This window comes from Streptomyces sp. NPDC050388 (assembly GCF_040655635.1).
Classification (GTDB): domain Bacteria; phylum Actinomycetota; class Actinomycetes; order Streptomycetales; family Streptomycetaceae; genus Streptomyces.
The window spans coordinates 1-45,501 of sequence record NZ_JBFAKH010000066.1 but is presented as its reverse complement, the minus strand read 5'-3'; the positions used below and the strand labels follow the sequence as shown (position 1 = coordinate 45,501).

Annotated in this window: 40 protein-coding genes and 2 pseudogenes; 28 read left to right on the top strand and 14 right to left on the bottom strand. The window is 69.6% G+C overall.

All coding sequences use genetic code 11. The features are described 5' to 3' along the window. Nucleotides 1-182: 182 nt before the first annotated feature. Nucleotides 183-500 carry a DUF6221 family protein gene (locus AB0I73_RS30035; protein WP_363042576.1) on the bottom strand — a complete coding sequence of 106 codons (318 nt, stop codon included), beginning with the start codon at nucleotides 498-500 and terminating at the stop codon, nucleotides 183-185. Nucleotides 501-546: 46 nt separating this feature from the next. Here AB0I73_RS30035 and AB0I73_RS30030 point away from each other — a divergent pair. The 3 genes and pseudogenes from AB0I73_RS30030 to AB0I73_RS30020 all read left to right on the top strand — a co-directional run. Next, a pseudogene (locus AB0I73_RS30030) lies at nucleotides 547-750 on the top strand (IS5/IS1182 family transposase); the annotation flags it as partial. Between the two features lie 336 nt (nucleotides 751-1,086). Continuing rightward, entirely contained in the window at nucleotides 1,087-1,986 is a 900-nt protein-coding gene (locus tag AB0I73_RS30025; protein WP_363042574.1) for an aminoglycoside phosphotransferase family protein, read from the top strand. A gap of 417 nt (nucleotides 1,987-2,403) precedes the next feature. Beyond that, a complete protein-coding gene (locus AB0I73_RS30020) occupies nucleotides 2,404-3,747 on the top strand; it encodes a globin domain-containing protein (protein ID WP_363042572.1) in 1,344 nt (447 codons plus the stop codon). A gap of 37 nt (nucleotides 3,748-3,784) precedes the next feature. On the opposite strand, the gene AB0I73_RS30015 is transcribed toward AB0I73_RS30020, so the two are convergent. The 4 genes from AB0I73_RS30015 to AB0I73_RS30000 all read right to left on the bottom strand — a co-directional run bounded on the left by AB0I73_RS30015 (nucleotide 3,785) and on the right by AB0I73_RS30000 (nucleotide 7,382). Continuing rightward, nucleotides 3,785-4,294, bottom strand: a complete 510-nt coding sequence (locus AB0I73_RS30015) for an O-acetyl-ADP-ribose deacetylase (RefSeq protein ID WP_363042570.1) — start codon at nucleotides 4,292-4,294, stop codon at nucleotides 3,785-3,787. Next, on the bottom strand, nucleotides 4,291-5,700 hold the full coding sequence (locus tag AB0I73_RS30010; RefSeq protein WP_363042580.1) for an NAD(P)/FAD-dependent oxidoreductase: 1,410 nt from the start codon (nucleotides 5,698-5,700) through the stop codon (nucleotides 4,291-4,293). The genes AB0I73_RS30015 and AB0I73_RS30010 overlap by 4 nt, the downstream gene beginning before the upstream one ends. Nucleotides 5,701-5,847: 147 nt before the next feature. Continuing rightward, nucleotides 5,848-6,693, bottom strand: a complete 846-nt coding sequence (locus AB0I73_RS30005) for an inositol monophosphatase family protein (RefSeq protein WP_363042568.1) — start codon at nucleotides 6,691-6,693, stop codon at nucleotides 5,848-5,850. Between the two features lie 191 nt (nucleotides 6,694-6,884). Next, nucleotides 6,885-7,382, bottom strand: coding sequence for a MarR family winged helix-turn-helix transcriptional regulator (locus tag AB0I73_RS30000; RefSeq protein WP_363042566.1), 498 nt, complete (start codon nucleotides 7,380-7,382; stop codon nucleotides 6,885-6,887). Between the two features lie 73 nt (nucleotides 7,383-7,455). On the opposite strand from AB0I73_RS30000, the gene AB0I73_RS29995 reads away from it, so the two are divergent. The 6 genes from AB0I73_RS29995 (at nucleotide 7,456) to AB0I73_RS29970 (ending at nucleotide 13,916) form a co-directional block, all read left to right on the top strand. After that, the gene (locus tag AB0I73_RS29995) at nucleotides 7,456-9,579 is read left to right on the top strand and encodes an MMPL family transporter (protein WP_363042564.1); all 2,124 of its coding nucleotides are present in this window, start codon (nucleotides 7,456-7,458) and stop codon (nucleotides 9,577-9,579) included. A 67-nt stretch (nucleotides 9,580-9,646) separates the two neighbouring features. Further along, on the top strand, nucleotides 9,647-9,769 hold the full coding sequence (locus tag AB0I73_RS29990) for a hypothetical protein (protein ID WP_363042563.1): 123 nt from the start codon (nucleotides 9,647-9,649) through the stop codon (nucleotides 9,767-9,769). 57 nt (nucleotides 9,770-9,826) lie between these two features. After that, nucleotides 9,827-10,582 carry a sulfite exporter TauE/SafE family protein gene (locus AB0I73_RS29985; protein ID WP_363042561.1) on the top strand — a complete coding sequence of 252 codons (756 nt, stop codon included), beginning with the start codon at nucleotides 9,827-9,829 and terminating at the stop codon, nucleotides 10,580-10,582. A 151-nt stretch (nucleotides 10,583-10,733) separates the two neighbouring features. Continuing rightward, nucleotides 10,734-11,549: an SAM-dependent methyltransferase gene (locus AB0I73_RS29980; protein WP_363042559.1), complete on the top strand. Its 816-nt coding sequence runs from the start codon at nucleotides 10,734-10,736 to the stop codon at nucleotides 11,547-11,549. Between the two features lie 252 nt (nucleotides 11,550-11,801). After that, nucleotides 11,802-12,467: a hypothetical protein gene (locus tag AB0I73_RS29975; protein WP_363042557.1), complete on the top strand. Its 666-nt coding sequence runs from the start codon at nucleotides 11,802-11,804 to the stop codon at nucleotides 12,465-12,467. A gap of 612 nt (nucleotides 12,468-13,079) precedes the next feature. Then, the gene (locus AB0I73_RS29970; protein ID WP_363042555.1) at nucleotides 13,080-13,916 is read left to right on the top strand and encodes a CAP domain-containing protein; all 837 of its coding nucleotides are present in this window, start codon (nucleotides 13,080-13,082) and stop codon (nucleotides 13,914-13,916) included. A gap of 16 nt (nucleotides 13,917-13,932) precedes the next feature. On the opposite strand, the gene AB0I73_RS29965 is transcribed toward AB0I73_RS29970, so the two are convergent. From AB0I73_RS29965 to AB0I73_RS29940, 6 genes and pseudogenes are all read right to left on the bottom strand, one after another. Beyond that, the gene (locus AB0I73_RS29965; protein WP_363042553.1) at nucleotides 13,933-14,934 is read right to left on the bottom strand and encodes a TIGR03842 family LLM class F420-dependent oxidoreductase; all 1,002 of its coding nucleotides are present in this window, start codon (nucleotides 14,932-14,934) and stop codon (nucleotides 13,933-13,935) included. A gap of 11 nt (nucleotides 14,935-14,945) precedes the next feature. Beyond that, nucleotides 14,946-15,884: pseudogene (locus AB0I73_RS29960) on the bottom strand (amidohydrolase family protein); the annotation flags it as partial. Beyond that, nucleotides 15,794-17,899: a recombinase family protein gene (locus AB0I73_RS29955; protein WP_363042551.1), complete on the bottom strand. Its 2,106-nt coding sequence runs from the start codon at nucleotides 17,897-17,899 to the stop codon at nucleotides 15,794-15,796. The gene AB0I73_RS29955 and the pseudogene AB0I73_RS29960, both read right to left, overlap by 91 nt. A gap of 787 nt (nucleotides 17,900-18,686) precedes the next feature. Further along, nucleotides 18,687-19,589 carry a phosphotransferase gene (locus AB0I73_RS29950; protein WP_363042549.1) on the bottom strand — a complete coding sequence of 301 codons (903 nt, stop codon included), beginning with the start codon at nucleotides 19,587-19,589 and terminating at the stop codon, nucleotides 18,687-18,689. Between the two features lie 131 nt (nucleotides 19,590-19,720). Next, nucleotides 19,721-20,458 (bottom strand): haloacid dehalogenase-like hydrolase, encoded by a 738-nt coding sequence (locus AB0I73_RS29945; RefSeq protein WP_363042547.1) that lies wholly within the window; start codon nucleotides 20,456-20,458, stop codon nucleotides 19,721-19,723. Continuing rightward, a complete protein-coding gene (locus AB0I73_RS29940) occupies nucleotides 20,455-21,951 on the bottom strand; it encodes a helix-turn-helix transcriptional regulator (protein ID WP_363042545.1) in 1,497 nt (498 codons plus the stop codon). Before AB0I73_RS29940 ends, AB0I73_RS29945 begins: the two co-directional genes overlap by 4 nt. 410 nt (nucleotides 21,952-22,361) lie before the next feature. Between AB0I73_RS29940 and AB0I73_RS29935 the strand changes: the two genes are divergently transcribed. Continuing rightward, entirely contained in the window at nucleotides 22,362-22,730 is a 369-nt protein-coding gene (locus AB0I73_RS29935) for an ATP-binding protein (RefSeq protein ID WP_363042543.1), read from the top strand. Between the two features lie 50 nt (nucleotides 22,731-22,780). Here the strand turns inward: AB0I73_RS29935 and AB0I73_RS29930 are convergent, their stop codons facing one another. Genes AB0I73_RS29930 through AB0I73_RS29920 form a run of 3 tightly spaced genes read right to left on the bottom strand, consistent with a single transcriptional unit; the run spans nucleotide 22,781 to nucleotide 25,003 of the window. After that, a complete protein-coding gene (locus AB0I73_RS29930) occupies nucleotides 22,781-23,266 on the bottom strand; it encodes an SAM-dependent methyltransferase (RefSeq protein ID WP_363042541.1) in 486 nt (161 codons plus the stop codon). Between the two features lie 30 nt (nucleotides 23,267-23,296). Then, complete coding sequence (locus tag AB0I73_RS29925) at nucleotides 23,297-24,214, bottom strand: SUMF1/EgtB/PvdO family nonheme iron enzyme (RefSeq protein WP_363042539.1); 918 nt, start codon at nucleotides 24,212-24,214, stop codon at nucleotides 23,297-23,299. Nucleotides 24,215-24,223: 9 nt separating this feature from the next. Continuing rightward, nucleotides 24,224-25,003, bottom strand: a complete 780-nt coding sequence (locus AB0I73_RS29920) for an aminotransferase class IV family protein (protein ID WP_363042537.1) — start codon at nucleotides 25,001-25,003, stop codon at nucleotides 24,224-24,226. A gap of 483 nt (nucleotides 25,004-25,486) precedes the next feature. Between AB0I73_RS29920 and AB0I73_RS29915 the strand changes: the two genes are divergently transcribed. The 18 genes from AB0I73_RS29915 (at nucleotide 25,487) to AB0I73_RS29830 (ending at nucleotide 45,458) form a co-directional block, all read left to right on the top strand. After that, on the top strand, nucleotides 25,487-26,041 hold the full coding sequence (locus tag AB0I73_RS29915; RefSeq protein ID WP_363042535.1) for a DUF6415 family natural product biosynthesis protein: 555 nt from the start codon (nucleotides 25,487-25,489) through the stop codon (nucleotides 26,039-26,041). A gap of 100 nt (nucleotides 26,042-26,141) precedes the next feature. Continuing rightward, nucleotides 26,142-28,091, top strand: a complete 1,950-nt coding sequence (locus AB0I73_RS29910; protein WP_363042533.1) for a glycoside hydrolase family 15 protein — start codon at nucleotides 26,142-26,144, stop codon at nucleotides 28,089-28,091. Beyond that, nucleotides 28,084-29,589, top strand: a complete 1,506-nt coding sequence (locus tag AB0I73_RS29905) for an ATP-binding protein (protein ID WP_363042531.1) — start codon at nucleotides 28,084-28,086, stop codon at nucleotides 29,587-29,589. The genes AB0I73_RS29910 and AB0I73_RS29905 overlap by 8 nt, the downstream gene beginning before the upstream one ends. Nucleotides 29,590-29,663: 74 nt before the next feature. After that, nucleotides 29,664-30,179: a roadblock/LC7 domain-containing protein gene (locus AB0I73_RS29900; protein ID WP_363042529.1), complete on the top strand. Its 516-nt coding sequence runs from the start codon at nucleotides 29,664-29,666 to the stop codon at nucleotides 30,177-30,179. Beyond that, entirely contained in the window at nucleotides 30,176-30,592 is a 417-nt protein-coding gene (locus AB0I73_RS29895) for a DUF742 domain-containing protein (protein ID WP_363042527.1), read from the top strand. The genes AB0I73_RS29900 and AB0I73_RS29895 overlap by 4 nt, the downstream gene beginning before the upstream one ends. 55 nt (nucleotides 30,593-30,647) lie before the next feature. Next, nucleotides 30,648-31,238 (top strand): ATP/GTP-binding protein, encoded by a 591-nt coding sequence (locus AB0I73_RS29890; RefSeq protein WP_363042526.1) that lies wholly within the window; start codon nucleotides 30,648-30,650, stop codon nucleotides 31,236-31,238. Then, nucleotides 31,235-31,885, top strand: coding sequence for a GAF domain-containing protein (locus AB0I73_RS29885; protein WP_363042524.1), 651 nt, complete (start codon nucleotides 31,235-31,237; stop codon nucleotides 31,883-31,885). The genes AB0I73_RS29890 and AB0I73_RS29885 overlap by 4 nt, the downstream gene beginning before the upstream one ends. An 86-nt stretch (nucleotides 31,886-31,971) precedes the next feature. Beyond that, nucleotides 31,972-33,225: an acyl-CoA dehydrogenase gene (locus AB0I73_RS29880; protein ID WP_363042522.1), complete on the top strand. Its 1,254-nt coding sequence runs from the start codon at nucleotides 31,972-31,974 to the stop codon at nucleotides 33,223-33,225. 216 nt (nucleotides 33,226-33,441) lie between these two features. Further along, the gene (locus tag AB0I73_RS29875; protein ID WP_363042520.1) at nucleotides 33,442-34,596 is read left to right on the top strand and encodes a GntR family transcriptional regulator; all 1,155 of its coding nucleotides are present in this window, start codon (nucleotides 33,442-33,444) and stop codon (nucleotides 34,594-34,596) included. A gap of 30 nt (nucleotides 34,597-34,626) precedes the next feature. Next, nucleotides 34,627-35,106: a LuxR C-terminal-related transcriptional regulator gene (locus AB0I73_RS29870; RefSeq protein ID WP_363042518.1), complete on the top strand. Its 480-nt coding sequence runs from the start codon at nucleotides 34,627-34,629 to the stop codon at nucleotides 35,104-35,106. Continuing rightward, a complete protein-coding gene (locus AB0I73_RS29865; protein ID WP_363042516.1) occupies nucleotides 35,103-35,774 on the top strand; it encodes a hypothetical protein in 672 nt (223 codons plus the stop codon). The genes AB0I73_RS29870 and AB0I73_RS29865 overlap by 4 nt, the downstream gene beginning before the upstream one ends. Nucleotides 35,775-35,887: 113 nt before the next feature. Then, nucleotides 35,888-36,346, top strand: coding sequence for a DUF6082 family protein (locus AB0I73_RS29860; RefSeq protein WP_363042514.1), 459 nt, complete (start codon nucleotides 35,888-35,890; stop codon nucleotides 36,344-36,346). A 297-nt stretch (nucleotides 36,347-36,643) separates the two neighbouring features. Continuing rightward, nucleotides 36,644-37,870, top strand: a complete 1,227-nt coding sequence (gene fxlM / locus AB0I73_RS29855; protein WP_363042512.1) for a methyltransferase, FxLD system — start codon at nucleotides 36,644-36,646, stop codon at nucleotides 37,868-37,870. Between the two features lie 56 nt (nucleotides 37,871-37,926). Further along, entirely contained in the window at nucleotides 37,927-38,121 is a 195-nt protein-coding gene (fxlA, locus tag AB0I73_RS29850; protein WP_279332738.1) for an FxLD family lanthipeptide, read from the top strand. A gap of 95 nt (nucleotides 38,122-38,216) precedes the next feature. Continuing rightward, on the top strand, nucleotides 38,217-41,255 hold the full coding sequence (locus tag AB0I73_RS29845) for a lantibiotic dehydratase (RefSeq protein ID WP_363042510.1): 3,039 nt from the start codon (nucleotides 38,217-38,219) through the stop codon (nucleotides 41,253-41,255). Next, nucleotides 41,252-42,481 (top strand): lanthionine synthetase C family protein, encoded by a 1,230-nt coding sequence (locus tag AB0I73_RS29840; protein ID WP_363042508.1) that lies wholly within the window; start codon nucleotides 41,252-41,254, stop codon nucleotides 42,479-42,481. The genes AB0I73_RS29845 and AB0I73_RS29840 overlap by 4 nt, the downstream gene beginning before the upstream one ends. After that, the gene (locus AB0I73_RS29835; protein ID WP_363042506.1) at nucleotides 42,463-43,485 is read left to right on the top strand and encodes a thiopeptide-type bacteriocin biosynthesis protein; all 1,023 of its coding nucleotides are present in this window, start codon (nucleotides 42,463-42,465) and stop codon (nucleotides 43,483-43,485) included. The genes AB0I73_RS29840 and AB0I73_RS29835 overlap by 19 nt, the downstream gene beginning before the upstream one ends. Before the next feature lie 311 nt (nucleotides 43,486-43,796). Then, nucleotides 43,797-45,458: an ATP-binding cassette domain-containing protein gene (locus tag AB0I73_RS29830; RefSeq protein WP_363042578.1), complete on the top strand. Its 1,662-nt coding sequence runs from the start codon at nucleotides 43,797-43,799 to the stop codon at nucleotides 45,456-45,458. Nucleotides 45,459-45,501: the final 43 nt, after the last annotated feature.

Below are 45,501 nucleotides of genomic sequence, written 5' to 3'. Positions count from 1 at the left end.
GCTTGGGGCGGGACATCACACACCTCCCGATCGGCACGAACTCGCACCAGTGCACCCAGAATAATGCAAACACCCTATTTTGTTAGGGGCTCTAAGGCTGTCCCATAAAGGATCTTCAGCGGGCTGAGGCTCGGTCCGGGCACACAGCTTAGTTGGGCGGTCTACTCGTGTGCTGCGCTGCTTCAGGCCCCTGAGGGGAAGTCAGGGTGGCCGGTGTAGGGCGAGGCAAGGTCACGCAAGTCGTCGCACGGCCAGGGGTCGTGGGCGTGACGGGCCAGGATGCGCCGCTTGGCCTCGATCTCGCGCAGGACGCGGGCCGGGTCGTGCAGAGCCACATGCAGAGCGATCGTGGGGTGGAAACCGGAGAGGTCAACCTGACAGAAGTCGACCGTGCGTCCGCGGGCGGACCACTCCCCGCATCCGTCACCGTCGCAGCGCCGGGCCAAGTCGGCCTCCTCATTCAGCCGCGCCTCGAGGAACCTCACCAGGTCTTTATTCATAGGGGCATTCTCGATGTTGTGTCGGGCACCATGAAACGATCTTGTCGTGTCTGGTGTGCTCACAGCGGCGCAGCCCTCCTGGACAGCCCCGTTCAGCGGACTGAGCCCGCGCCAGTTCGACAAGCTGACCACCGCGCTCCGGCGCGAGGGCGCCGACCCGGTCCGCAAGGGCCGGCCGTGGAGCCTGCCGCTGGAGGACCGGGTGCTGCTGGGCGCCGCCTACTGGCGCACCAACCTCACCCTCGCCAGGTGACCGGGAAACGACGCTGGTCAACCGGCATGCCGTAGATCATTTACGGGACAGCGCTTGGGCTGCGATGACCTCGTCACGCAGAAGAGGCGGCCGTCCAGCAGATCTCCCCGACATCGACGGCCGGGATGGTTGCGAGGGCGCTTTCGGCGAGGTGCTGAAGGTGATCGTGGAGTCAACCAGGGTAAATCCAGAACTGCTTCCACGACATCCGGCCCGATGTCCTGCGGACACAGTCGCGAAGGGGCGCTCCGGAGTCGGCTGCGACGCGGGCCGTGTTCATCAGCCGGAAAAGCGTTTGACGCTCACCAGCGTCCGGCGATCGGATGGCGCCCCATGAGCGCAGGGCAGATGCATCCCGGCCAACATCCCATCGACGACGGCCTCGTACGGCGGCTGATCGTCGGGCAGTTCCCGCAGTGGGCCGGGCTGCCACTGGAGCGTCACTCCTCCGGCGGCACGGTCAACGCCATGTACCGGCTGGGCGAAACCATGGTGGTGCGGTTGCCGCTGGTGCGGGGCGGAGCCGAGGACGTGGCGATGGAGCAGGAGTGGCTGCCCCGCCTCGCGCCCCTGCTGCCCACGGCCGTCCCGGAGGTGCTCGGGGCCGGGGAGCCCGCCGAGGGGTATCCGTGGCCGTGGTCGGTGTACCGATGGCTGGCGGGGGAGCTTCCCGAAGCAGGGGCACTGAGCGAGCCGGTGCTGCTGGCCAAGGATCTGGCCGAGTTCGTGGCGGCGATGCGGAGCATCAGCCTGCCGGGGGCGCCGCAGGCCCACCGCGGCGGGCCGGTCAGCTCGCTCGACGCGGAGACCCGGGCGGCGATCGAGGAACTGCGGGGGATCCCGCAGGAGGACGTCGACTGCGACGCCGCGTCCGCCGTGTGGGAGGACACGCTGCGGACCCCCGACTGGGACGGGCCGCCGGTGTGGCTGCACGCCGATCTGATGCCGGGCAACTTGCTGGTCGACGGCGGCAGGCTGGCCTCGGTGATCGACTTCGGGTGCGTGGGAGTGGGAGATCCGGCCTGCGATCTGTTCCCGGCGTGGAATCTGCTGCCGCCCGATGCGCGGGAGGTCTTCCACGAGGCGCTGGGCGTGGACGACGCGACCTGGATCCGCGGCCGGGGGCGGACGCTGTCGCAGGCGCTGATCGCGCTGCCGTACTACCGAAGGACGAACCCGGTGATGGCGCACAATGCCCGGCACGTGATCCGGGCGGTGCTGGGAGACGGGTGAGACCCCGAGGTTCCGCCCGCAACGCAGGGCTGAACGTCGTCGAGAGCCGGCACGGCGGGGACTCTCCGCCTGTGTGCGTACAGGTCAGGTGTGCACACCTGCTCCCCTTCTGCCAGGGCCCAAGGTCCCTGTCCCCCAGGGACCTTGGGGCATATGCCCCTGATGCCATACTGACCTGCGATTTCTCCCGTCAGAAACCGGCGGTTCGGCGCCCGTTCGCCGTCGAGCCGCTCCCGCACCCTCGACACGTCGCTCAAGGAGCCCAGCCATGTCCCGACTCTTCCGCCCGCTTCCGGCGAAGGCACCGCGCCGGTCGGGCCGGTGGGTTCCCGTTCCTGTTGCCACCCGAGGCTGGACCGGACCCGGCTCCGTGCAGGTACCCGTCGTCGGGCGCGAGACGGGGAGGGCCCGCTGATCATGAGCGCGGAAGACAGGACGTACCACACACTCCTCGCCCGGCACGACGCGATGCGGCTGCGTCAGCAGTTGCTCTCCCCCGGGAGTGACCCGGGCACCGGCCGCGGCGTCCGACCCCCGGCCGAAGAGGCGTACGACGTGGCCGCGGACCAGCAGATCATCATGCGTGACCTGGACCTGGTGGCTCCGCTCGACGAGCTGATCGACGACCTGTACCGGGCGCTGTTCGCACGGCATCCCTCACTGCGGTCGCTCTTCCCCGCCACGATGGCGTTCCAACAGGCGCATCTGGCGCGGGCGTTCCGGTACCTGATCGAGCACCTGCACCGCCCCGAGGAGATCACCGAGACCTTCACCCAGCTCGGCCGCGACCACCGCAAACTCGGCGTGCGCCCGGCGCAGTACGCGGCGTTCAAGGACGCGTTGCGCGAAGCGCTGCGGGGCCGCGCGGGCGAGTACTGGAGCCCCGAGCTCGAACGGGCCTGGATGCGGATGCTGCAGCTCGGTGTCACCGCCATGGTCCGGGGCGCGGAGGCCGCGCTGCACGAACCACCGTGCTGGCGGGCCACGGTGACGTCCCATCGGCTGTACGGGCCGGACCTGGCGGTGCTCCGCCTCCTGCCGCACGAGACGTTCCGGTACCGGGCCGGCCAGTACACCACGCTGGAGTCCGCCCGGCTGCCGCACACCTGGCGTCCGTACTACCTGGCCGACGGGCCCGGTCCGGACGGGGAGCTCGAGTTGCACGTCCGGCGCAGTGGCCCCGGTGGGGTCAGCGAGATGCTGGTGCGCCACACCGCACCCGGGGACGAGGTACGGCTCGGGCCGCCGAAGGGCTGCCTGACGCTCGACGCGGAGCCCCTGGACACCTTGCGGTTGGTCGTCTGGGACACCGGCTGGGCCGCGATGAAGGCGCTGCTGCAGGAGCTGGACAGCAGCGTGCGGCAGTCGTCCGCACACCGTGTGCGCCGCCGCGTACAGCTCTTCCTGGGCGCCGACTCGCTGTCCGACCTTTACGACCTCGGGTATCCGACGGGCCTCGAACAACGCCACTCATGGCTGACCGTGGTCCCGATGACGGGCGGGGCGCCGACCGAAGGCAGGTACGACCGGCTGGTCCACGCGGTGACCCGGAGCACCCCCCTCACGGAGGGGCGCACCCAGATCGCCGGGCCGCCGGACATGGTCCGTTCGGTGGCGGCCGGGCTCGTCCACGCCGGGCATCCCGCCGAACGCATCGTCCACGACCTGTTGCCGGTCGGTCCGCACGTTGTGCCACGGTTCACCCAAGGGCACGGGTCGGCCGGGGACTTCACGTTCCCGGGGCAGCAGGTCCCCGCCTGAACCGGCCGCCGCGACAGGCAGCGGCAGCTCATGAGGGTCAGCGGACCTGCGCGGCGAACGCCTCGTAGGCCTGGTCGTCGAAGAGGACGAACCGCACTTCCTCGACCGACGTCTCCGTCGCCCGCACCGTCTCCACGGCGATCCGGGCGGCGTCCTGCACGGGCCACCCGTAGATGCCCGCGGAGACCGCCGGAAAGGCGACCGTACGGGCCCCGAGTTCGTCCGCCACCCGCAACGACTCCCGGTAGCACGAGGCCAGCAGCTCCGACCGGTCCTCCTCCCGGGTGTACCGCGGGCCCACCGTGTGGATCACCCAGTGGGCGTTCAGGTCGCCCGCGGTGGTGGCGACGGCCCGGCCGGTGGGCAGGCCGCCGCCGTAGGAGGAGGCGCGGAGGCGGCGGCACTCCTCGAGGATCGCGGGGCCGCCGCGGCGGTGGATCGCGCCGTCGACGCCGCCCCCGCCGAGCAGGGAGGAGTTGGCCGCGTTGACGACGGCGTCGACGTGCTGGCGGGTGATGTCGCCCTGGACGAGGGTGATGGTGGTCAAGACTGGCGCAGCCTCCTCCAGACGGCCTTCGCCGCGTTGTGCCCCGACATGCCGTGCACTCCGGGGCCGGGCGGGGTGGCCGACGAGCAGATGAACACGGCCGGGTGCGGGGTGGAGTACGGGAAGAGGGACAGTTTGGGGCGCAGCAGGAGCTGGAGGCCGCTGGCCGCGCCGGAGGCGATGTCGCCGCCGACGTAGTTGGCGTTGCGGGCGGCGAGTTGGGGCGGGCCGGCGGTGGCGCGGGCCAGGACGCGGTCGCGGAACCCCGGGGCGAAGCGCTCCAGTTGGCGTTCGACGGTGTCGGTGAGGTCGCCGGTCCAGCCGTTGGGGACGTGGCCGTAGGCCCAGAAGGTGTGCTTGCCGGCCGGGGCCCGGGTGGGGTCGGCGACGCTGGGCTGGACGGTGATGAGGAACGGCCTCTCGGGGGCGCGGCCCTCGCGGGAGGCGGCGCGCAGCGCGGTGCCGATCTCGGCGCTGTCCGCGCCGATCTGCACGGTGGAGGCCCGGCAGGCCTCGGGCGCGGTCCACGGCACCGGGCCGTCCAGCGCGTAGTCGATCTTGAAGACGCCGGGGCCGTAGCGGTAGTTCGCGTAGTGGTCGCCGAAGCCGGCGATGCGGGCCAGGGCGGTGGGCGAGGTGTCGAAGACGTACGCGCGGGCCGGGGGCAGGTCGTCCAGGCGCTTGACCTCGTAGTCGGTGTGGATCGCGCCGCCGAGGTCCTTCAGGTGTCCGGCGAGGGCGTCCGAGATGGCCTGGGAGCCGCCGCGGGCGACGGGCCAGCCGCGGGCGTGCGCGGCGAGGGCGAAGACCAGGCCGATGGCGCCGGTGGCGAGGCCGCCGAGGGGGGCGATCACATGGGCGACGAGGCCGGCGAACAGGGTCCTGGCCCGCTCGTCGCGGAAGCGGCGCATCAACCAGGTGGAGGGCGGCAGTCCGACGAGGCCGAAGCGGGCGAGGGTGACCGGGTCGCGGGGCAGCGCGGTGAGCGGCAGGGACATGAAGTCGCGGGCCAGGGTGTCCCACCGGGGCAGGAAGGGTTCGACCAGGCGGCGGTACGGGCCCGCGTCGCGCGGGCCGAAGGAGGCGGCCGTCTCGCCGACCGACCGGGACAGCACGGCCGCCGTGCCGTCCGGGAAGGGGTGGGCCATGGGCAGGTCCGCGTGCAGCCACTCGAGGCCGTAGCGCTCCAGCGGGAGGGCGCGGAAGGCGGGCGAGTTGATGCCCAGCGGGTGCGCCGCGGAGCACGGGTCGTGCCGGAAGCCGGGCAGGGTCAGTTCCTCGGTGCGGGCGCCGCCGCCGACGGTGTCCCTCGCTTCGAACACCGCGACGGAGAAGCCGCGCCGGGCCAGCTCCACGGCGGCGGTCAGTCCGTTCGGCCCCGCCCCCACCACGACCACATCGAGCATCGACACCACCTTCGGGCTCCTTCGTCAGCCGACGGCAACCGGGGGATCAGGATATGCCGGTGCGCCGACACCGCCCCGGGTTCGGGTCGACCCCCGCCGGGGCCCGGGGCAACGGCGCTCAGGCCGACCGCGCCACCGGCCTGGAGGTCAGGCCCCGTCCGACAGCAGTCCCACCACCCGGCGGGCCGTGGCCTCGTCGCGGGCCGCGGTGAACGGGAGGTCGTTGCCGCCCGTGATGCGGAAGGGCTCGCCGGAGCGGGTCAGGTGGGTGCCGCCCGCCTCCTCGACGAGGAGCAGGCCCGCCGCGTGGTCCCACGCGGCCTCCCAGCAGAACGCGGTCGCGTCCGACTCGCCTCGGGCGACGGCCAGGTATTCCAGTCCGGCCGAGCCGCAGGAGCGGGGCGCCACGCCGTCCGTCCGCAGGCCGAGGAGGGAACGCTTCTGCTCTTCCGTGGTGAAGTCCGGGTGGGAGGTGGCCACCCGCAGGTCACGGCCGGGTTCCGGGGAGCCCGCGTGCAGCCGCGTCCCGTCCAGGAAGGCGCCCTGTCCGCGGACGGCGGTGGCGAACTCCTCCCGGGCGGGGGCGTAGGTCCACGACGCGTGGACCACTCCTCCCTGGGCGAGGGCGACCAGGGTGCAGAATCCGGTGTCGCCCTGCACGAACTGCCGGGTGCCGTCGACGGGGTCGACGATCCACACCGGCGCCTCCCCGCGTATCCCGTCGTACGACGCCGGGTTGGCGTGCACCGCCTCCTCGCCCACCACGACGGAGCCGGGCAGCAGGGCGAGCAGCGCCTCGGTGAGGTACAGCTCGGACTGCCGGTCGGCGTCGGTCACCAGGTCGTGCGGGCCGGACTTGCGGTCGATCTCGTGGTCGGCGAGCCGACGCCAGCGCGGCATGATTTCCTGTGCGGCCGCCTTGCGGACGGCTTCCTCCACGCCGACGGCGTGCTGGGTGAGAAACTCTTCGATGGTTTCGTTGTCCTCGATCATGTGTCCCATGAGAACATGCCCCACTGACAAACCCCACCCGTCTGGTGCACTCCAGGTGGTAACCGCATGAATATGGGTCCTCGGCCCGGGGGAGTATGGGCTCAGCGGCCCACCGCGCAGCCCTGCGTGCCGTGCGGGCCGGGGCGTCGAGCCGGCCGGGAGGCTTCCGCATCGGCCGGGATCGGCCGGGATCAGTCGCGGCGCAGCAGGACGAGTTCCCGGTTCATCTCCGCGAGGAACCGGACGACCACGGTGAGCTCCTCGGGCGTGAAGTGGCTCCGTGCGGTCTCCGTGCTCCGCGCGAGGGGCCGGAAGTAGTCCCTGATCAGCCCTCTGGCCGTCTCCGCGAAGTACAGGTGGACCACGCGGCGGTCGTCGGCGGCCCTGACCCGCCGGATGTGCCCCGCCCTCTCCAGTCGGTCGACGCACGCGGTGACGGCGCCGGAGGTGAGGTTGAGCTGTTTGCGCAGCCTGCCGGGCGTCATGGGCTCGTCCGAGCCGTCCTGGTCGGCGTCCAGGATCGCGATCAGGGCCTGGACGTCGGTGAGATGCAGGCCGTGCGCCTGGGCGAACTCGTGGGCGATGCGGTTGAACTCGCCGTTCATCCGGCGCAGCAGGACGGCGAACGACTGCAACCCCGTGGGGTCGTCACCGGGAAGAGGTGCCGAAGGGGCGCCCAAGTCATTCATGATCCCAGTATAAGATCACTCTACGATCAAGATACTCATTCATCGACTTACCTCTTCCCCTGGGGGAATGCTCATGAGAACCGCACCGCGCCGGGCCCGGTGGCTCGTACCCCTCGTTCTCCTGCTGGTCTGGCTGGGTGTGGGCGGGACGCTCGGGCCGTACGCGGGCAAGCTGGGCGAGGTGGCCACCAACGACCAGGCGTCGTTCCTGCCGCAGAGTGCCGAGTCCACCAAGGTCCTCGAGGCCCGTGAGGCGTTCGCCCAGTCCGAGACCCTCCCGGCCATCCTGGTCTGGACGGCGGACGGGGCCCGGGTCACCGAGGCCCAGCGGGCGGCCGCCACCGAATCCGTGGGCGCGCTCGCCGGAAGCACCGGTGTCGTCGGCAGGCCGTCGCCCGCCCTGCTCTCCGACGACGGCCAGGCCCTGCAGGCCGTCGTCCAACTCCGGCCCGACCTGGGCGAGGAGTTGCCCACGGTCCTCGACGAGGTGCGCGCGGCGGCGCAGAAGGTACCGGGTGCCGAGGCGCAGATCGCCGGCCCGGCAGCGAGCCAGGCCGACCTGTCGGACGCGTTCGCGGGTATCGACGGACTGCTGCTGGGCGTGGCGCTCGCCGCCGTGCTGGTGATCCTTCTGCTCGTCTACCGCAGCGTCCTGCTGCCGTTCGTGATCATCCTCGGCTCCGTCTTCGCCCTGGGGCTGGCCTGTGCCGTGGTGTACGCGCTGGCGCAGCGGGACGTGGTCCAGGTCGACGGGCAGGTGCAGGGCATCCTGTCCATCCTGGTGATCGGCGCCGCGACCGACTACGCCCTGCTCCTGGCCGCGCGCTTCCGCGAGGAACTCGCCGTGCGCGGGGACCGGGCCGCGGCCGCCCTGGTGGCGGTGCGGCGCTCGTTCGGCGCGATCACCGCCAGTGCCGCCACGGTGGCGCTCGGACTGCTGGCCCTCCTGGCGAGTGACCTCACGAACAACCGCGCTCTCGGACCGGTGGGCGCCATCGGCATCGTGTGCGCCGTACTCACCACGCTCACCTTCCTGCCGGCCGTGCTGGCCCTGCTGGGCCGTACCGCCTACTGGCCCTCTCGCCCGAAGGCGTCGGACGCGTCCGCGGAGGGCCACGCGGTATGGCTCCGGGTCGCCGCGCGCGTGGACGCGCGTCCACGCTTCGTCTGGCTCGTGACCGGACTCGTCCTCGCCGCCCTGGCGGCCTTCTCGCCCACACTGTCCGCCAAGGGGGTGCCGCTCGACGAGATCTTCGTGAACGACGCCCCCTCCGTCGCCGCCCAGGAGACGCTCGGCAAGCACTTCCCCGGTGGCTCGGGCAATCCGGCCGTCATCATCGCCGACGCCGACCGGGCCGACGCGGTGACGGCCGCCGCCGAGGACACCGAAGGCGTGGCATCGGCGGGCGCGGTCTCCGCCTCGGGGCGGCCCGGGGCCGGTGAGCCGCAGGTCGTCGACGGGCGTGTCCGCATCGACGCGACGCTCGACGCGGCAGCGGACAGCGACGCGGCCAAGGAGACCGTCGAGCGGCTGCGCGAGAACGTGCACGCGGTCCCGGGAGCCGACGCGCTGGTCGGCGGGTACACGGCGCAGCAGTACGACACCCAGCAGACCGCCGCGCACGACCGCACGGTGATCGTTCCCGTCGTGCTCGGCATCATCCTGCTGATCCTGGTCCTGCTGCTGCGCTCGCTGCTCGTACCGGTGCTGCTGGTGGCGACCGTCGCGCTCAACTTCCTGGCGACGCTGGGGGTCTCGTCCCTCGTCTTCGAGCATCTCCTCGGGTTCAGCGGCACGGACGCGTCCGTCCCGCTGTACGGATTCGTGTTCCTGGTGGCTCTCGGCGTCGACTACAACATCTTCCTGATGTCCCGGGTACGCGAGGAGGCGCTCGCGCGCGGCTCGCGACAGGGTGTGCTGCGCGGGCTGACCACGACCGGCGGGGTGATCACCTCGGCGGGTGTGGTGCTGGCTGCGACGTTCGCGGCCCTGATGGTCATCCCGTTGGCGTTCCTCGTGCAGATCGCCTTCATCGTGGCCTTCGGTGTGCTGCTCGACACGCTCGTGGTCCGCTCGCTGCTGGTGCCCGCGCTCGTGATCGACATCGGACCCCGGGCGTGGTGGCCCAGCGCCTTGGCCCGCGGCGACAGTCGTCCGGAGGGAGCGGCACCCACGGCGGACCAGCAGTCGGCTTAGCGACGGACGACGTGCCGACGGCCGGCCGCTCGTGTCGGTGCGTCAACCGGCCCGTACCGTGGCCGCGGTGGTGCGGGAGCCGGGTGTCGCCCTCGTCGTCGCCCGGCTGCCGACGGAGATCCACGGGGTCACGGCCGAGGCCGCGGTCCGTCCCCGTACGGGATCTCCCCCTGTGACGCCCGTTCCCTGACGCACCGCTCTCCGGCATGCTCCAGGCGGAATGCTCCGGGCGGAGGGGAGGGGCGGTATGTCGGTGTCGGTGGTGGTGGCGCTGGGCTTGCTGGGGCTGGTGGGAGGCATCGGTATCACCGCTGTCGGCCCCGGTGGGGTGCTGCCCACGATCGGGCTGTTCACCCTGACCGGCCTGTCCCCCGCCGAGGTGGCCGGTACCTCCATCGTCACCCACGTCGCCACCGGTGTGCTGGGCGCCGCGGCCTACACCCGTTCCGGCCAGTTGCGCGAGCCGGGAACACGCCGCACCGCCGGGATCCTGGCCGGCACCGCCGTGCTCGGGACTCCCGTCGGGGTGCTGCTCAACTCCCTCGTGTCCGCACGCGCGTTCGGGATGGTGCTCGGTGTGCTCGTGGCCGTGGTGGCCGCCCTGGTGTGGCACCGCGAGCGCCACCGGCCCGCGGCCGTGCCCGCCCACCCGCCCGCACCCGTGGTGGCCGGACTCGGGTTCGCCGTCGCCGTCGTCTCCGGCGTCGTCGGCATCGGGGGCCCGATGCTCACCGTCCCGCTGCTGGTCGCGCTCGGTGTTCCCGTGCTGGAGTCCCTGGCCTCCGCCCAGGCCCAGTCGATCGTCATCGCCGGGGTGGGCACCGTGGGCTACCTCGCCCACGGAGCCGTCGACTGGCCCCTGGCCGCCCTGGTCGGCGTCCCGGAACTGGCCGGCGTGCTCCTGGGCTGGCGGATCGCCCACGCCCTGCCCGCCCGCAGCCTGAAGTACGCACTCGTCATCACGTTGTTCGCGCTGGCGCCCTACCTCGCCCTGCACGGCTGAGGGGAAGCGTCCCGGCACCGGGCGGAACGCGTCCGCGCACCGCACCGGAGATACGAACTGAAGTGCGCGACAGCACTGTTGGGACGTAAGTTGTGCGAAACACACCTGCTGGCTGAACACACCTGCCTCGGCTGAGAGACGGACCGCACCCATGAGCGACCCTGCGACGACGCCCGGACCCGCTGCGCACCAGAAGATCGACACCTCGGTGCCGCATTCGGCCCGGATCTGGAACTACTGGCTGGGCGGGAAGGACAACTACCCCGTCGACGAGGAGGCGGGCGACGCGTACACCGCCGTCTTCCCCGGCATCGTCACCATCGCCCGCAGCAGCCGGGCCTTCCTGCGCCGCAACATCACGTACCTGGTCTCCGAGGCCGGCATCCGGCAGTTCCTGGACATCGGGACCGGTCTGCCGACCGCCGACAACACCCATGAGGTCGCCCAGCGCATCGCGCCGGAGAGCAGGATCGTCTACGTCGACAACGACCCGATGGTCCTGGCGCACGCCCGCGCCCTGCTCTACTCCACCCCCGAGGGTGCGACCGCCTACGTCGACTCCAGCGTGCTGGACCCGGAGCGTGTCCTGGCCGCCGCCGCGAAGACGCTGGACTTCAGCCGCCCCACCGCCCTCATCCTCAGCAACATCCTGGGGCACATCGCCGACTACGACCAGGCCCGCTCCATCGTCACGCGGCTGATGGACGCGCTGCCGTCCGGCAGCTACCTCTCCGTCAACGACGGTTCCCGGGGCATCGACCCGGGCTTCGAGCAGGCCCAGGACGGCTACAACAAGAGCGGCGCCATCCCGTACAATCTGCGCACCGTCGACGAGATCACGTCGTTCTTCGACGGCCTGGAGCTCCTGGAGCCCGGCGTCGTCTCGGTCCCCCTGTGGCGTCCGGAGACCGAGACCCCCGGCTCCGCGCCCGTCGCCGAGCACGGCGGCCTCGCCCGCAAGCCGTGACCCGCTGACGCCCCGCGCGGTCGCGGTGGGAACACCGCGACCGCCCTCGGCCCGCGCCCAGCGGTCCCCCGCCGCCGCAATTCGCCTGAACGCAGGGGAAGTACGGCAAAACGCCGCCCTCGGCGGTGCCGTCCCCGTCACCCTCCGCCCACGGAGCGAGTTCGCACTTCCGCCCCACTCGGAAGCGTGTGACACTGGCGTCCCGTCCGCTGTGCGGGCCCCTTCCGCACCGACCCCCACGAGAAGTGCGACGTGCGTTCTTTTCCTCTGCCGATAGCGCTGGCCGCGCGCCTGTCCCCGGTGGTCGTCCTCGCCGCGGCGGGCTGGGCACTGTCGTCCGGACCCTCCTCCGAGCCACAGGCGGCGGAGAGGAGAACGGCCGAGGGGACGGCGACCCAGTCCCCCTCCGCTCCGTCGGCGACGGCGGCGCCCAAGACGTACACCACCGCTCCCGCCCCCTGCGACAGCATCGCCGAGAAGACCGTCAAGTCCCTCGTGCCGGGGGCCGAGGCGTCCGGCAAGGAGATCAAGTCCACCGACTCCAAGCTGCGCAGGACCTGTTCCTGGAACGCGCTCGAGGGCTACGAGTACCGCTGGCTCGACGTCTCCTTCGAGGTTCTGCAGTCGGACGACGCGGCCGGGCAGTCCTACGAGAGACGGCTGAAGGACAAGAGCGGCGGCGGCGCGGTCCCCGGGCTCGGTGACGCGGCGTACTCCGTCGTGAACCTCGCCACCAAGGACAAGCAGGAGACCCGTGAGGGCGTGGTGGTGGCCCGCGCCTCCAACGCGCTGGTAGTCGTGACGTACAACGGCAGCGACTTCGAGTCGAAGAAGGCACCCTCCACGGACGAGATCAACAAGGGCGCCATCAAGGCCGCCAAGGAGGCGATGGCGGCGCTGCTGGAGGGCCGGGGCTGACCCGGCCGCCCCGGGGCCTGTCCGGCGGAGCAGGGCGCAGGAAATCGACGGTGCCTCGTCAGTGCGGGTGAGCGGGGGCTGGGGCGGTCAGCCGCAAGGCGGAGGAGGGGGTCGACGCGATGGGGGTCCCTCCCGCTCATGGGTCCCCCCTGCTCGAAGAGCTCGGGAAGGGCGTGCCGGCCCCCGCGTCTGCGGCACGTTCCGCCGGACAGGCCCTACAGGCACGCCGGGCACTCCCCGGCCTCCGGCAGCAGGCCGGAATTCGTGATTCCGTGACATCCCTCACGCACGTCCTCGATCTACGCAGGCCGCTTAGTAGGACCCGCTCCGGCGACATGGGGGATTTATCCGGCTTGCCATGAAAAAGGGTCGGGGCGAGGCGGACGGTGATCCGGTGGGGAGTCGAGATCCGCGGTTCTCGCGTCGAGCGACGGCTCCTGACGAGGCGGCAGGCGTCCCGCGGGGCCTGTCGCGAGCAGGTCGGCACGCTCTTCCACCCGCCGCAAGCCCCCCGCAGACCTACGAAGCGCAGTAGTGCAAGGGCCCTTTGCACCCCGCGCCGGGCCGTCCCAAGAATGACCAATCTCCGGACAAGCAGGGGTGAGGTCACTCATGGGAAAGCACCGTCGTCAGCATCGGTACCGGCGGACGGTCGTCACCGCAGTCGCCGTGGGCGTGGTAGGGATACCCTCGGTCGCCATGGCCTGTGTCGACTGGCCCGGCAGCGGGCAACGACAGCAGGACGCCGCCGCCGCGGCCGAGGAGAGGTGGGGTGACGCCGACCGGTACCACCGGTGGAACGGCAAGCAGCACGGCGAGGCCACGGCGGCGCCGTCGCACGCACCGACCGCCACCGCTGACGCTTCGAAGCCCGGGGCGGAGCGGCACAGCAGCGCCGAGCCGACGCACAAGCCGAAGCCGACGCACAAGTCGAAGACGCACAAGTTGAAGAAGGCGGTCCGCGAGCCATCCGCCGCCGAGCCCACCACCGCGGCCCCGAAGCCCACCACGGCCGCCCCGGAACCCACCACCGCGGCCCCGAGCCCCGCCCCGACGGGCGGCACCGAAGCCTCCGGAGCCGTCGCCGAGGTGGTGGAACTCGTCAACGCCGAGCGCGGCAAGGCCGGTTGCTCCCCGGTGACGGTGAACGCCACCCTGACCGAGGCCGCGCAGAACCACAGCGAGGACATGGCGACGAGCAGGAACATGTCGCACACCGGCTCGGACGGATCCTCGCCCGCCGACCGCATCACCCGCGCCGGCTACAACTGGCGCACCTACGGCGAGAACGTCGCCTACGGCTACTCCACTCCCGAGCAGGTGATGGCCGGCTGGATGTCCAGCCCCGGCCACAAGAAGAACATCCTCAACTGCTCGTTCGAGGAGATCGGTGTCGGTCTCGCACAGCCCGGCTCCTACTGGACCCAGAACTTCGGCACGGCCCGGTAGTCACCGCAGGGGCCGGTCAGCGGCTGAGTGCCGGGATGATCTCCGCGCCGTACGCGTCGATCGTCGCTTCCTGCGCGTCGTGCATGTCGTACACGGCGAACTGGTCCACACCCAGCCCGCGCAGCGCCCTCAGCTTCTCGATGTGCGCCTCGGCCGGCCCGAGCAGGCAGAACCGGTCGACGATCTCGTCGGTGACGAAGTCCGTGGACGGGTTGCCGGCCCGTCCGTGGTGGCTGTAGTCGTAGCCGTGCCGTTCCCTGATGTACGACGTCAGCGCCTCGGGGACCATGCCCGAGTGCTCGCCGTAGCGGGCGACCAGGTCCGCGACGTGGTTGCCGACCATGCCGCCGAACCAGCGGCACTGGTCGCGGGCGTGCGCCAGGTCGTCGCCGACGTACGCCGGGGCGGCGACGCAGACGGTCACGGAGGCGGGGTCACGCCCCGCCTCCGCGGCCGCGGCCCGTACGGCCTTCACCATCCACTCGGTCAGGTACGGGTCGGCGAGCTGGAGGATGAAACCGTCGGCCTTCTGCCCCGCGAGGGCGAGCGCCTTCGGCCCGTACGCCGCCATCCAGACGGGCAGCCTGCCGCCCCTCACCCACGGGATCCGCAGCGGCTGCCCGCCGACCTCGGCCTCGCGCCCCTCGGCGAGGTCGCGGATCGCGTCGATCGCCTCGCCCAGGCGGGCCAGGGTGTTGGGCTTGCGTCCGGCGACCCGCATCGCGGAGTCGCCGCGGCCGATTCCGCAGACGGTGCGGTTGCCGAACATGTCGTTGAGGGTGGCGAAGGTGGAGGCGGTGACCTCCCAGGTGCGGGTGCCCGGGTTGGTGACCATCGGGCCGACCTTCAGCCCGGTGGTGTTGGCCAGGATCTGGCTGTAGATCACGAACGGCTCCTGCCACAGCACGGCGGAGTCGAAGGTCCAGCCGTGCGTGAAGCCGTTGCGCTCCGCGCGCCGCATCAGGCCGACCACCCGCGAGGCCGGCGGATCGGTCTGCAGAACGAGTCCGAAGTCCATGCGCACCGCTCCTAGTCGAGGTACTGGCAGGTGGAACGCGGGGTGTAGGCACCGTGCCCGGCGCGTCCGGTGTACTCCCGCTCGGTGATGACCGGTTCGCCGCGGGAGAGGACGGTCTCGACGCGGCCGGTGACGCGTGTGCCCTCGTACGCCGAGTAGTCGACGTTCATGTGGTGCGTCTCGGCGGAGATGACCTGCTCGGCGTGCGGGTCGTAGATCACGACGTCGGCGTCGGCGCCCGGGGCGAGGGTGCCCTTCTTCGGGTAGAGGCCGAACATGCGGGCCGGGGCGGCGCAGGCGATCTCGATCCAGCGGCGGCGGGTGAGGTGTCCGTCGAGGACGGCCTGGTGGAGCAGGTCCATCCGGTTCTCCACGCCCGGCATGCCGTTGGGGATCTTGGAGAAGTCGCCGCGGCCGAGGTCCTTCTGGCCGGTGAAGCAGAAGGGGCAGTGGTCGGTGGAGACCACCTGGAGGTCGTCGGTGCGCAGCGCCCGCCACAGGGAGGCCTGGTGTTCCTTCGGCCTCAGGGGTGTGCTGCACACGTACTTGGCGCCCTCGAAGTCCGGCTCGGCGAGGTTGTCCGCCGACAGGAACAGGTACTGGGGACACGTCTCGCCGAAGACGTTCAGGCCCTCGTCGCGGGCCCGGGTCAGTTCGGCGACCGCCTCGGCGGCGGAGACGTGCACGACGTACAGCGGGGCGCCGGCGACCTGGGCGAGCCGGATGGCGCGGTGGGTGGCCTCGGCCTCCAGCAGGGCCTTGCGGACCTCCCCGTGGTGGCGGGGGTCCGTCTCGCCGCGGACCAGAGCCTGTTCGACGAGCACGTCGATCGCGATGCCGTTCTCGGCGTGCATCATGATCAGGCCGCCGTTCTCGGCGGAGCGCTGCATGGCGCGCAGGATCTGGCCGTCGTCGGAGTAGAAAACCCCTGGGTACGCCATGAACTGCTTGATTTTCGTTCCGCCGCCCCCTCACACGTCGTATCGTCATCGTCGCAGGTCATGGGCGATTCCGGGAGGGCTGCGAGGGCTGGATCGAAGGCACCGGTGATGTCGAGGTCGGGAAGGACGTACAGCGGCGGCACCGGCGTTCCTTCATAGTCGCCCAGCGCGCGCACCGCGGCTCCCCAGGAGCCGTCCTTCAGATACCCCAGGACCCGCTGGTAGACGCTGTTCGGCCGGTGGCCCTGCAGAACCTCCTCGGGCAGGTCCTTCCACTGCAGCCCATGACGCACCTTGTAGAGGGATGCCTCGAACGCCACCCGAGGCGGAACGATGCGAGTCTTCTTCTTGGGGACCGGAAAGCACGCTTCAACCCGCTGCCAGTCATCGTCCGTCAGCTCCGGGGGTACGAGCAGCCCCCGCTCCTCGAACCATCCCTCGAAGGGGCAACCAGCGTTTCGTAGCATTCCGGGAACGTGGCTGGTGACGCGAACTTCGATGTCGACAAGATCAAGCAGATCCAACCTCCCGGCGAATTCCAGAGCACCGAGTCGGGGAGTCACATCAAGGGCCTGCTCGACGACCTCGTGAACTCGCTCCTCCCGCTGCTGAACCTCCAAAAGGCGTTCAGCCGCATCCGCCCTTAGATCACGAAGCCGGCGCTCCTTGCTCTGAAGCTCATCCTTCACCTCTGCGATGGACGCCTTAATCTCCAGTTCCGTCTCGGCATCGTCGCTCTCATCCGCAGCCAGGACTTCGGCCAAGGCGACAAGCTTCTTCTTCCGCAAGCGCTGGCTTCGCTCCAGTTCCTCGTCGAGAGCGGCAAGGCGCTCCTCGTACAACTGCGCTTCTCCGGGCACGTCCCCAAGCCACTCTTCAGCGAGGGCCCTAAGCTTTTCCGGATCCCCCAGCGTGCGCACCACCTCGCGCCAAACGACGTCCTCCAGCGGCCGGGCGAGGATCTCCTGGCAGTCACAGGGTGGATCGGAGCGACGCCCCGAACACCGATAAGAGGTTCTCCCCCGCGCTTCGCGGTGGGCACCGACGTAGTGGGCGCCACAGAGTGCGGTAACACGCCGAGACAGGAGGTAGTCCTTGTGATTTTCCTTGATGAACGAGCGCCGGGCGAGCGCCCTCCTCACCTCCCGCACTCGAGAGGTCGGCAATGGGACGGGCACGGGGATGCGAACAGTCTCTCCATACAGCGGCTTGCCGTCAGGGCCAAGGCGCACGGATCCTCGCCCGCTCTCGACGTTGCGGTAGACGATGTATCCGTCCAGCGCCGTCTGCATCCATGTCCGGATGAGGTTCGCCCCTGTCCAGGGGAGCCCGCGCGCGGTCTCATAACCCAACGCGTTAAGCGCAGTGGCTGCTTCTTCGGCAGGGAGCAGCTCATCGGCCAGGAGCCGAGCCGATACTTCGAGGAACCGAACTCCCCTCTCACGAAGAGTGGGGGGCCCGCTCACACCCTTCTTTGGGAGCGCCAGCCAGAAAGGAGCGACACCTCCAGGCCATCCCCCCTGCGCGAGTTTCTTCTCACGCCCTCCCATCGTTCGGTCGAGGATCATGGCGTGCTCCAGCTCTGCCATGTAGGCCAAGAGGCTGAGCTGGATGCCGAACATGTCATCTTCGCTGTCGATCCGGCCATCTGCGGTCGCAACGCGCACCTTGACACCGCCGAATACCTCGATGTCCGTGATGTCATAGACCCAGCGGTGAATGTCGCGCATGGTCCGACCGATACGGTCGAGTTTGCCGAAGATCACGAGGTCGTAGCGCAGAGCCGCCAGGTCAGCATTCAGGGCATCGAGGTCCGGCCGGTGCGCCAGCTTCCCCGAGACGCCTCCGTCCGTGTAGACCTCATAGACGTACGAGCCCTTCCCTAGCTTGTAGTCCAGCCAGGCAAGGCACTCGTCGAGCTGGACCTCAAGCCCGTACCCCTTGAGCTGCTTTACCGTGGAGACCCGCAGGTAGATGGCGACGCGAATTTTCCGTGACCGCCTAGGCAGCACGACCTTACGCATTCCCGAATCCCCTCCCTCTCCTGGTCGAAAGGTCGACACAAACGTGCAGGCGGCGCGAGAAACCACCCATCTCTAGAAGCAAATACCTATCGCGCTAGGCCACCACGCCGACTGGTATCTGGGCCAAACAGCAGCAACGCCAGGCGTCGCCGTTCACCCGCAGTAAGGGAGCGCGGCACCCAATGCACCCTGATCGACGGGCCACGGACGGTGTGCGTACGACTTTCTTGCGCCATGGATGTTCCTCGGTTCACGGCGCAGAGCGGCGCCTCAGTTTGAGGTCACCCACCGACGCGGTTCTCGACGAACACGAGCGCCGCTTGGGCGGGACATTGACCTCCTGGAACCGGCGCCCGGCCTCATTCGACTGGCAGCACCGGGTTCCCGCCAACTCCACTGCCAGGTGCTGTCAGCGCGAACACGATCCATGGTCTTCAGAATCGCCGGTTTACCTAACCGGCGATTCGATGGTATATATGGCCGCCCTCCTAGGCGGCGCGACTGCTGAGCAGAGAAGCCCGTCCCGACGCCGGTCAGAGAGCTCCGGATTACAACGCTCTGCGAGGTGGCGCTTACGGGGCCACGCGAGGCGAGCTCAAACCGAGCCACCCGTGCGCCACCTCCTTTTCCCTCCACTGCCTCTCGATGCACGCCGCCGGCCCGCAACCATCTCTTTGCGGGACGTTGAAGATTGACATGCTTTCGGAGGAGGTTCCAGCCGTAGACCGGAATCTCATGTCTGCCGTAGGCGATGCAGCTCACGGGCAGCAGCGGTCCAGGAGGAACGCTAGAGGATGCTCCAGGGGAGCTGCCCGTCCCGCCTTCTTAGCCCGTCGACTCGCCGCTGGATCTCACTCAAAGACTCGGGCGCATGTCGAACTTTCCGGGCGTTAGTGGTGATCATGCGTAGTTCCCGAATGTCACGCAAAACCGGGTATCCAGTGCATTTCGTGACGTCCCACCCGTAGGTGTCCGCGAACGCTTGGTAGTGGGCTTGGCCGTAGCTGAACCGCCGGCAGTGGACTGCAACTGTGACAAGGTCCCATTCCGGCTGGCCTTGGGCAACAGTGTCCCAGTCGCACAGCACCGCAGATCCGCCGGTGGTGTGCAGCGCGTTTCGGTGCTGTGGGTCGCCCTGTATCAACCCGGGGGCAAGCGTGAAACGGACTTCTCGCAGTTCTCCCTCCAGTCGGTCTGCCTCCTCCTCCATGTATCGGATGGCTGCGGCAGGGAGGCATGTGATTGCGGCGAGAGAGCGGCGGATCGCACGAATGTTGTCGTGCCCGGCAAGGGCAATCGGGGGTGGGGGCAGCGAGTGGAGCGCCTTGAGGGGACCGGCCAGCTGCCCGGCCGCCACCGGGTACTCGGGCTGCGGCAGGTAGGTCCAGAAGGTGACAGCGTGCCCGTCGACGATCAGCGGCTGATCGCAAGGGTGAAGAGGGACGGTAGGAAAGCCTGCTTCAATAAGCCAGCGTACGAAGGTAACTGTGCGCGCGACGCTCTCGACGTCCGTTCCCTTCCGAGCGATCTTGGCCACCACCTGCTCCTTCTCCAAGAGGAGAACCGCGCTGGTGTGACCTCGCAGGAGACGCGCATCACGGCTGTCAAGGCCGGCCTTCGTGCAGGCCCGCGCTAGTACCTGATACATCTCGAACTCGTCGAACCCACCCGGGGCCGGCGTGATTGTCATGTCACACAGGCTTACCGACAAGAGCCCCTCCTATCACATCCGGCCTGGCGGAAGCGCAATGATCTCAAGAAGCTCGCGTGCCGCTCGGCTGGGCCGCACCTCGATCACCTGAACCTCTCCGGCATCGCGTCCTACCGCGGCCCAGGACAGCCGTGGTCGACATCCGACGCCGCACTGCGGTTGACCAGGCGAATTATGCGTTGTACGTCGGTCAGGTCAGGGACAACGTGGCAGGCACCGGCTGCAGCGAGCTTCTCGACTGAGGTGGTACCGGAAGCGACGCCGATCACGTGGGCGCCTCCTTCCCGCCCAGTGCGGACGTCCTCGAGGGAGTCGCCGATGATCACGGTCGTATCCCGCGTGAAGGTATACCCGTGGCGTGCGCCGGCCCGCTGCTGTGCCACGCGTACGAGGGCAGGGCGGTGGGAGTCGTCGGAGGAGTATCCGCCGATGCCGAGGTCGAGATACTCGTCCAGGCCCAGAGCCTTGAGCTTGATCTCGGCGCTGCCTCGCAGATTGCCGGTGACGACAGTGGGGACCAGCCCGGGCTCTCGTTGCACGGCGGCAAGGGCGGCAGGTGCGCCGGGCATGATCTGCCCCGTGCGAGAAAGATCGTCACGGTGACGCTCCAGTTGCGCGGGCATACGCTGCACGATGCGCCGCGCGAGTTCCTCGATCCGCTCGGGTCCCACTACGTTCGCGCGCAGCAGCTCCCGGACAGCAAGGGGCATCGTCACCCCGGTTCCCCGGGCGGGCAAACTCTCGGCAGGCCGGCCCACCACCTCCTCGAAGAGTTCCCGGTAGACCAGCCGATCAATGTCGCCGACGTAGAGGAGGGTGCGGTCGATGTCCCAGAGAACCAGGATCATGCGGCGGCTCGCTGACGCATGACGCTTTCCCCACGATCCAGTAGATCCAGGGCGGTTGATGAGGCACCGTAGGAACGCGCTTCATTAAGCATGGTGTGCAGGTGGTCGTCGAGGCGGGCGGATTGAATGCCTTCGACAAGGGTCAGAACATCATGGGCGGTGGCGCAGCCGGCGTCGGCGTCACCGGCGCGCATCTGTGCGGTCGCGGCACGGGAGAGGAACTGAGCGGTAGTGCGGGTCTCATCCCGGCTGAGCACGCCGCGGGCCGCGGCGAAGGATTGAGCCGCCCGAGCCGGCTGTCCCAGGTCGAGGTAGCAGCTTCCGGTCTGTCCGAGGATCTCCCCCGGGCTGATCCAGTACAGCCAGCGAGGATCGTCCTCGCCCCGGCCACGCGCGCAGAGTTCTTCGGCTTCGGCGAGCGCGGCCAGAGCGTGGCGCTCTTCACGGAGTCGAGCGTGACCGCGAGCCTGGCGGGTGAGGAGCATGGCGTTCAGGGCGGGGGCGTCATGATCGGTGATTGCCTGGCGTGCTGTACGGGCGGCGGTGATGGCGTCGCGCGGGTCGCCGGCGGAGTACCCGTGGATGGCGAGGAAACCGAGGGCGCCGGCGCGCAGGCGGGAGTCGCCTGAAGCGTGGGCTGCGCGCAGGGCGCCGAGGAAGAGGTGCTGGGCAGTGTCGTGGTTACCGCTGTCGAAGGTGTACCAGCCGGTCTGGGCTGCCGTGTCGGCGGTGACGGCAGCCAGGCGACGCCCGTAGCCCTCCTTGTAGGAGCCGTGCTTGAGCAGGTGCAGGAGCATCCGCAGGTGAGTCTTCGCCGTGTGGGCGAGGTTTCCGCTACCACTGGTGGCGTCCATCTGACGGAGTGCGTCGGTGGTGCTTTGAAGCGAATCGATCAGGGCGTCGGTGACAGTCGTGGTACCGGAAGAAGCGGCCACGGCCTCTGCGGGAGCGATGGCGGACTGCAGGACGTACTGGGTGAGTGCGGCTCCGCTCAGGGCGGTCAGCACGCGGCGGCGCTTCATGGTGGTACCTCCGATGGCCACTTCAAGTGACGTCACCATACGATCCGCCGTCCAGGGCAGTACGGCCTCCGCGGAGAGGTTATGACCAGGTTTCGGCGCAGCGCCGCGGAGGGGTGTCAGCAGCAAAGGCTGCAGGTCGGAAGGCAGGCCGAGGCCGTTGAGAAGGTCGAGAAGGGTGGCGGGGCTGCCGATCTGCTTCTGACCGCGTTCGAGGCCGGAAATGAAGGACTGAGGGAGCGCCGTCAGCTCACGCACGGCCATCTGAGATAAGCCAGACCGCTTGCGTACCAGGCGCAGCAGCTCGCCGAAATCCCAAGCCGCCAGAGCCCGGTGAACGGCTTCGTCGCGCCAGGCACGATCGGGCACTCCCGGCGCCGTCCCTGCCTTTGCGCACAGGGCGCACAGGGCGTCGGGGTTGTACTGACTCAGCTCGGTCGCGCACCTCTCGCATACGCGGCTCGGCGGTCTCATGGCGCGGCCCCCTGGGTCGAACTTCTCAACGGTCCACACGATATGCGGGATTCCGTATCTCTACAGAGATATCGCCGCAGAGATCAGCACGGGTGCGTCCCGGTCCCACACTCATGCTCACTGCGCTGACCACTCGGTCGGATGCGGTGATCACCTTGTCGCTACGGAAGGGGGAGGGACGTGCGCGGCACCACAACAACGCTGTTCGGCCCATGTCCGCCCCGTCTTCGCTCCGACAGCGAGCGGGTCGCCCCTCGTAGGGCGACAGTTGCCGCCCGGCCGGTCCTCCGTACCCCCAAGAGGACGTGATGACAACGACTGCCGAACGACCACTTCGCTCTCCCATGACCGACGCTGATCTATTGAGTCGCACCTTTCAGATCGCTGAGCGCAGGCCAGGTCAACCCCCCGTGCACATTGACATGTTGCGGGTCGCAGAGATGCGCAGGCTGACGCGGAATCATCTGATCGAAGAGGGCCTGTCCTGCTTTGCGGACGACGCCGCACTTGTCGTCTCCGAGCTGGTCACCAACGCGATCCAGCACAGCCACGGTCGAGAGGTCACCCTGCTGCTCTCCCTCTGCAACGGTTGCTTGCGGATCACCGTCCACGACGGAGTCCGCAGCCATCGGCCCACTCCGGGGAGACCCTGCAACGAAGACGAGCACGGCCGCGGCTTGCTGTTGGTTCAGGCGATCGCCGACGCTCGACGGGGCTCCTGGGGTGTCAGCGACAACGGCGCCAGTACGTGGTGCGAACTTGCATTGGCGATGAGCTGATGACAAACAATCTCAAGGCCGCGTGCCATCGTCACCTTCAAGTTCCGACGTCACAGGCGTTCGGTTGCATCCCTCCAGTACGCGGGGTCGAGCATCTCGCCGGGCCAGGCCGGCTGACGTACGGTTCCTCGGGGCCCCATCTGTTCGAAGTACGGTGCCAGGTCGATCACGGGCGTCCCACCGACGGCATCGAGGTCGGTGACCAGGAGGTCCCGACCGTCCACGTCGAGCAGCCGTGGGTAGCTGATTGCGAGCTGGTTCGGCCGCCGGTGGTTGCGGTGCACGAAGGTCCCCGTCGCCGGCCAGCGCGCGTCTCCTCGGGGACTGCGGGCATGAAGCTGCACATCTTCGGGGCGCGCCAGGTGGAAGCGCCACGTCACCGTCAGGTGCGAGAACTCCTCGATCCCTTGCAGGGTTTCGAGTGGGTACTCGTCGTGGAGTCGGATGATCGACCGGGCTCCGCCCTGGTAGTCGTCCTGGACGCGGGTGTGTCCCCCGATGACTGTTGCGATCGACTCAACCTCGTACCTGGGCACCGCTCGGTCCTTTCAACAATGAATGTCTGCCTACGCCGGGGCAACGCAGCGAAACCCGGTGTCGTTGTCCCGCATGGTGGCGTTCGCCGCATTGCGCAGGGATGGCGTCGCTCGTTGGAACGGCGAGGTGAAGGCGCTGCCTTTGAGCTCGTGCCGTCCGCTGCCAGGCGTTTCCTCGGTGGAGCACCATTCCCACACGTTGCCGCACATGTCGAAGACGCCGAACGGGCTTACCCCGGACTGGTATCGGAAGACCGGTGTGGTCGCGTCTATGCCGGTCTCGGCGACGTTGCATTTGGCGGCCGTGGGTTCGTTGCCCCACGGGTAGATCCGTCCTCGTGGGCCGCGGGCGGCCTTTTCCCACTGCTGGGCTGTGGGCAGCGTTTTTCCGGCCCAGCGGGCGTACGCGGTGGCGTCATGCCAGGTCACCCAGACCACGGGATGGGTGGTCAGATCGGCGGGGCAGCGCCCGTTCGTCCAGTGCTGGGGCGGCCGGTGGCCGGTGGCCTGTACGAAGCGCTCGTAGTCGCCGTTGGTCGTTGGGTAGATGTCGACGCGGAACGCGTCCAGCCACATCGAACGGTTGTCTGCGCCAGCGAGGTAGATGCCCTCTTCGACGAGGACCATGAGTTTGCCGTCGCCGGGGTGCCTGCTGGTGCGCGGGTCGCGGCGCAGCAGTTCCTCGGCTCGTGCGTCGTGTTCGACGGCGGCCCGTTCGGTGAGGAGTGCCGCGAACCGCTGTTGGTCGTCGGGTTTGGCTCGGGCCAGCAGGGTGTCGAGGGCCGCCTGGTTGGCGAGACTGAGTTCCAGGGTTTCGCCCCGGCCCTCCCACCTGGTGATCTGGCGCGGGTTGACGCCGACCAGCTCGGCGAACGTCTTGCCGCTCTTGCGCATTGCGAAGCGGAGCAGGCCGGCCTCGCGGCCGGTCCACTTGGTCACCCCCGTCATGGCTGTGTCCTACGGCCTCTCGCCGGGGATGGACAGGTAGGTCTCGCGCAACCGGTCCAGCACAGGGTGCTCGGTGGGCAGTTGGGTGTCGTCGATCGCAGCGAGGGCCCGCACGCCGATACTCGTGTTCGTCGCGAACGCGGCTGCCATGCCCTTGGCCTGTTCCAGGGTGACGGTGGTGATCCGGTGTTCGGCGCGCTGCTGGAGCAGTGCCATGGTGACTCCGGGCAGTATTGGAGCCTGCGGCCACACGACCGTGCCGTTCTGGTCGACGAATCCGACGTTCCAGGTTCCGCCTTCGCTGACGAGCCCGTCACGTCCGACGAACAGGGCGTCGTCGAATCCGGCGAGTTGGGCGCTGCGCCGGGTGTGCAGGGCTCCGAAGAGGCCGACGTGCTTGACCTCGGGCAGGTCTCGCTCGTAGGGCATGCTCATGGCGCGCAGTGGAGCCGGAGGCATCGTGCCGGCACCGCGCACGGTTACCAGGACCTGCGGTTCACCGGCGTTCGCGGGGTGCCCCATGTCGACCTTGGGGTCGTAGATGGTCACGCGGACGACGCACGGCTGCGTCTGTCCGTCCAGGGCCTGGCGGACGAAGTCGCGGACGCGTGCGGTGTCCAGGTCAGCGCCCCAGACGGTCTTGCAGTCCTTCGTCAGGCGTTCCATGTGCAGCGGCAGGCCACGAATGCTGCCGTCGTCGACGCGCATGGACGTGAAGTGGCCGACGTTGACCAGGGCCAGGGCCAGCAGTTCATCGGGGGAAGCGGGCTTTCCGTTCAGTGTCGCCATGGCGCCCAGGATGTCAGGACTGCCGTTGCTGATGGCACCCCAACGCTGGTTACTGATGAGTCAACGTCGCTGCGAAGTCATTCCCAAGGCATTGCCGCACGGTGTTCTCTGGTCACCCTCCGGACACGCATGGTGACCATTCAGGCAGGGTGCGCCGCTCGACAGCCCAGCCGGGTCAGCCGCGTGCCTTCCCCCGACCGACCGCCCGGGAGGCTCCCGATGATGACCGCACTGGCGACCGCGTCAGCCGCTGACAGAGCGCTGCCGAAGGTCCCGAGCGCCATCGAAGCGGTCTTCGCCCCGTGTGAGCCCTGCGCCTTCAGCGCTGCTTCTATCCCAGTTCAACGCAGGAGTTCTCGAATGTTCCCCTCAATGGCACGCGGCACAGGTCGCCCCCAGGAGTTACGCCTCGGGGCCCGCCGTGCCCGTCCTGGACGGCCGCAGATGCCGCACTCGGTGCACGGACTGACGCGCGAGCCTGCTGTGGCTGCAGCCGAGACCGTAGCCTGGGTCCTCGACGAGGACGCTCCCCTGCCGGACACCGCGCAGGACATCGAAGATCTCGTCCACCGGCTTCGAGGGCACGTCCTGCGACTCGGTGCCGCTGTGCCCGCCGGCAGCCCCGTGCTGAAACAGGCCCAGCAGCTGAGCGCAACCCCCCTCCCCGACGGCTACATGCCGTCCCGGGTGTACCTGGTCCATCTGACCGAGGCGACACAGGAACTGATCGAGACGGCTCGGCGAAGCGCCCAGGCCGGTCCCTCGGCCTCGGTGAAGGGCCGGTGGAAGACGCCCAGTCGCAATGCGGTGCGCGTTGCCGTGCTCGTGCTCGTGCTCGTGCTGGTCACGTTGGTCATCACCGCATCCGCTCCGCAGGACGCTGCCGCTCAGACAACCTCCGACGGCGCGGCGCTGATCGCGTTGATCGTGAGCGCGATGGCGTTCCTGATCGCACTTGGCCAACGGCCCTCCCAACCGTCTTCTCCCGACTCCGCAGAAGGCGGCCAGCCGTCTGCCGATGAGCCCTCGAAACCCTGACCGGGCCCCCGACCGCAACACACCAGCCACCCAGGGCCGCCCCGGCGGACCCGCCGACGAATCCCCGCAGCAGGGAACGCTCTATGGAGAACCAGAGGCGATGACACGCTCACCCCGTATCGAGCAGTACGGCCTGATCGGCGACATGCAGACCAGCGCACACGTCTGCGATGACGGCTCGATCGACTGGTTGTGCCTGCCCCGCTTCGACTCGGCGGCTGTCTTCGCCGGCCTGCTCGGCACGCAGAAGCACGGCACCTGGCGGATCGCTCCGGCTGCGGCCACCGACCAGTCCCCGGCGGCAGCGCCTGCGGAGCGCCGCTACCGCGGTGATTCGCTCGTCCTGGAATCGGTATGGCGTACGCCGACGGGCTCCGTGCGCGTGGTCGACTTCATGCCGCCACGCGACGAATCACCCCAGGTGGTCCGGATCGTCGAGGGTGTCGCCGGCGCGGTACCGATGGTCTCGGTCATGCGCCCACGGCCGGGATACGGCCGCGTCAGCCCGTGGATTCATGAGGCGGGCGGGCGCATGGTCGCCGAGGCCGGCGCGGACGCCTTGTGGCTGGACACCTGTGTCCAGCAGGTGGAGAAGGACGGCGCGGTCTTCGGTGCGTTCACCGTCGCTGCCGGGCAGACGGTGGCGTTCGCGTTGAGCTGGGGCCCGTCCCACGCAGCCGCGCCCGAGGTCCCCGATCCGGATGCCGCGCTCGCCAAGACACTCGCGTTCTGGCAGGACTGGACGCGGCAGTGCACCTACAGCGGGCCGCACCGCAAGGCGGTTGTCCGGTCCCTGATCACGCTCAAGGCGATGACCTACGAACCCAGCGGCGGGATCGTCGCGGCACCGACCACGTCGCTGCCCGAGGAAATCGGCGGAGAACGGAACTGGGACTACCGCTTCACCTGGCTCCGCGATGCCTCCATGACCCTGGCAGCCCTTCTGGGGACCGGGTACCGGCAAGAAGCGCAAGCGTGGCGGCAGTGGCTGCTCCGGGCGGTGGCCGGCGACCCGGAACACCTGCAGATCATGTACGGGATCACCGGGGAACGTGACCTGCGGGAGCAGGAGCTTCCCTGGCTGCCCGGATACGAGGGGTCGGCTCCCGTCCGGGTCGGGAACGGGGCCGCCGACCAGCTGCAGCTCGACGTGTACGGCGAGGTGGTCGAGACCCTGTACCTCGCACACCGGAGTGGCGTCGCCCACTGCGCCGACACGGCGCTCCTCCACCAGCAGCTCGTCAAGCACCTGGCGCAGCGCTGGCAGGAACCCGACGAGGGCATCTGGGAGATCCGCGGGCCGCGGCGGCACTTCGTGCACTCCAAGGTGATGGCCTGGGTGGCGGTCGACCGGACGATCCGCCTGGCTGAGGCTGGCGCCCTCGATATCGACGCGAGCGCCTTCGTTCAGCTGCGGGACGCCATCCACCGCGAGGTTTGTGCCGAGGGCTTCGACCCGGCGCGCAACACCTTCACCCAGTCCTACGGATCCGACGAACTGGACGCGGCCCTGCTGCTGATCCCCCGCGTCGGCTTCCTCCCGCCCGACGACCCGCGCGTCGTCGGGACCGTGGAAGCGGTACAGCGTGAGCTGTCCACTGCGGACGGATTCGTACGACGGTACCCAACCGCCGGCGACCGCGCCGGGGTGGACGGTCTGACCGGTGACGAGGGCACCTTTGTCCTCTGCTCTTTCTGGCTCGTCGACGCCCTGGCTCTGACCGGCCGCCTCAACGAGGCCCACGCGCTGTTCGAACGCCTTCTCGCCCTGCGCAACGACCTCGGGCTCCTCGCCGAGGAGTACGACCCCGTCCGGCAACGCCAGCTCGGGAACTTCCCTCAAGCCTTCAGCCACAAGGGCCTGATCCAGACCGCACGGCTCCTTCAGCAGCTTTCGTCACGGCCGTGCCCTGCCCCGGACGAGGCCTCGGCTCCCACGCCTGCTTCCACCGGGCCGTCCGGGTCCACGGCGAATCCGAAAGGACCTCACGGCCCCTCGGCTCGTCCAGCACTCGTTCCGTATTCGACTGTTGAGGAACTCCATGTCTGACAGCGTGTCCCCCGCCCGGTCGGTGGCGTCGGCTGGCCACAGGCGGCGGCCTGCTCGGATCGACGCGTTCACGCTCCGCCACGTCCGTCGGGCCGTCCTGGTGCCCCTGTTGCTTCTCGGAGCGGTGCTTGCTGCCGTCCTGGTGCTTGGGCAGGTGGGGGTGTCCCACGGCTGGCTGCTGACGGGGTTGGTGTGCGGGTCGGTGGGGGTGGCGGTCTTCGCGTCCCACGGTGCGCGGGCTGCCGCGCGGGCGCTGGGAGCCGCCGCCGTGGAAGCCCAGGCAGCGGAGCTGGCCCGGGTCGCCGGGGTGGTGGCGGCGGTCGAGAAGTCCGTGTTGTGGTCGGCGGACGAGCTGTGCCGTGGGGCGCGTCCGCCGCTGCCGGACAGGCAGGTACCGCGGTCGGCCGGTCCGGCTGCGGGGATCGAGACGGCTCTGGGGGAGCTGCAGGTACAGGCTGTGGCCTCGCTGATACGGGTGCACGACGAGTCGCAGTCCGTTGTACTGCTGGAGGTCCTTCGCCGTCTGGCCAAGCGCGAGCATGCGCTGGTCGGTAAGGCGTTGGAGGCGTTGAGCCAGCTGGAGAAGCTGACTGACGACCCGGAGCTGCTGGAAAAGATCTTCGAGATCGACCACCTGGTGACGCGGGTGCGCCGACAGGTGGAGAGCACCGCGGTGCTGGGCGGGCAGTCTCTGCGCAGTATGCGCAAGGCGGTCTCGGTGACCATCGTGCTGCGCGGTGCGGTCTCCGAGGTGGTCCAGTACCCGCGGGTTGCGGTCGCGGCGGGTGCCGTCGGGACGGAGCTGGGTCTGCCCGGGCATGTGGGCCCGGACCTAACGCACCTGCTGGCCGAGCTGATCGAGAACGCCTGCGAGTGCTCCGACCCGGCCACGAGGGTGCTCGTGAGAGCGCAGCGGGTGCCGGCCGGGCTTGCGATCGAAGTGGAAGACCGCGCCATCCCGATGCGCCCGGATATGCGCGAGCGGATGAACCGCCTGCTCACGGTGCCCGACGAGGTCGATGTCAGTGGTCAGGTGCGTGCGGGACAGGTGGGCCTGCTGGTCGCGGCGAAGATCGCTCAGCGGCATGGTCTGTCGATCCGCTTGCAGGAGAACCCGACGGGAGGCACCACCGCACTCGTTGTCGTCCCGGCCAGGCTTCTCGTCCCTGTGGCTCCCGCTCAAGGCATGAGCACCACGCGCCACGAAGCACACCGGCCTCCGATCCCCGCCCCGCCGCGGGATGCGTCGCCCGCGCAGCTCAGTCCCCCGGTCATCCCCGCCCAGCCGGTCCCCACCGGTGGGCAGGGCCAGCCGGAGGGTACGCCTGAACTTCCCAGGCGTGAGCGCCGAGCTGGGTCGTTCAAATCGCTGGCCGAACGGGAGCAGCCTCCTGTCACGGCCGCGACGCCCGGTCTGGCAGCCGCCTTCCGCAGGGGCGCCCAGGCCAGCGGTGCCAGCACTCCGCCGTCCGCGCCGTCCGACCAGCACCGGCCCTGAAGCTGTTTCTGTCCGTTCCCCGTTCCCGGTGGCCGGTGACGACCACCGGCCTCCCCCCTTCTGGAGCGTTTCCCATGACCCCCAACCCTGAGATAACCCACCAGACCGGCGGCCAGGGCGCGGCCGGCGAGGCACCGAACAGCCAGCAGACCGACATGGCCTGGCTACTGCAGAAGTTCGCCGCCGACGTCTCCGGGGTCACGCACGCGGTGCTGCTGTCCCGGGACGGGCTGCGGTTGCTGGACAGTGACGTCGACAAGGACTGGGCGGACGAGCTGGCCGCCGCGATCAGCGGGGTGGCGTCCCTCGCAGCGAACATCACTGGACCGACCCACAAGAAGAGGCCGGCGAAGCAGGTCATCATCGAGCGGGACGACTGCCTGTACTTCGTGCAGAGCGCCGGCCGCAGCTCGGCGTTCCCCGGCCATCCCGGCAACGCGCGCGGGGTGGTGGACACCGTGCTGACCGTGGTCACGACCGCCACCGCCGATGTCGGCACCGTCGGCTTCGAGATGAGCCGCCTGGTGGACAGGTTCGCCCCGTACATGGACATTCCCGTGCGCGTCACCACGGGCGATGAGGTCCGGTGAGTACACAGCACGGCAGCGCGGCAGAGGAGTCCGCGTTCGTGCGGACCTACACGCTGACGGGCGGCCGTACCCGGCCACGTCATCTGCTGGGCCTGGAGACGGTACTGGAAGCCGGACCCGGACGGCCCGGCCCCGGCCAGGCCGAGGAGTGTCGGCAGATCGTCGCCCTGTGCCGGGAGCACCGGCGCTCGGTGGCGGAGCTGGCGGGCCGGCTCGGACGTCCTGTCACCGCGGTCAAGATCCTCATCTCCGATCTCCTGGACGCCGACGCCCTCGTCGTTCCCCTCGCGAACCCCTACGCCTCGTCCGGCCAGGACGAGGACCCACGTCCCACTACCCAGTTGCTGGCGGCCCTCTCCGCGGGCCTGAAAAGGAAGTGGCCCAATGCCATCGCCTACCCCCAGGCCGGCTGACCCCGCCGCGCCGCCGCTCCGAACCTCGCCGCTCGCGCACGCCGGTGCGCCGGTCGTGCTGAAGGTCGTGATCGCCGGCGGGTTCGGCGTGGGCAAGACCACCGCCGTGGGGGCCGTCAGCGAGATCACTCCCCTGAGCACGGAGGAGTACCTGACCCAGGCCAGCACCGAAGTGGACGACCTGGAAGGTGTCGAGTCGAAACGAACCACCACGGTCGCCTTCGACTTCGGCCGTCTCAGCTTCCCCGAGGCACCCGTGCCCCTGGAGCTGCTGCTGTTCGGCACGCCCGGCCAGGACCGGTTCGTGGACCTGTGGTACGACCTGGCCCGCGGAGCGGTCGGCGCGGTCGTCCTGGTCGACACCCGCCGCCTGGCCAGCAGCTTCACCGCCGTCAGCTTCTTCGAGGACATCGGTCTGCCCTTCGTCGTTGCCATCAACCAGTTCGACGGCACACACCGCTATCACCCCGAGCAGGTCCGCACCGCCCTCGAACTGTCCGCCCATGCGCCGGTGATCACCTGCGACGCACGCAACCCGGATCACGTCGCCGGAGTTCTGCTGGCCCTCGTCGGCCAGGCCCTCCAGAGCATCCCGGCCCACTCCGAACAACCCGCCTTCCCTACTGCATTCCAGGACGTGTCATGACCTACCCGCCTCACTCCGTACACGCCGTACCGCAGGCGAATGTGCCCGCACGGTCGCTGCCCCGTCGTGCCACGCACGACGTCACCGAGCCCGGCCAGCGGCTGACCGCCGCGCCCGGCGCGGCTCTCAGCCGCTGGCCGGCCCAGCAGACGGCCGAACTGACGCGACGCCATGGGCTGATCCGGCACCTCGGCCTGCCCACCGCAGCCGACCCCGACTTCGACGACTTCGCCCGCGAGATGGCCACCCGCACCGGCTTCCTGTACGGCTTCGTCAACCTCTTCCTGGACGAACAGACGTTCATCGGACTGCATCAGCCGCCCGCCGACAGCGGACACGTCATCGTCGCCCGCACCATGAGCCGCGAGCACGGCTGGTGCCCCGAGGTCGTCACCCGCCAGAAGGCCCTGCCCCTGCCCGACGTCCACGCCAGCCCCCGCTTCAGCGGCAACCACGTCGTCGACGCGGTCGGCATCCGCGCCTACTTCGGCGCCCCCCTCATCCACCCCAGCGGCACCGTCCTGGGCACCGTCTGCGTCATCGACCCGGACAAACGACCACTGAGCGAAGCCCGCCGACTCCGGGACATCGTGATCGACACCGGCAACCAGGTAATGCACCACATCACCCACTCCCCCGCGCGTTGACCCCTGCACCACCCCACCCGCGAACCACCCGAGCATCCCCGGCCGCCCCACCGCGCGATCCATCGCCCAGGGAGAGGGAGACGACCATGACCACCGCGCCCACCACGCCGCCCCCGGCGCTGCGCCCCTACCTCACCGCCCGTCACGAGCTGCTGTGGCAGGAAGCCGACGCGTTCGCCGCCGAGCACGTCGCACCGCGCGCCGTGTACATGGAAGCCGCTCCCCGCAAGGTGGAGCGCAAGGTCGCCGAACTCATGGCCGAGCGTGGCTGGTTCGCCATTACGGTTCCCCCCGTCTTCGGCGGTCTGGGCGCCGGTCACGTCGCGAAGACCCTCCTGGTCCACCGCATCGCCTGCGTCTCGGCGGCCGTCGCGGCCATCCTTCAGGCCACGCTGATCCCCGTCGGCGGGTTGTTGCACTTCGCCACCCATGAACAGAAGCTCCGCTGGCTGCCGCAGGTCGCGGACGGCTCGCTGCTGCTGTCGATCGCCGTCACCGAACCGCGGGCCGGCGGGCACATCGGCGGCATCGAGACCACCGCCGAACGCGCCGGCAACCAGTGGGTGATCACCGGCAGCAAGATCCACATCGGCAACAGCCATCTCGCGGGCGCCCATGTGGTCATCGCCCGAACCGCACCATCAGGTGTATCCACCTCCCAGGCGCTGACCGCGTTCCTGGTGGAGTCCGACCGCGAAGGCATCTCCGTCGCGGACCACCGGCCCGGCCTCGGACTGCACGGCTTTTCCGCGGGCCGCCTCGACCTCGACCACGTCCGCGTCCCCGAAGACAACATCGTGGGGGAGATCGGCCAGGGCCTGAGCGTGGCCCAGAGCAGCAGCATCCTCTACGGCCGTCCCAACCTGGCCGCAGTCAGTCTCGGCCTGCACGAGGCCGCCCTGACCACCACGACCGCCTACCTCAAGACCCGTCCCCGCTATCAGGGCACCCTGTCCGACCTGGCCGTCCTGCGCGACCGCGTCGGCGACATGGAAGCCCGCCTGCGCGCCGCACGGATCCTGGCCTACCAGTCCGTCCTCCTCCTCGACCAGGGCCTGCCCTGCGACGCCGAACTGATCAACGCCAAGTACCTCGGCCACCAATGGGCCGTGCGGACCACACAGGACGCCATGGAACTGCACGGCGCCCGGGCTTTCGACGCCGACTACCCCCTCGAACGGCTGTGGCGCGACATCCAGCACACCTACCCACCCGCCGGAACCGGTGAGGTCCAGCGAATACGCCTGGCCGACGCGGCCTTGGACGAGGACCGCATCCAGTGGTCCGAACGCCTCGCCGCCGAAGCAGTCTGGACAGACCACGACCCCACCGCCGCATAGCCCCCGTGCGCGGCGCTCCCCGTGAACCCGCACCGCCGCGCACGGGCCCCTTCCACCAGCCTCCTTCCGCGACCGCGGCAGGTACCAAGCACCAAATCCTCAGCCCAATTCTGCTTTCGGAGCAGCATGACCACGTCAGCCAACACGAGTACTTCCACCCGCAAATCCCGGCACCCGGACCACACGTCGCGATACGGCCAACTGAGGTCCTGTCTCATGTCATTGCAGCGGGCGGCAACGCGGTTCACCGGCCACACCGATGCGGGAATCGAGCGTGATCGCGAGACGATCTGGAAGGCCGTGGAGCCCTGGCTTCCGCTGGCGGCACAGCGGCTGAGCGAAGCGGCGCGCTCGCCCTCACAGCAAATGCACTGGCGCCAGATGATCAGCGCAGTGCGCCGCCCCCGCGCCCCGTGCCTGGCCCGGCCGGACTTCGTTCTACTCATCAGCGCCGCACGCCGGCTGCTGCGTGCCCTGATGGAAGCCGAGCGGCCCGGACCGAGCGTAAGCGACATCGCCGACCGAGTACGCCACGCCATCCACAACGGCACCTACCCGTCTGGGAGCCTGCTGGGGGCAAGTCGCATCGTGGCGGAAATCGGCGCTCCCACCGTCGAGCGCGTCGATCTGGCACTGCAGGATCTTCAACGCGAAGGGCTGATCACCATCAGCCCCTCCAAGCGAGTCCGGGTGGCCGGCAGTGCCCTGCCGGAGGACCATCCGCAGCAGATCGCCGCTTGGCTGCGCTTCCTCATCCAGTCAGGCGTATACCCTCCGCAGGGGGCCCTACCCCGCGTACAGCCGTTGGCCCAAAGCCTGGTTTCCTCAACTCCCGATGTCTCCCTCGCCCTACACCTGCTGGCGGACCAGCTGGTCCTGCTAGTTGGCCGTGGGCGACGGACCACCGTGCACCCCGCCCCGCCCTTCCCCGTGGCCATCCCGCCTGACCTCGACGACCTCGTCCGCGAACTGAATCGTCGCGCTCTGCCCGGCGTGCGGCTAACCGGCACCGACCTCCAGGCGGTGTGCAGCCAGGCACGCTCTTGGTGGTCGAGCCGCACCATGCCTCCCCCTGATAAGGCCGACGAACTCTTCGGCGTGTTGGTCACTGCCGGGGCGCGCCTCACGTCGCAAGCCGTGCGGCACCAGCACGAGCGTCTGCGGGACCACGACGCTCGGACCACGCTCCGGCAAACCGCGATCACTGCACTGGCGAAACGCCCCTCGGACAGGTGGGAGCAAATCTGGCGTGCAGCCTGCCTGGGCGTCCTCGTCCGTGAGATCTACCAACGCGGTGTCACCAGCAGGGACGGAACCGAGTCGCAACTGCGCGACCCTTCCGTCGCGCTGGCGCCCAGCCGATCCGCCTGAACCTCTCCGCTATCAGCCTGGAAGACCGAGATGACCACTACCGCCCCGATCACACCGCTCACCCCGGCCCAGCGGCGCGTCGCCCAGCACCTCGTAGGCGGACTGACGCCCCGCGACATCGCCGCCGAGGCCGGACTATCGGCCGTTACGGTTCGCCAGCACATCCGCGGCATTCGGGAGAGCCTCCACTGCCCGCCCCGCTGCGCACTGCCGGTTCTGGCGCACTTCCTGTTCACCTCCAAGGAGGTCGAACCGCCCCCTGCGGACAAGCCGGTGCCGGATCTCAGCGCCGAGCAGCGGATGCTGCTGAAGGCAGTCGCCGAGCAGAGCAAGACCTACGACATCGCCGTGGCTGCCCGGATCGCACCCGCCGACGTCCGTTCCACACTCGCCAAGCTGCTCGCCATGACCGGGGCGGCCGACGCCACCCAGCTCGTCGTCCTGGCCCACGCCTGGGGCCTGCTGGGAGCCGACCAGGGCACCCCTGCACCGGCGGGAGCAGGGCGATGAGCGCCCTCAAGCCCCAGCACGTCACCGAACAGAGCACGTTGGATTCGTCCCAGCGTCCCACCCGTTGCTCGCCCGCATACGAGATGCGCCCCCTGCGCACGGACGACGAGCGGGCGAAGGCCAGCACACTCGCCGAGAACCGCCTGCGCTGGCTCGCTGTGCGCGGTCTTCCCGTGCCCTCCCAAGTCGACATCCCAGCCCTCTACCGAAACACGCGGTATGAAGCGGCCGGCCTGTTCGAGGACGAGGTCCTGCTCGCCTGCCTGACCCTCGACCGGCAGCCCCACCTAGAGCACTGGGGCACCGACGGGACCGGGCCCGCCCTCTTCCTCGGGCACGTCCACACATTGCCCGCGCGCCCGGACAATGCCGTACGGCTGATCACCCTGTGGGCCTCCGACTACGCCGCACGCCTCGGCCTGCCGTGCGTCCGTGCGGAGGCCGTGGCCCGGCACGGCCTGAGCGTCGATCCGATTGCACGCTTCCTTGATCAGCTGAAGGGCACGGGCTGGTCGGTCCGCGGAGCAGGGAAAGGAGCGGGTGGCAAGCGGGTCGCCCGTCTCGAACTGCCCGCCGATCCCCGCCCCGGACTCGCGGCGCTCATCGGCTGTGCCGTCCCCCTCCCGCGCGAGCCCGTCCGGTCCAGCAGCCGCCGGAGCCGCTCATGACCAGCACAGGACCGACCCGGCATGGCGCGGCGACCGAACCAGTAGCTGTTCAGTGCTGCCCGCCTGATGCACCGGCAATGGCAGCATCCACGATCAAGAAAGCAGGTCTAGTGATGAAGACATCCCACGCCGTGCTTGTCTCCTCCGCTGTTGGAGCCGTGGCCATCTGGTTCGCCGAGCGACGACACCGTCAGCGGCTCGCGCTGGACACGGCGCACATCCATCAGCGCCTGTTCTCCGACATCGCGGCTGACCCTGAGCACCGGGCGATCTGGACGATCGAGGGGCTGTCCGACGAGGAGTCCAAGCACCTGCTGTGCTGCAACCGGCAGGTCAGCTTCCTCTCGGCCAAGTACCGCCTGGGCCTGCTCGACAAGGCCGGGCTGCGGGTGCAGGTCCGCGTGCTGATGAAGCGCGAGCCGTTCCGCGCCTACTGGCAGCGTTTCGCGACGTTCCGCGACGAGGAGGCCGGGGACCGCGTCGACCGCTCGTTCAACAGAGTCTTCGACGACGAGTACGCCGCCATGGCCGACGCCGATGAAGCGGTCGGCCGACTGCTGACCAGTGCGTAACGGTCCCAGCCAGCGGGCGGTTGCTCCACCCGGCAGCCAAGCCTGCAAGACGGCTCGGCGCCGGACGGCACGCGTGGGAGGGACCCGTTCCCGCCTCGGGCTCCTCCCCGCACGAAGCGCGACCCACGAGAGAAGGGAACAACGGTGGTCATATCCCAGACCGCTTTCCGCCGAAGTCCGACGGCAAGTCGGCTGGGCGGCACGTAGAGCACTACCCCGGATACCGACCTGGCCAGCGTCGGCGACGACCGACAGATGACGCGCCTGGACCACTCAGACACCACGTAAGGAACCCACATGACCGGTGTGACGACCGCCGACTCCAGCGAGGCCACCCGCCTGCGCCACGAGATCATCGACCAGTTGCGGAACGAGGGCTGGATCACCTCCGCAGAGGTTGAGGCGGCGATGAAGAAGGTGCCCCGCGACCGGTTCACCCCGCCACAGACGCCGCTGAAGGAGGTGTACGACCCGTACTCGGCGGTAATCACGAAGACCGATGAGCACGGCGTGCAAATCAGCAGCGTCTCCGCCCCACAGATCCAGGCCATTCAACTGGAGCAGTGCCGGCTCCAGCCCGGCATGCGGGTCCTGGAGATCGGCTCGGGCGGCCTCAACGCCGCCTACCTGGCCGAGATCGTCGGGCCCGAAGGCCGGGTGACCACGGTCGACATCGACAAGGAGATCACCGAGCGTGCCGCCCGGCTCCTCGCCGAGAACGGCTACGACCAGGTGCGCGTGGTCACGGCGGACGCAGCCGAACCGATCCCTGACCTGGGCATCGTGGACGTCATCCTGGTCACCGTGGGCGCCTGGGACATCCCGCCCGCCTGGATCGACCAGCTCAGCCCCACCGGCCGACTGGTCGTGCCGTTGCGCACGCGCGGTCTGACCCGCTCCGTGGCCCTCACCCGCGCCGGCGATCACCTTGAGTCTCACTCCGCGAAGATCTGCGGCTTCGTTCCCATGCAGGGCTCCACCGGGCACGAGGAACAACTCCTCCTGGTGAACGGCACACCGGAAATCGGCCTGCGCTTCGACGACGGCCTGCCCATCGACCCGAGCCGGCTCGACAACGCCGTCACCACACCCAGGGTCGAGAGGTGGACCGGTGTGACCATCGGCCGACAGGAGCCGCTGGCCACGCTCCAGATGCACCTGGCGATCACCATTCCAGGGTTCTGCATCATGGCCGTCGACGAGGATCTGGACACCGGCATCGTGACGCCGAACCGCAAGGGCTTCTCGCTCGCCGCCGCCGAAGACGACTCCTTCGCCTACCTCGTACACCGCCCCTTTGGGGACAAGGACGTCGAGTACGGCGTCCACGCCCTGGGCAATCACGCGCAGCAGCTCGCCGAGAAGATCGCCAAGAGCCTGCGCGACTGGGAGGCCCACCGCCGCGGCGGGCCCGTCCCGGTCATCCGGGTCTACCCGGCCGGCACCCCCGACGAGCAGATCGAGGGCGACCGGGTCATCGACAAGGTCCACACCCGGATCTCGCTCTCCTGGCCCGCGACCTAGCAATCGCGCCGCCAGGTCGTCATGCACCACTTCATCGAACAAGGAGAGTGATCGACATGAGTCCCACCGCCGCCCTGATGGACCGGCCGACGCAGCTCGTCGAGGACGACGACTTCGCCCCGCTGGAGGTCAAGGCCATCGTCGCCGCCCACCCGATCGGCAAGCTGATGTGTTCCACGGGTGACGGCTGCGGGAGCACCTGCTCGGGCAGCTCGTCCGCGTGCAGCTCCTTCATCGAGGACCCGGCCTGATCCCAGGCCGGGTCGCGAGCGGGGGCGCCGAGCAGGTCTGCCCGGCGCCCCCGCACCGCCCCCACCCATACGAGCTGCCGGAAGGAACCATGGCCTTGGACGTTCCCAGGTACCAGTGGACGGGCGCCGCCGTCCTACGGGCCACCACAGGCCCGAGCACCGCAGTCCTGCCCGCGGCCCTTGATCTGGACAGCGCGGACGCCGTCCGTGACTGGCTCGCCGAGCTGTGGCAGCGCGCCGAGATACGCAACGCCCTCTTCGCCGCCAGCCCCGTGCTCTGCCAGACCATCGACGGCATCGTGCACGGCCGCCACGACCAGCCCCGCCAGCTCCGCCGCGCCGCGCTGTCGGTCATCTCCTACCTGTTGCGGTGGCAGCACCGGCCCGCCCCCTTCGGGCTGTTCGCCGGTATCGCACCGCTCACCATCGGCGCCACACCCCGCGTGCGCTGGGGCCCGCGCCACGCGGTCACGCTGCGCGCCGACGGCGAGTGGCTCAGCGACGTCGTCCGCGACCTGGAGCAGCAGCCCGCCCTCCTGGAGCGCCTGACGGTCATCGCCAACAACACCGCCGAGTTCCGCGGTGACCGGCTTGCCGCTCCTGGCCCGCCGGCCGACGGCCACGCCCGGTTGATGGCCCCGGTCGAAATCTCCCTGCGCGCGACCCGGCCGGTGAAGGCGGCCATGGAGCACGCCCGCACACCGATCACCTACACCGCGCTCCGCGACATCCTGACGACCGCGTTCCCGGCCGGCGCGGGAGGCAAGATCGACGCGGTCCTTCAGGACCTGATCGAGCAGAACGTCCTCATCACCAGCCTCCGTCCCCCGATGACCACGGTCGATGCCCTCGACCACCTGTGTACCGAGCTGAAGCGAGTCGACGCGCACTCCCTCCCCGACGTCGGCGGGCTCGCGCGCACCCTGTACGGGCTGCGCGACGACCTCACCGCGCACACCAGCCCGTCCGCCGAGACGGACCTGCGTGAACTGACGGCGCGAATGCACCGGCACTCATCCATCGCGCCCCTGCCCGTGGTCGTCGACACCGCCCTGAACTGCGAGGTGCAACTGCCCGGAGAGGTCATCCAGGAGGTAGAGGACGCGGTCGCCGTCCTGCACCACGTGAGCCCGCTGCCGTACGGCTACAAGCTGTGGCGTGACTACCACCGTCGCTTCCGTGCCCGGTACGGGGTCGGCGCTGTCGTCCCCGTCCTCGACCTGGTCGCCGACAGCGGCCTGGGCCGGCCCGCCGAATACATCGGCTCCGAGCGCGGCAAAGCCCCGAAGACGATCAGCGACCGCGACACAGTCGTCCTCAAACTCCTGCAACAAGCACACATGGAAGGCCGCGACGAACTCGTCCTCGACGACGCGGCGATCAGCGAACTCGCCGAGGCGGCTGGCACCGAGGAACGTCTCTACGGCGAGCGCAGCGAGATCGCCTTCGAAGTCCACGCGCCCTCCACGCACCACCTGGCCGACGACAGGTTCGACATCGAGATCACTGGCGTGCCCCGCCCCGGCAGCAGCATGCTCGGGCGCTTCGCGCACCTGATGCCCACCGCCGAACAGCACCTGCTCACGGACTCCTACGTGACCCGGCCGGACGTCATCACCGCCCAGCTCTCGTTCAGCCCCAGGCGCCGCCGCAACGAGAACGTGGCCCGCACCGATCGCCTGCTGCCGTACGTGATCCCGCTCGGCGAGCACCCCGGCGAGCACGGTGAACCGATCCCGCTGGACGACGTCGGTGTCACGGCGGACGCCCGCCGCTTCCACCTCGTGCAGGTCTCCAGCGGGTGCCCGATCCATGTGCGGGTCCTGCACGCGCTGGAGGCCGGTATCCAGACGCCGCCGCTGGCCCGGTTCCTGTCCGAGGTCTCCGGCAGCCGGCGGGCGGTGTACAAGCGGTTCGACTTCGGCGCGGCTGCCCGCCTGCCGTACCTGCCCCGCGTGCGCTATCGCCGCACCACCCTGGCCCCGGCCCGTTGGCTGCTCAGCAGCAAGGACCTCCCCGGCCGCAAGGCACCGGTCGAAAAGTGGGAGGCGGCATTCTCCGTGTGGCGCGCACGGCTGAACGTCCCCAGCCGTGTCTGCGTGGTCGAGTACGACCAGCGACTCCCGGTCGACCTCGACCATCCCGCGCACCGTCGCCTCGTGCGTTCGCAGCTCCACGAAGCCCCGGAGCTGGAGCTGCGCGAGGTCGTGGACCCGGCCCGGTACGGGTGGATCGGCCGGGCCCACGAGATCCTGCTGCCCCTCCGTCGCGCCACCCCCGCTGTCTCGAGCACGCCGCTGCCCGCATTCCGCGCGCAGCCCGTCCCAGCCGTACAACTCCCTGGCTGTGACGAGGTACTGAGGATGCGTCTGCATGCCCATCCGGACCGGTTCGACGAGATCCTGGACCGGTACGTTCCGCGCCTGCTCGACGTGCTCGGCCAGCCGATGTGGTGGTTCGGTCGGCACCGAGAACTCGCCCGCCCCGAAGCCGGCCAGCACCTCACGGTCACCTTGCACCTTCCCGAGGCCGCCGCGACCACGGCCACGGTGAACCGCTGGGCAACTGACCTGCATCACCAACGCCTGCTGTCCGCGCTCACTCTGGAGCCGTACCAGCCCCAGACCGGCCGCTACGGAACAGGGCCGGCCATGGACGCTGCGCACCGCGCCTTCGCGGCCGACTCCAGCTCCGCCCTCGCCCAGATCCGCCTCACCATCCGTGGCGCCGTCCTCTCCCAGGCGCTCACGGCCGCGAGCCTGGTCGACCTCGCCACACACCTGCTCGCGTCCGAGGACGCCGCATGGGACTGGCTGATCCAGAACACCCCGGCCCACGGTCGCCCCGACCGCACTGTGCGCGTCCAGGCCATCCAGCTCTATGCCACCCGTCAGCGGCTCGCCGAACACGGCGTCGCCGAACTCGGCGAGGGGTGGGCCGTACGCTCCACCGCCCTGGCCAAGTACCGGAAGGCCCTCATCACGGCAGAGCGTGAGCCGACCACGGTCCTCCGGTCCCTGCTCCATCACCACCACGTACGCGCCATGGGCGTCGGCCCCGCTACCGAGGCCGCCACGCTGCACCTCGCCCGGACGATCGCCTTACGCCACCGCCCCGTCAAGGCTCCGCGATGATCACAGCCCACGACCAGGCGCAGACCCTGGCCCATGAGTACGCCGCACACCTCGCACGCCCGAGCGGACCGGTAGAAGACCAGCCGTGGCTCGGGCAGTCCCTCGCCGAGGGCGCCGCCGGCATCGCCCTGCTCCACATCGAACGCGCGACGCACGGCCATGCGCCGTGGAGCACCGCGCACCACTGGATCGGACAAGCCGCGGCCGGGGACATCACCGCCGCCGACACCACCGGGCTGTACCTCGGCGCCCCCGCGCTCGCCTTCGTCCTGACGACCGTCCCCGACTCCAGGGATCATCTCTACCGGGGCGCCCACGACACCCTGCACGCCCACGTCGCAGCCCTCGCGCATCGCCGCGTGGACGCCGCGCTCGCACGCCTCCACCGCGGCGCATCAGCCACCTTTGCCGAATACGACACCTTCTACGGACTCACCGGCATCGGCGCCTACCTGATGCGCAGCGCCCCGGACAGCAGCGCCATGGAACGCGTCCTGCGCTACCTCGTGACACTGGCCCAGCCGCTGACCGGCGACTGCGGCCCCACGCCCGGGTGGTGGGTCGACCACGATCCCCAGCGCCGCGACACTCTGGCGGGCGGGCACGGCAACTTCGGCGCCGCCCACGGCATCACCGGCCCCCTGCTCCTCTTGGGCCGGGCCGAGCGCCGCGGCATTCGTGTCGACGGACAAGCCGATGCGATCCGCACGATCTGCGCCCACCTCAACACCTGGAAGCAGGACAGCGACACCGGTCCGTGGTGGCCCGAACACCTCACGCTCGCCGACCTCAAGGCCGGCCGGCCCCACCAACGCCATCCCGGACGGCCGAGCTGGTGCTACGGCACGCCCGGCATCGCGCGGGCCGGGCAGCTCGCCGGGATCGCACTGGGCGACCAGGGCCTCCAGCGCAGCTACGAGGACGCCCTGTACCGGTGCCTCACCGATCCCGTGCAGCTCGGCAAGATCATCGACACGAGCCTGTGCCACGGCTGGGCGGGGGTCTACCAAACCGTCTTCCACGCAGCACACGACGCCAGCACCCCGCAGCTCGACGCCCTCCTGCCGGAACTGCGCGAGAGCCTGACCATCCATGCCCGAGGCGCCTCAGCCAAGGGACCCGGCTTCCTGGAGGGCGACGCCGGCTGCGCCCTCGCCCTCACCACCGCCGCCGCCGCCAACCAGCCCCCGACCACCGGATGGGACGCATGTCTGCTGATCAGCTGACCCCTGTTACCTGGCCGCCGACCCCCGACCCGGTCGGACAAGCCGTCCTCCAGGTTCTGGCCGGGCACCCGATCACCGAGGTCGCCCAGCACGCGGGTATGGAGCCGATTGCGCTCTCCGACGCGGCCGAGGTGTTCCAGCAGGCGGGGAACGAAGCCCTCGCACGCCACGAACTCCGCACCGACTGGACACAGTTCTACGTGGAATTCGCCGACTGGGGCGACGCCGAGTCGGCCGCGGCCGCGCACCTCGCGCCGATGCTGAACAGCCTGGAGGATCGCGGCGCGCTTTCGTCGTGGTGGTTCATCCGTAAACATCCATGCTGGCGGCTACGCCTCTACGGCGGCCCTGACTCCCCGGCGCACACCGAGCTCACCACCCACTTGGACAAGCTGGTCAAGACCGGGCACCTTCGGCGCTGGTGGCCGGGGATCTACGAGCCCGAGACCGCGGCTTTCGGCGGCTGCGCAGGCATGCTCGCCGCGCACGCCCTGTTCTCCGCCGACAGCCACCACCTTCTCGCCGGGCACAACCGTAGCAACGTTCCCATCGGCCGCCGGGAACTGTCCGTCGTCCTGTGCACGGTCATGATGCAGGCGGCCGGGCTAGAGTGGCAGGAACAGGGCGACGTCTGGGACCGCGTGATCAACGAGGAGCACCGCTCCGTTACCGGAGAGGTCCTCGAAGGCCGGCTGGAGGGGATGACCCGGCAGGTCCGTCAGCTTCTGACCAGCCAGACCAGCCCGGACGGGCCGCTGTTCGGTCCGCAGGGCCCGCTCCATCCCGTCGCCGAATGGGCGGCGGCCTTCCGGAGCGCCGGCAACGCCCTGAAGGAGGCGGTCGTCTGTGGCTCCCTCGACCGGGGCATCCGCAGGGTGCTCGCCTACCACGTGATCTTCCACTGGAACCGCGTCGGCCTGTCCCTCGGTGCGCAAAGCGCCCTCGCGCTCGCCGCCCGCGCCGCCGTCCTCGACCCGCCCCCGCCGGGACCCGAGATTGCTTGACCTCCACCTTCCAGACGGCACAGAGGCAGCAGATTCATCGGTCGCTCGGGCGGTGCCGGCATCCCGTCGCCTTCGGGCGGTCCGCCGCTCGAGACCTCATTCGTCACAGGGTTTTCAAGCGTCGGCGATTCGGCCATTCCGGGCCGCCGTCCAGGGGCGGCACAGCGGGCCCAGGGCCGTACCGGCCGTGCGGCGCAAGGGGTCCACGCCGTCCGGAATCGAGCGCGTTCGAATCCCGATCGGCGTCGTTAAGCCGTGCACCGCCGAGCCATCCAGGTACGGCACCGACCTCATGGAGGGACCAGGTGACTGTGACTGCCGCCTCGACCGAAACTCCCGAGACGCCTCCCCCTCCACCGCCGGCCACCATCAGCTTCGAGGGCAAGTTCGGCCAGAACCCGCTGGAGGGCGCCGGCTTCGGGGCGATGTGCCGACGCCTGCCCTCCGTACTGGCCCACACCGCGCGCAAGGCGTGGGCCGTCGACAGGACCGGCTCCGTCCTCCTCCTCGTATGCCAGGTACTCACCGGCGTCGCCGCCGCTGTCGTCCTGGCCTCCACCGCCCGCGCCATGACACACGTCCTCGGCAGTGGCACCGTTTCCGAACGTCTGCACGGCGCGGTCCCCGCCTTGACCGTGGTGATCCTGGCCGCGGGCACCGGCCGGCTCTGCGGCCTCCTGTCCTCGTACGCGGACGGACGCATCACGCCGCTGTTGACCACCGAAGCCGACGTCGCGCTCGTCTCCGCCGTGCTGCGTGTGGAGTCGTCCGCCTACGGGCGGGACGGTTTCTCCGACCAGCAGGAGGCGGCCGAGATCGGGGTCACCCGCACCCGCCTGATGGTGCAGGACGCGCAGCGGTTCATGTCCGCCCTGGTCCGCATGACCGCCGCCGGCGGGGTCATCACCGCACTGCATCCGCTGATGCTGCCGGTGCTCCTCCTGGCCGTACTGCCCGCCGGCGTCGGAGCCGTGCTGTCGGCCCGTGTCGACTACCGCACGCACTTCCTCAACCTCGGCGACCGCAACGTACGGGCCATGATGCGGAGCTGGGCCACCCACTCCCGCTTCGGCGACGAGATCCGCGCCAACGGCATGACCGGCTACCAGATCTACTGGTACCAGGCCCTGTCCGAGCGCATCGACCGGCGCACCCTGGAAGCGGCGCCGCAGATGCTGCGCATCCAGTTGTCCACCAGCGCCCTGGGCGGCTTCTTCCTGATGTGCACCTGGGCCACCCTCGCCGGTCTCTCCGTCACCGGCCGCATCGCCCTGCCCGTCGCGGCCACCGCGGTGGTCGCCGTCCAGAGTGCGCTCGCCGCGCTCGCCCAGGTCGTCGTCAACGGCGCCGCCCTGTTCCACACCTCGCTCTACCTCGCCGACATGCGGGCGTTCCTCGGCCTCGCTCACGAACGCGCCCCGAAGCGGGGTGAGCTGACGATCCCGGAGCGCGTCGACGAGATCCGTATCGAGGAGGCCGTCTACCACTACCCCGGCAAGGAGGATCCGGCCGTCGCGGGGATCTCCCTGACCCTGCGCCGCGGCGAGATCCTGGCCGTCGTCGGCGCGAACGGTTCCGGCAAGTCCACCCTGACCAGACTCATCACCGGGATCGTGCTCGCCGACAAAGGGCGCGTCCTGTGGGACGGCATCGATCTCGCCGACGCCGACCCCGACGCCGTGTGGAGCCGCACCTCACTCGTCCCGCAGAACTTCGCCTGCTGGCCGCTGCGGGCCCGCGAGAACATCACCCTGGGCCAACCCCGCACCCACGACGACGAGCCGGTGTGGGACGCCATCGACGCCGTCGGCATGCGCGAGGAGATCGAGAAGCTGCCCCGCCGACTCGACACCCTCCTGGCCCGAGAGCTGTTCGGCGGCGCCGAACTGTCGGGCGGCCAGTGGCAACGGCTCGTGTGCGGCCCGAAGCCGTCTGGAAACAACGCGTTGCTTCGCGGGCCCCGTGATCGTTGATCTTGTATGGCCATATCCCAGTCGATACCCCAACAACTGGCGT

What these genes read in the sequence shown, in the direction of transcription:
- AB0I73_RS30035 (WP_363042576.1), bottom strand. Translation starts at nt 500, where the DNA reads ATGAATAAAGACCTGGTGAGGTTCCTCGAGGCGCGGCTGAATGAGGAG.
- AB0I73_RS30025 (WP_363042574.1), top strand. Translation starts at nt 1,087, where the DNA reads ATGAGCGCAGGGCAGATGCATCCCGGCCAACATCCCATCGACGACGGC.
- AB0I73_RS30020 (WP_363042572.1), top strand. Translation starts at nt 2,404, where the DNA reads ATGAGCGCGGAAGACAGGACGTACCACACACTCCTCGCCCGGCACGAC.
- AB0I73_RS30010 (WP_363042580.1), bottom strand. Translation starts at nt 5,700, where the DNA reads ATGCTCGATGTGGTCGTGGTGGGGGCGGGGCCGAACGGACTGACCGCC.
- AB0I73_RS30005 (WP_363042568.1), bottom strand. Translation starts at nt 6,693, where the DNA reads ATGATCGAGGACAACGAAACCATCGAAGAGTTTCTCACCCAGCACGCC.
- AB0I73_RS30000 (WP_363042566.1), bottom strand. Translation starts at nt 7,382, where the DNA reads ATGAATGACTTGGGCGCCCCTTCGGCACCTCTTCCCGGTGACGACCCC.
- AB0I73_RS29995 (WP_363042564.1), top strand. Translation starts at nt 7,456, where the DNA reads ATGAGAACCGCACCGCGCCGGGCCCGGTGGCTCGTACCCCTCGTTCTC.
- AB0I73_RS29985 (WP_363042561.1), top strand. Translation starts at nt 9,827, where the DNA reads ATGTCGGTGTCGGTGGTGGTGGCGCTGGGCTTGCTGGGGCTGGTGGGA.
- AB0I73_RS29980 (WP_363042559.1), top strand. Translation starts at nt 10,734, where the DNA reads ATGAGCGACCCTGCGACGACGCCCGGACCCGCTGCGCACCAGAAGATC.
- AB0I73_RS29970 (WP_363042555.1), top strand. Translation starts at nt 13,080, where the DNA reads ATGGGAAAGCACCGTCGTCAGCATCGGTACCGGCGGACGGTCGTCACC.
- AB0I73_RS29965 (WP_363042553.1), bottom strand. Translation starts at nt 14,934, where the DNA reads ATGGACTTCGGACTCGTTCTGCAGACCGATCCGCCGGCCTCGCGGGTG.
- AB0I73_RS29955 (WP_363042551.1), bottom strand. Translation starts at nt 17,899, where the DNA reads ATGCGTAAGGTCGTGCTGCCTAGGCGGTCACGGAAAATTCGCGTCGCC.
- AB0I73_RS29950 (WP_363042549.1), bottom strand. Translation starts at nt 19,589, where the DNA reads ATGACAATCACGCCGGCCCCGGGTGGGTTCGACGAGTTCGAGATGTAT.
- AB0I73_RS29945 (WP_363042547.1), bottom strand. Translation starts at nt 20,458, where the DNA reads ATGATCCTGGTTCTCTGGGACATCGACCGCACCCTCCTCTACGTCGGC.
- AB0I73_RS29940 (WP_363042545.1), bottom strand. Translation starts at nt 21,951, where the DNA reads ATGAGACCGCCGAGCCGCGTATGCGAGAGGTGCGCGACCGAGCTGAGT.
- AB0I73_RS29925 (WP_363042539.1), bottom strand. Translation starts at nt 24,214, where the DNA reads ATGACGGGGGTGACCAAGTGGACCGGCCGCGAGGCCGGCCTGCTCCGC.
- AB0I73_RS29920 (WP_363042537.1), bottom strand. Translation starts at nt 25,003, where the DNA reads ATGGCGACACTGAACGGAAAGCCCGCTTCCCCCGATGAACTGCTGGCC.
- AB0I73_RS29910 (WP_363042533.1), top strand. Translation starts at nt 26,142, where the DNA reads ATGACACGCTCACCCCGTATCGAGCAGTACGGCCTGATCGGCGACATG.
- AB0I73_RS29905 (WP_363042531.1), top strand. Translation starts at nt 28,084, where the DNA reads ATGTCTGACAGCGTGTCCCCCGCCCGGTCGGTGGCGTCGGCTGGCCAC.
- AB0I73_RS29900 (WP_363042529.1), top strand. Translation starts at nt 29,664, where the DNA reads ATGACCCCCAACCCTGAGATAACCCACCAGACCGGCGGCCAGGGCGCG.
- AB0I73_RS29885 (WP_363042524.1), top strand. Translation starts at nt 31,235, where the DNA reads ATGACCTACCCGCCTCACTCCGTACACGCCGTACCGCAGGCGAATGTG.
- AB0I73_RS29880 (WP_363042522.1), top strand. Translation starts at nt 31,972, where the DNA reads ATGACCACCGCGCCCACCACGCCGCCCCCGGCGCTGCGCCCCTACCTC.
- AB0I73_RS29875 (WP_363042520.1), top strand. Translation starts at nt 33,442, where the DNA reads ATGTCATTGCAGCGGGCGGCAACGCGGTTCACCGGCCACACCGATGCG.
- AB0I73_RS29870 (WP_363042518.1), top strand. Translation starts at nt 34,627, where the DNA reads ATGACCACTACCGCCCCGATCACACCGCTCACCCCGGCCCAGCGGCGC.
- AB0I73_RS29865 (WP_363042516.1), top strand. Translation starts at nt 35,103, where the DNA reads ATGAGCGCCCTCAAGCCCCAGCACGTCACCGAACAGAGCACGTTGGAT.
- AB0I73_RS29860 (WP_363042514.1), top strand. Translation starts at nt 35,888, where the DNA reads ATGAAGACATCCCACGCCGTGCTTGTCTCCTCCGCTGTTGGAGCCGTG.
- fxlM (WP_363042512.1), top strand. Translation starts at nt 36,644, where the DNA reads ATGACCGGTGTGACGACCGCCGACTCCAGCGAGGCCACCCGCCTGCGC.
- fxlA (WP_279332738.1), top strand. Translation starts at nt 37,927, where the DNA reads ATGAGTCCCACCGCCGCCCTGATGGACCGGCCGACGCAGCTCGTCGAG.
- AB0I73_RS29840 (WP_363042508.1), top strand. Translation starts at nt 41,252, where the DNA reads ATGATCACAGCCCACGACCAGGCGCAGACCCTGGCCCATGAGTACGCC.
- AB0I73_RS29835 (WP_363042506.1), top strand. Translation starts at nt 42,463, where the DNA reads ATGTCTGCTGATCAGCTGACCCCTGTTACCTGGCCGCCGACCCCCGAC.